We start from the raw sequence: 57,446 nt of genomic DNA, 5'->3' as shown, positions 1-57,446 counted from the left end.
CGGCAACCCACCGGTACGACGCGAGGTAGTGATGCGACGGCGGGAGGTCGGGGTCGTGATAGATCGCGACCGGGTTCTCGCCGAAGCCGCGCGGCGGTTGCACCATGATCGCGGTGCTGCCGAAGGTCAGTGCGGCGATGACGATGTCGCCGTCGGGGTTCTGCGTGCGGTCGACGAACAGGTCACCCGGAGCCGGACCCCAGTGCTCGGTGACCGCCGAGCGCAGTCCCTCGGGCAGGGTGTCGAACCACGCTCGGTAATCGCGCGCCGACAGGCGGATCGGGTTGGCGGCGAGGGTCTCCTCGGTGAGCCAGTCGGCATCCTGGCCGCCGGTGGCGATGATCTCGTGGATCAGTTTGTCCGAATCATCCTCGGCGAGACCGGGAACCGATCCCGGACCGGACTCCGGTCCGATGTCGTACCCGGCCGCGCGCATCGCATCGAGCAGGCGCAGGAGGCTGCGCGGGGTGTCGAGTCCGACGGCGTTGCCGATCCGGGCGTGCTTGGTCGGGTAGGCCGACAGCATGACCGCGATCCGCTTGTCCGCGGCCGGTGTCCGACGCAGCCGGGCGTGCGCGGTGGCGATGCCTGCCACCCGGGCGCAGCGCTCGAGATCCGGCTGGTACCACGGCAATCCGTCGTCGTCGAACTCCTTGAAGGAGAACGGCACGGTGATGATCCGACCGTCGAACTCGGGCACCGCCACCTGGGTGGCGACGTCGAGCGGTGACAGTCCGTCGTCGCTGTCCTCCCAGTCCGCGCGGGAACCGGTGAGGCAGAGACCCTGGAGGATCGGGACGTCGAGTGCGGCGAGTCGCTCGATGTTCCACGCCTCGTCGTCGCCACCGGCCGACGCGGTGGCCGGGGTGGCGCCGCCCGCGGCGAGCACGGTGACCACGAGGGCGTCGGCGGTACCGAGCAATTCGAGGAGGTCGTCGGGCGCGGTCCGCAGCGACGCACAGAAGATCGGCAGCGCTCGCGCGCCCTTCGCCTCGAGGGCATCGCAGAGCGCGGCGATGTAGCGGGTGTTGCCTGCCAGGTGCTGGGCGCGGTAGTAGAGCACGGCGATCGTGGGGGCGTCGGGCCCTTCGTGGCTCGTCGCTTGCGCTCCTCGCACCTCAGGGAGCGGAGAAGGCTCGGCGTGCGCTCCTCGCACCTCAGGGAGCACAGAAGGTTCCGGCCGCGGAGAAGGCGTCCGTTCCAGCACACCCCACGCGGGCGTCTGCTGCGGGAGTTCGAAACCGTTGCCGGTCAGCAGGACGGTGTCGGACAAGAAGTGGTGCAGGTTGACGAGGTTCGCGACGCCGCCGGCCGCGAGGTAGTCGTGGGCCTGCGCGGCGACACCGGACGGCACGGTGGAGTGCGCCATCAGGTCGGGGTCGGGCTGCTGCTCGCCGGAACACACCACGAGCGGCTTGCCGGTCGCCTCGACCGCCGCGAGCCCGTCCTCCCACGCGCGCACTCCGCCCAGGATGCGTACGACGATGAGATCGGCGTCGGCGGCGAGTCGCGGGATGTCCTCGACCAGGATGCGAGAGGGGTTTGCGCCGCGGTAGGACACCGACGCCTCCGTCGGAGCACTGCCCGACGGTGCGTTCTCCTCATGGGCCGCCGAGGCCGTGAGCAGATCGGTGTCCGAGGTCGAGAGCAGCAGGATCATCGTGTCTCCTCGCCGGGTTGTCGCGCCCGGGTGCGTGTCGGTGCCGTGGGTGGCGGGTGCAGTGCGAGGGACTGGTCTGACTCCCGGATGGCCGATCGATCCCGGCTCCCCGATCACAGTGGCGCGACCGCGCCGGAATCGCACCGGCTTCAGCCCGCTCGCGGTGCGTTCAGCCTACGGCCACCGCAGACGCCGGTCGTAGGCTGGTGGGATGAACCAGCCAGCCCGGGCCGCCGCCGACCGTTGCCCTGGGGTCTTCGACACGCATCCGGCGGCCGACGGCGCACTGGCCCGGGTCCGGCTGCCGGGCGGGCGGATCCGCCCGGATCAGCTGGAGGTGCTCGCCCGGGCGGCGGCCGACCATGCCGACGGACACCTGGAGCTGACGGTGCGCGGCAACCTCCAGCTGCGCGGGATCACCGACGTCGAGGCCGTCGCCGAGGCGGTCGTCGCGGCCGGGCTCGCGCCGAGCAGCACCCACGACAAGGTGCGCAACATCGAGCTGAGCCCCCTGACCGGGCGCATCGGCGGGGTCGCCGATGCGCGTCCGCTCGCCGCCGCCCTCGACGACGCCCTGCGCGCCGACCCGGCCGCCGCGTCCCTGTCGGGCCGGTTCCTGTTCGGCATCGACGACGGCCACGGGGACATCGCCGCCCGACGCCCGGATGCGTGCGCGGTGATCCGGGCCGACACGCCGCTCGCGGCGGACAGTGCTGTCGCGGCCGAGTTCCCCCTCGCCGCCGGCACCTCCCTTGCGGCGGACATCAGCATCGGCGGGGTCGCCGTCGGGTCGGCGAGTGGTTCGGAGGCGATCGTTCGCGCGCTGATCGCGGTGGCTGCCGGTCTGGGCGAGGTCTCGCCCGGCGCGTGGCGGGTCCGCGACCTCGACACCGACGCCCGGCGTCGACTCACCGACCTCGTCGCGTCGGGTCTCGACCCGGTGATCGACAACGACCCGGACACCACGCCGAGCGCCCCCGGCGAGCCGATCGTCGGCTGGTTCGACCAGGACGACGGCGCGGTCCTGCTCGGCGCGGTCGTCGAACTCGGTCGGTTGCCGGCCCGGCTGGCGGAGTTCATCGCGGCGGTCCAGGCGCCGATCGTGTTCACGCCCGACCGCGAGATCCTGCTCTGCGATCTCGGCGAGGGCGTGGCCGAGACCGTCGTCCGCGTGCTCGCCCCGATGGGCCTGATCTTCGACGCCGCGTCGCCCTGGGCGTCCGTCAGCTGCTGCGTCGGAGCGCCGGGGTGCGCGTCCGCCCACGCCCCGGTCCGGGACGACCTGATGGCCCGGGTGCAGGCCGGCGACCCCGTCGACGAACGCGAGCACTGGGTCGGTTGCGCCCGTGGCTGCGGATCGCCGGCCGAATCCCACCTCTCGGTGGAGGCCACGCCCGACGGCGGATACGAACGGCGGCGCCGTTAGGCTCGTCAGCACCATGACCGAGTACCTACGAGACGGCGCCGCGATCTACCGTCAGTCCTTCGCCACGATCCGCGCCGAGTCCGACCTCTCCGCGTTCGCGCCCGACGTCGCGACCGTGGTCGTCCGGATGATCCATGCATGCGGCCAGACCGACCTGACGCGCGACGTGATCGCGACGCCCGGTGTCGTGGCGGCCGCGCGCGGCGCGCTGGAGGCCGGCGCCCCGATCCTCTGCGACGCCAACATGGTGGCCTCCGGCATCACCCGCAAACGCCTCCCCGCGGACAACGAGGTGCTCTGCCACCTGTCCGAACCCACTCTCCCGACTCTTGCCGAGCAGCTGGGGACCACGAGAACCGCTGCCGCACTGGAGTTCTGGTTGCCCCGCCTGGAAGGTGCGGTGGTCGCGATCGGCAACGCGCCGACCGCACTGTTCGCGCTGCTCGACATGATCGACGACGGTGCGCCCCGTCCCGCCGCGATCGTCGGCGCACCCGTCGGTTTCGTCGGCGCGGTCGAATCCTGCGCGGCCCTGGCCGAGCGCGACGACCTCGAGTTCATCACGGTCACGGGCCGGCGCGGCGGGTCGGCGATCACCGCGGCCGCGGTCAACGCGCTCGCGACCCCGAAGGAATGACGATGGCCCCCATGCACTCGGACAGCCCGGCCGCCGGACAGACGTCGGGTCAGGGCACGCTCTACGGCATCGGGCTCGGCCCGGGCGACAGCGAACTGATGACGGTGAAGGCCGCCCGCCTCATCACCACCGCGGATGTGATCGCGTATCACTCTGCGCGCCACGGCAACAGCATCGCGAGGTCGGTCGCGGAGCCGTACCTGCGCGAGGGCCAGACCGAGGAACGTCTGATGTACCCGGTCACCACCGAGACGACCGACCACCCCGGCGGCTACCAGGGCGCACTCGACGACTTCTACACCGAGAGCGCCGAACGTCTCGCGGTGCACCTGCGGGCCGGGCGTGACGTCGTCCTCCTCGCCGAGGGCGATCCGCTCTTCTACAGCTCGTACATGCACATGCACAAGCGGCTGTCGCCGCACTTCGACGCCGAGATCGTGCCCGGCGTGACCTCGGTGAGCGCGGCGTCGGCGGCCACCGGAGTCCCGCTCGTCGAGGGCGAGGAGACCCTGACGGTCGTTCCGGGTACGGCGTCGACGTCGGAGCTGCTCTTCCGCTTCCGTTCCGGGGACGCGATCGTCGTGATGAAACTCGGCCGGACCTTCGAGCGGGTGCGTGACGCGCTCCGCGAGGCCGGGCGTCTCGACGAGGCGTTCTACGTCGAGCGGGCCTCCACGACGGTCGAACGGGTGCTCCCGGCCGCCGACGTGAATCCCGCGGAGGTGCCCTACTTCTCGATCCTCGTCGTCCCGGGACGCCGCAACAATCCGAGGTTCGAGCCGGAACCCGTGCCCGGTGAGCTCGTCGTCGTCGGGCTCGGCCCGGGCCACGACAGCTGGACCACCCCGGAGGTGCGCACCGAGCTGGCCACGGCCACCGACCTCGTCGGGTACACCACCTACCTCAAGCGCGTCACCCCTCGCCCGGGCCAGCGCGTGCATGCCAGCGACAACCGGGTGGAGGCCGAACGCGCCGAATTCGCCCTCGACCTCGCCCGACGCGGCGCGCGTGTCGCCGTCGTCTCCTCCGGTGATCCCGGCGTGTTCGCGATGGCCGCCGCAGTCGCCGAGGTTGCCGCACAACCGCGGTGGCACGAGGTGCCCGTCCGCGTGGTGCCCGGCGTCACCGCGGCCACCGCGGTCGCCGCAGCGGTCGGCGCGCCCCTCGGACACGACTTCGCGGTCATCTCGCTCTCCGACCGGCTCAAGCCGTGGTCGGTCATCGAACGACGCATCCGTGCCGCGCTCGGCGCCGATCTGGTCATCGCCATCTACAACCCGGGGTCGGCGAGCCGCACCTGGCAGGTCGGCGCCCTGCAGCACACGCTCACCCAGACGGTGTCGCCCGACCGCGTCGTGGTGCTCGGGCGAGATGTCGGCGGTCCGGAGCAGCAGCTCACCATCACCACGGTCGCGGACTTCGACCCTGCCGTCGTGGACATGCGCACGATGATCATCATCGGATCGTCGGCGACCCGGGTCGTGCAGCGCGCAGCGGGCCCGCTCGTGTTCACGCCACGCAGCCACCGCCCGGTGGACACCACCGATCAGACTGCCGACGAGTCAGCCGAGCAGCGCCTCGAGCCAGTCCCGGGCGGCCCCGACCTCTGAGACGACCGGCGAGTCGGGCTCGTCGGGCCGGTCGACCATGATGACCTCGATCCCGAGTTCGGCGGCGGCCGCCAGCTTCGCCGACGTCAGCGGCCCGCCGCTGTTCTTGGTGACCAGCATGTCGATGTCGTTGTCGCGCAACAGCCTCGACTCCGACGCGTGGTCGTAGGGCCCGCGCGAGCGCACCACCTCGTGGTGAGGCGGGAGCGCTCCGGTCGGGGCGTCGACGACCCGGATCAGGAACCACGCCGACTCGATCCCCGCGAAGACCCCGACGTCCTGACGTCCGGTGGTCAGGAAGACCCGCCCGCCCCGGGCGGCCACTTCTCGTGCGGCAGAGGGCAGGTCGGGCACACGGATCCAGGTGTCGGAGTCGCCGGGCACCCACGGATCGCGGCGCAGACGCAGCAGCGGTAGCCCCGCGTCGGCCGTGGCTCGCGCCGCATTGCGGGTGATGGTCGCGGCGAACGGGTGGGTGGCATCGACCACGGCCTGAATCCGGTTGCTCTGCAACCAGTCGCGGAGACCATCGGATCCACCGAATCCGCCGATGCGCACCGGGCCGACCGGCAGACGGGGGTCGTTCACCCGACCCGCAAGGGAACTGATGAATTCGATGCCGGACTCGCTCAGGGCCGAGGCCAACGCCCGCGCCTCCCCCGTCCCGCCCAGGATCAGGATGCGCCGAGCGTCATCCGGCGGGCTCGAATCGGTTGTGTCGGGACCGGTCACCGCGTCGACTCACGGTCGGTGCGGAGCTTGGTCATGCGCGCGTGCGAGTACAGGTAGCTGTCGGTGGCCTCGGACCTCGCCGGGTCCAGCACACGACCGACGAAGATGACCGCGGTCCTGCGGATGTCGGCGGCGTCCAGTGTCTCGGGCAACCGGCGCAGCGGGCACCGTACGATCTGCTCGTTCGCGCGACTCGCGAACGCCACTGTCGCGGTAGGACATTCACTGCCGTAGTGCGGGGCGAGCGCCGCCACGATCTCCTCGGCGCGGTGTGCCGCGAGATGAAGTGCGAGCGTCACCCCGGTCGCGGCGAGACTCGCGAGGTCCTCCCCCGGCGGCATGTCGGTCGACAGTGTCGACACCCGCGAGATCAACAGGCTCTGGCCGACGCCCGGGACGGTCAGTTCGGTGCCCAGAGCGGCCGCGGCCGCCGCGAACGCCGGGACACCCGGCACGATCCGGTGATCGATACCGCGTGCGGTCAGTTCGCGCTGCTGCTCGGCCAGCGCCGAGTAGAGGCTGAGGTCACCCGAGTGCAGGCGCGCCACGTCATGACCCCGCGCGTCGGCGGCGGCGATGACATCGATGATGTCCGGCAACGGCATCCGTGCAGTGTCGACGAGTTCGACCCCGTCGGGACACAGCGCCAGGAGTTCCGGCGGCACCAGCGATCCCGCGTAGACACAGGTGCCGCATTCCCCCAGCAGGCGCGCACCCCGGAGGGTGATGAGGTCGGCCGCGCCGGGACCGGCCCCGATGAAGTAGACGGTCATCGGACTGCCTCCGCGGGTTCGGGCCCGGGGTCGGGCGTCGACGGCGCCGGTTTGTCGACCGCCCACTGCACGATCGGCAGTGCCGGACGCCAGGTGCTCATCGTGCCGAGGGGCGCCACGGTCTCGACCGACAGTCGGCGCAACGTGCCCCCGAGTTCGCCGTGCCGCCGGGTCACGAGGGCCTGGTTCTCGACCGTCACCGCGTTGACGACGAGCCGGCCGCGGTCGGCGAGCGCCGCCCAGGCGAGCGACAGGATCTCCTCGTCGAGTCCGCCGCCGATGAAGACCGCGTCGGGACGGGGTGCGTCGGCGAGTTCGTCGGGAGCCGGCCCCCGCACCGTGAGCCGGTGCGCCACCCCGTGGCGGGCTGCGTTGCGGCGCAGCCGCTCAGCACGTTCGGAGTCGCGTTCGAAGGCGACGACCGTCCCACGGTCGTCGGCACGCAACCATTCGATCGCCACGCTGCCGGAACCGGACCCGATGTCCCACAGGGTCTGCGCCCCGGCCGGGCCGAGCGCGCACACGGTCAGGGCGCGAATCGTCGACTTGGTGATCTGGCCGTCGTGCTCATAGGCATCGTCCGGCCGGCCGGGGAGGCGGGACCGGCGGGGCCCAACGCAGTCGACGGCGACAATGTTCAGCGGGTCCCCGGCCCGACGGCGCCACGACTCCGCGGTGTCGGTGGCGATCTGTTCGGCAGGGCCACCGAGTTGCTCGAGAACGGTCATCGTCGAAGACCCGAAACCGGCATCGACGAGCAGCGTCGCAACGGATGCGGGGGTGGTCTCGTCGCGGCTCAGTACCAACACGCGAGCCCCGTCGGTGACCTCGCCGAGCACGACGCTCGGCTCGGCCCGCACCGCGCTGACGATCCGGGCGGTCGCGAGATCCCAGCCGAGGCGCGCACAGGCCAGACTTGCGCTGGACACCGCCGGATACACCCGCACCCGGTCCGCGCCGACGCGGCCGATGATGCTGGCGCCGACCCCGTGGAACATCGGGTCGCCGCTGGCCAGGATGTGGACGATGCCCGCGTGCGCGGTGCCGTCCTCGATGGGCCCGCTCGCTGCGCTCCCGGCGCCCGCCACGACCTCGGCCAGGTGTTCCGACATCGGTGACCGCCACGGGCGCAGTTGCGCGCCGAGTTCGGATGCAGCGCCGTCGAGGAGCGCCAATTGTCGTGCGGCACCGTAGATCACCTGCGCACGACGCAACTCGTCACGCACCGTCTCGCCGAGTCCGGGCCAACCATCGGCACCGATTCCGATCACGACGAACTCGGATGCGGGTGGCGACCCGTGAGTTGTATCCGGGGCCGTCATCGGGGAAGTCTCCGCCACACGGCGCGTGGCAGCAGGCGCATCCCGAAGAACACGGGGCGGAGCGCACCCGGGATCCAGACCTCGCCGCGTCCCTTGTGGAAGGCGCGCGCCACCGCGTCGGCCACCTGCTCGGGATTGCGCGACAGCGGTGCGGGTTTCACTCCGGACTCCATCAGGTCGCGGGTCATCGCGCCGACCACGAACCCGGGACGGGCCAACAGCAGGCGGGCGCCGGTGCCGTGCAACGCATCTGCGAGACCGCTCGCGAACCCGTCGAGTCCGGCCTTCGTCGAGCCGTAGACGTAGTTGGCACGGCGCACCCGGATACCCGCGACCGACGAGAAGACGATGATCGTGCCTGAGCGCTGAGCGCGCAGGACGGACGCGAGCGGTGTGAGCACGCTGATGTGGGCGTAGTAGTCGGTGTGGGCGATCTGAAGCGCATGTGCCACATCGGTTTCGGCGCGGGCCTGGTCCCCCAGGATGCCGAACGCGACGATCGCGATCCCGATCGGCCCGTACCGCTGCGCCAGTGACTCGACGAGTGCGGGGTGGGAGTCGGTGTCGTTCGCGTCGAATGCGACGGTGTGCACCGCCACCACCCCGGCGTCGAGGAGGCGAGCCGTCTCGTCGGCCAGGTCGTCGGGGCGACGAGCCGCCAGCACGACGGTCCGCCCGTGAGCGAGACGCGCGGCGGTGGCCACGCCGATCTCACTGCGGCCGCCGAACAGCACGAGGGTGCCGGCCGGGTCGGCGTCCGGACGCGCCGATGCCCCGTTGCTGCGTGATGACATGACCACCAGTATCGCACCGGCCCCGAGACCGACCTCTATCGTGGGGTCATGCCTCGCACCGCCGCCGACCTAGGATCCGATGCGCTCGCGTTCCTCACCGAACGCCACCTCGGGACCCTCACCACGCTGCGCGCCGACGGCACGCCACACGCCGTCGCCGTCGGCTTCACGTGGGATCCCGAGGCCGGACTGGCACGGGTCATCACCTCTGACGGCAATCAGAAGGTCCGCAACGCCGAGCGTGGCGCCTACGCGGCCGTCACGAATGTCGACGGCCCGCGGTGGTTGACCCTGGAGGGGCCCGCGACGGTCCGCCGCGAACCCGACCACGTGCGCGAGGCCGAGCAGCGCTACGCGCAGCGATACCGGGAACCCAGGCCGAATCCGCGCCGCGTGGTGATCGAGATCAGCGTGGCCCGGGTGCTCGGTTCCGCATCACTATTCAGCTAGCTGTAAGACCCGGGCAGGTTGTGAACGTGTAGGCGTTCGATCGGGGTGAGTCCGCCGATGCCGCTGTGGGCTCGGTGGTGATTGTAGTGGTGCAGCCAGTCGTCGTAGGTGGCTGTGCGGGCGGTCTCTGAGCTGTAGAACTCGGCGTAGGCCCATTCCGAGGCCAGGGTGCGATTGAAGCGCTCGACCTTGCCGTTGGTTTGCGGACGGTAGGGACGGGTCTTCTTGTGCTTGATCTCGACGCCGAGAGATTCCGCGAAAACCTTTGATCGGTAACACGATCCGTTGTCGGTCATCACTCGCCGCACGGTGATGCCGTGCCCTTGGAAGAAGGCCATCGCCCGGTCCCAGAACTGCGCGGCGGTCTCTTTACGTTCGTCGGTGAGGATCTCCGAGTACGCCAGCCGGGAATGGTCATCGACGGCGTGGTGCAAGTACGCGTACCCCGGGCGGTGTTTCTTGTTGTGCCGGTTGCCGATCGTGCGCCCGAGTTTGCGGTGCCCACCGCCATCGGGGATGCGGCCGAGCGTCTTGATGTCGACGTGGATCAGGTCGCCGGGAGCGTCGTGTTCGTAGCGGCGTGGCGGGGTCCGGCGTACCGGAAGACCGGTGGCCTGATCCAAGTGACGCAACAGCGGCATCCGATACCGGCGCAACACCGCCTCGACGGTCGATCTCGCCAGCCGCAGGTGCGCGGCGATACGTGCAGCGCCCCAGCGACGGACAAACCGCAGCTTGATGATTCGACGTTCACGGCGCACCGCAAGTCGGGTGGGTGAGCGGTGGGGGCGGCTGGAGTGATCTGCCATGCCGGCCTCACCGGTCTGCCGGTAGCGGTCAGCCCACTTATTGGCGGTCGCGGTGGAGCAGTTGAATCGTTCCGCGGCTCGTCGCAGAGGCCAACCCTGGTCGACGACGCACTGAGCCAGGGCCAGACGGCCACGTTCGGTGAGAAAAGCATTACGGTGGGTCATGAGGGCCTCTTGGTGATCGGCGTGTGTGTGGTAACCACATCGATACCGGAGGCCCTCACCTGTTGACCGGAACCACGCCGTTCACAACCTCCCCAAGAGTTACAGCTAGCGCCGCGCATGTGAGGTCGACGCTGTTTGACGTGGGCGAGGATGTCGTCGACGGGTTCCCGCCTCTATCACACGTCACCGACAACCGTACTGCGCTATGCGGCCGTCAGATCAATAGCCAGACAATACTTTTCGCCTGTCCTGATCCTCCGATCGCGTGTACACTCGAACGTACATTCGTAGCAACGGGTCTCGGGGGAGGTGACCGTCATGGCCGACACCACACCCGTCGGAGGCGATTCGGCAGCGCCCAAGACGCGTGCCGTCGAGCTGGTGACAGAGCTGCATACGATCCTCGATGAGTTGCAGACTGTGGACTTGTCGCCGTGTACCGATACCGAGTTGGCTGACGTGGCAGCCGATACCGAACGTGCCATCGCACGCCTGACCGTTGCCGGTGACCGGCAGATCGATCAGGTCGAGGCTCGTGACCTACCCCGCAAGTCCGGCTGCCGGACACTCATGCAGTTCATGACCCACCGGCTGCGGGTCTCCAACCCGGTGCGGCGGCGTAAGCAGATGGACGCCACCGCCACCCGCACCAGCCTCGGCGGCGAAGTGCTTACGCCCGAACACCCGTCCCTCGCCGAGGCATTCGCACAAGGTTCCGTCGGAACCGCCCACCTCCAGGCAGCCCTCGACGTCCTCGACCAGATCCCCCACGCTGTCGACCACGACGTGAAGGTCGCGGCCGAACGACAAATGGCCGAGATCGCCGCCGATCACACACCCGCCGACATCACCCAACTCGGCGCGCGACTCCTCGCGCACCTCGACCCGGACGGCACCCTGGCCGACGGCACCGACCAGAAACGACGCCGCAACCTGTGGATCGGTCGGCAACGAGCCGACGGCACCGCCACCATCTCCGGCACCCTGACCCCCGAACTCCACGCCCGGTTGACGATGATGTTCGCCGTCTGGGGCAAACCTGGACTCAACAACCCCGACGACCCGAACTCGCCCAGCGGACCCGCCGGCACCGCCGACCCCGACGCCCTCGCGCTCGCAGCCGATCGTGACGGCCGCACCCTCGCCCAGACGAATCACGACGCGCTCGACGCCGCACTCACCGCTGGCTTCGCCGACGGGATTCTCGGAACCTCGCACCGCGGCCTGCCCGCCCATCTGATCATCAAAGCCGACCTCAATGAACTGATCCGCGAAGCCGGGCTCGCCACCACCGCCACCGGCACCCTGCTGCCCATCCCCGACCTGATCGCGATGGCCGGCGACGTGCAGCCGTGGTTGGCGATCTTCAAAGACGCCACCGCGGTGCCGCTGCACTTCGGTAGGGGCAAGCGTCTGGCCACCCGCGAACAACGCCTCGTCTCCTTCGCCCGCCCCGACGGTGAAGTGTGCTCGGCACCCGGCTGCGATCAACCCGCCACCCACGTCGAACTCCATCACGCCCAAAAGGATTGGGCCAAGGGTGGTCTCACCGACATCGACGACCTCGCACCCGCCTGCCCACGGCACAACCGCATGGTCGGCGACCAACCCGGCCAATACACCACCCACATCGAACGGTCCGGACCCGACGAAGGCCGCTGCCTCTGGCGGTTGAATGCCGAGCCGGGTGCGCCCCCCAGCCCCGAACGCATCAACCGCCGACCCGACATACCCCGGCAGTTCGCCGCACACCTACGCGACATACGCGCCGAGATCCACGGACCGCCAACGCAGCCCGGCGATCAAGCACGCCCCGAGACGCCACACCCCCACGACGCACGCCGCTCATGGCTGACCACCAGCCACGTCATCGACGTCCGCCCACCACGGCCCGGACCACCGATGCCCTGCCCGTCGCTCGTGGAGGCGCATCTGATGACGCTTCTCGCCGACCTCTGACCTGCACCCGGAGCGACACCCATCACACCAACGAACCTCAAGTCGACCGACTGACCTGGACCGAAGTCCGGCAGCCGAAACGACATTCGCCAGTGTCTTCAACCAGCAATGGGGTGGTTGTGGCGCGTGGCTTCGACTCGGCTCCTCGACCTCGACCCGCTCCTTCGTCGCTTGCTCGGCCCGGCGGCTGCGCTCGGTGCCGGCTCGACCAGCGGTGAGGCGGTACCCCTGGCCACACGACGAGTCCACGACTCAACCGCACGGCCATCGTCGTCGGAAGTCGGTGCCGAGCTGCTCAAACACCCTATCGCGCTGGTCAGGGTGCAGATGAGTCGATGTCGCTTGACACCAGCCGCAACTTACAGCCGGACGAGTTCGTGTGGGCGGTTGTTGAGGGACTCGCAGCCGTCCTCCGTGACGACGACGATGTCCTCGATCCGGGCACCCCATCGGCCGGAGACGTAGACGCCCGGCTCCACGCTGAACGCCATGCCGGCCCGCAGCGGGATGTCGTTGCCGCCGACGATGTAGGGCTCCTCGTGCACCGACAGCCCGATGCCGTGCCCGGTGCGGTGGATGAACCGCTCGGCCAGGCCGCGCTCGGCGAGCAGATCGCGCGCCGCGGCATCGATAGACGACGCGGTCACCCCGGGCCGGACAGCGGCCACGGCCGCGCGTTGCGCCTCGAGCAGTGCGGCGTAAGCATCGGCGATGTCGGCGGGCGGATCGTCGAAGCAGTACGTGCGCGTGGAATCGGAGTTGTAGCCCGGCTCGACCGGACCACCGATGTCGACCACGACGATGTCGGACCGCTCGATGACCCGGTCGGAGAACTCATGGTGGGGATCGGCGCCGTTGGGGCCGGACCCGACGATGATGAACGCCGCCTCGGTGTGCCCCTCCTCGAGGATCGCGGCGGCGATGTCGGCGGCGACCTCCCGTTCGGTGCGTCCGGGGACCAGCCAGTCGCCCATTCGCGCGTGCACGCGGTCGATCGCGGCGCCGGCGCGGCGGAGAGCGTCGATCTCCGCGGCGTCCTTGATCATCCGGAGTTCGCGTAGGACGTCGGTCGCCAATTGCGGTGTGGCGCCGGTGTGCCGGGCGAGCGGGATCACGTGCAGGGCGGGCATGGAGTCGGAGACGGCGATGCGCGGTTGCGGCGGCAACCCGGTCAGCGCCAGCGCGTGGGCGTCGTCACCGTCGACCCAGTCGGCCACCTCGATGTCGAGATCGCCCACCGCCGAGGCCGACAGCGACGGGACCTCGAGCCGCGCGATCACCAGTCGTGGGTCACCGGCCGCGGGGATCACGAGCGCCGTGAGCCGTTCGAAGGTCTCCGCCCGCGATCCCACCAGATAGCGCAGGTCCGGTCCGGGTGCGACGACGAGCGCGTCGAGATCTGCGGCGCGGGTGAGGTCGGCGGCACGGCGGACCCGGTCCCGGTACACCTCCGCGCCGAAGAGCGGTTCGGCCCCCACTCCCGACGTCGCGACCCGTGCTGCTCCGTTCCCAGATGCCATGCGACGAACACTACCGCCGACTCATGACAGAGTGTGGGGGTGACGGATTCGTTGATGCTGCTCGACGGCGCGAGCCTGTGGTTCCGATCGTTCTTCGCCCTCCCGGAGAAGATGACGAGTCCGGACGGACGCCCGGTCAACGCGGTCAGGGGTTTCGTCGACACCATCGCCAATCTCGTGGTGCGCGAACGGCCGTCGCGCCTGGTGGTGTGTCTGGACCTCGACTGGCGCCCGGAGTTCCGCACCGACCTGATCCCCACCTACAAGGCCCATCGCGTCGCGGTCCCCGACGGTGACACCGAGGCCGGGGGCACCGATGTCGAGGGCCGGGAGGTCGACGTCGAAGAGGTGCCCGACACGCTCACCCCGCAGGTCGACATGATCATGGCCGTTCTCGCAGCGGCGGGCATCGCGACCTCGGGCGCCGTCGGATGTGAAGCCGACGATGTGATCGGCACCCTTGCCTACGACGAGGCGAACGATCCGGTGATCGTCGTCAGTGGGGATCGGGACCTGCTGCAGGTGGTCGCCGACGATCCGGTACCGGTGCGCGTCCTCTACGTCGGCCGAGGGTTGGCGAAAGCCGAGATGATGGGTCCGGTGGAAGTTGCCGAGAAGTACGGCGTGCCGGTCGACCGCGCCGGGATCGGCTACGCGGAGATGTCGATGTTGCGCGGTGACCCCTCGGACGGGTTGCCGGGTGTGGCCGGTATCGGTGAGAAGACCGCGGCGAAGCTGATCACCGAGTACGGCAGCCTCGACGCCCTGGAGGCGGCCGCCGCCGACCCGTCGTCGTCGGTGCCCACCCGGAGCCGGAAGTCACTGCTCGCGTCGGTCGACTACCTGCAGGCGGCACGCATCGTCGTCTCGGTGCGTACCGACGCCGACACCATCGACAGCGGCTCGGACGTGCTGCCGGCCGAGCCCGCCGATCCCGCGGCGCTCGCCGAGCTCGTCGAGGAACTCGGCATCGGGGCGTCGGTCGGGCGGTTGGCGAAGGCCCTCGGATGGCCGCAGGCCGGCTGAGGCCTCTACGTGCCAGCCGGCTGAGGCCTTGGTGTGACAGCCGGCTGAGGTTCGATCAGCTGGGGCGCGAGACCTCGTAGCGTCCGTCGTCGTCGATGAACGTGACGGTGACCTGCTGTTGCTGTCCGCCCACGGTGACCGAGCAGGTGAACGACGCACCGGTCTCGACCCGCTGGCCGGACGGGCACTGCACGTCGGAGACCTCGCTGGCCTGGTAGTCCTCGGTCAGGATCTTCTGCACACCGTCTTGCGCGGCCTGCTGGTCGAGGTTCTTCGGTGCCCAGCCGGGGAACAGGAACGCGGTGATCAGCACGATCGCGGCGATGAGGATCAGCGCACCGCCGCCGACGAACATCAGTGTCCGGGCGGTCTTGTTCGACTTCCCGGTCGCCATCCCGCTGAACTGGTCGCCGCCCCCGTACTGATTCTGACCGTACTGATTCTGGCCGTACTGGTTCTGGCCGTAGGGGTTCTGGGCGTTCGGTCCCGCAACGCCCTGCGGATTCTGGCCGTAGGGCTGCTGGCCGTACTGACCCTGCCCGGGCGCCCCGTACTGGCCGGCCCCGGACCCGTACTGGCCCGGTGCCCCGTACTGGGCAGCCGGCTGGCCGTACTGCTGCTGTGCGCCCGGTTGACCGTACTGACCGGGATTGCCCACCTGCGTCGGCTGCGACTGGGCCGGGCCCGAATACGGTGGTTGACCCGGTGCTCCGTAAGGCTGCTGGTACGGGTTCTGCTGGTACGGATCCGGTTGCGGCTGACCATGACCCGGGTTCTGCGCGGCCGGGTTGGGGGCCATGGTGGTCGGATCCGCCTGCGGCGCGCCGGACTGCCCGCCGCCGGGAAGGTTCACGATCTCGGTCTTGCCGTCCGTACCGGACTGATCGCCGGAAGGGCCCGGGTTCGCTTGCGGATTCGGGTGAGACGGATTGGGGTTGTACGGGTCGGTCATGAATCCCTCCCACTCGGCCGTCCACCCGCTGACGGGTGCCGGCGAACTGTGACGTCGCGGCGATGTCGGGGCAGAGCACGCCGACACCGAATGCGGGATGAACGTTACCTCAGCTGCCTGGGACTATCAGCAAACATCGCACGTGCCCCGCGGACGCGTCGTCCGGTGAACCGACACCCGCGGACCGGCCTCCCGACTCAGCCTGGTGCGCGGCGGCTCAGCCGAGTTCGGCGGCGACCACGCCGCGGCGGATCGCCTTGACCGCTGCCCGCGCCGTCCCGCCGAGGCGGGTGTCCGACCCCACCCCGAGCCGGATCTGTTCGAGAAGATCCACGACCTGCCGGTTCCACCGCACGAAGTCGCCCGGCGAGAGCAGCTGCCCGCGTTCACCCGCCAGGAGCAGAGCCTCCCCGAGCGAGCGTCCCGAGGCCCAGGTCGCCACGGCGACCGAGAATCCGGTGTCGGGTTCGCGCGTCGGACTCACCCGATGACGCTGCTCGATCGCCGTGACCCGCGACCAGATCTCCACCGTCGCCGCCATCGCGGCACGCATCGAGCTGCTGCCCGGCAGTGCGTCGACTCCGCTGTAACTGTCACGCCGGCTCTCGTAGACGAGCGCCGCGACCACCGCGGCGAGGTCGGCCGCGGAGAGGTCGTCCCAGACGCCGGCCCGGATGCACTCGGTCACCACCAGGTCGCTCTCGCTGTAGATGCGGCCGAGAAGCTTGCCCGAGTCCGTCACGGCCATCGTGTGGCCGGTGGACTCGGTCGATTCGGCGACGCGTTCGAGGTATCCCAGTTCGCGGAGGACGCCGACGATGTGATCGAACGTGACGCCGAGCGTCGACGTCCGCTCCCCGATACTGCGCTCGGCGTCGACGATGTCGCGCACCAGCCGGTTACGGCGTTCGGCGAGCCGGAACAGGTCGTCGCCGTTCGGCAGCTGATGCGCCGGATGCGCGCGCAAGGTGCGCCGAAGGTGCGCGAGCTCGGTGTCGTCGGCGGCGTCGGCGCGCTTCTTCTGGCGTCCGCGCGGCATCTCGATGCCGGTCGAGCGCAGCGCCGACGCCAGATCGCGCCGCCCGCGGCCGGTGCGTCGGTCCGCGTTCTTCGGCAGCCGCATGTTGCCCAGCACCTCGGGCGGGTTGACGAAGTCGCGGGTGCCGACGCGTCCGCACCAGGCGTCCTCGGTCAGCACGAGCGGCTTGGGATCCTGTGCCTGAGTGGCCGGTTCGATGATGACCGCCAGACCACGGTGCCGGCCGACCGGAACGCCGATGACATGCCCGCGTTTGAGTGCCGCCAGGTCGGCGGTGATGGCGTCGTGCGTGTCGACCCGCTTGCGGTACTTGAGATCTCGCTCGCGACGCCGGATGTCTTCGCGCAGGGTGACGTAACCGAGGAACCCGGCGTAGGGCTCGTCCTCCGAATCCGACTGAGCCTCAGCAGGTTCCAGACCGCGTGCCTGCGCCGCGCGAGCGAGCTCGCCGTCGAGTTTACGGAGCGCCCGCTGCGCCTCGTCCAGTTTCCGCGCCTGCCCGACGACCGAACGGTCGGCCTGGAACTGCGCGAACGATCGGTGCAGCAGCTCGCGGGCGCCGTCGAGGCCCAACCGCCCGAGCAAGTTGACCGCCATGTTGTACTCCGGCGAGAACGAGCTGCGCAGCGGGAAGGTCCGGGCACCGGCGAGGCCGGCCACCTCCTCCGGGACCACCTCGGGTGTCCACACGACGACCGCGTGGCCCTCGACGTCGATCCCGCGACGACCGGCGCGTCCGGTCAGCTGCGTGAACTCGCCGGGGGTCAGATCGACGTGGGCTTCGCCGTTGTACTTGACGAGTCGCTCGAGAACCACCGAGCGGGCGGGCATGTTGATGCCGAGCGCGAGGGTTTCGGTGGCGAACACCATGCGCACCAGTCCGCGCACGAACAGTTCTTCGACGGTGTGCCGGAATGTCGGGAGCATGCCCGCGTGGTGGGAAGCGAGGCCGCGGCGCAGGCCCTCCCGCCATTCGTGCACCCCCAGCACATCGAGGTCGGTCGGCGACAACTCGGTGAGGTGGCGGTCGACGATCGCGTCGACCTCACCGATCTCCGCCGGTGTGAGGAGCGAGAGACCCGACCGCAGACACTGCGCCAGGGCGGCGTCGCATCCGGCACGCGAGAAGATGAAGCCGATGGCCGGGAGCAGGGCCTCCCGGTCGAGTCGCGTGACGAGGTTCGGGCGGGACAATGCCGGTCCCCGTCCGTCCCGCCTGCGGGGTCCGCTGCCGCGCCCTCGGCCGCGGCCGCGCGCCGACTCCCGCTCGTCGTCGGCCATCAGGATTCGGTGCCGGATCTGACGTTTCAGCTCCGGATTGACCCGCGGGCGCGTTCCGGCCTTGCGCGCCGGTCCGGTGTCGGCCGGGTCGAACAGGTCGAACAACCGCTGGCCGACGAGCATGTGCTGCGACAGCGGGACCGGCCGGTGCTCGTCGACGATCACCGAGGTGTCCCCGCGGACCGTCTGGATCCAGTCGCCGAACTCCTCGGCATTGCTCACCGTCGCCGACAGACTCACCACCCGCACCGACGGTTCGAGGTGCAGGATCACCTCTTCCCACACGGCCCCGCGGAACCGATCGGCCAGGAAGTGCACCTCGTCCATGACGACGTGCGACAGCCCGTCCAGCGCCCGCGATTCGGCATAGATCATGTTGCGCACGACCTCGGTCGTCATCACGACGACCGGCGCATCCGGGTTGATGGAGCTGTCGCCGGTCAGCAGCCCGACCGACTCGGACCCGTGAACGGCCACCAGGTCGTTGTACTTCTGGTTGCTGAGGGCCTTGATCGGCGTGGTGTAGAAGCACTTCGTGCCCCCGGCCAGCGCGAGGTGCACGGCGAACTCGCCGACGATGGTCTTGCCCGCGCCGGTCGGCGCGCACACCAGCACGCCGTGCCCGCCTTCGAGTGCCTCGCACGCGCGGAGCTGGAAGGCGTCGAGCCGGAAAGCGAGTCTCGACGTGAACGAGTCGAGTTGTGTCACAGGACGTCGTCGAAGGTTGCGCGTTCGCGGGCCGACGCACGGCTCGTACCGGCGCCGACACGACTCGCGGGAGCCGGGATCGGCGACGCCGGAGCGATGGGCTTCGTCGGCGGCAGCGGGCTGGCCTCGTCATCGGAGAGATCGGCCCAGGCCGACGCCTTCTTGGCCTTGCGCTTGTCCACGATGCGTGCGAACTGGATCGCGAACTCGAGCAGCACGGTGAGCGCGAGCGCCAAGGCCAGCATCGTGAAGGGGTCCTGTCCCGGTGTCGCGATGGCTGCGAAGACGAAGACCGCGAAGATGAGGCCACGCCGCCAGCTCTTCAGCCGGGCGTACGTCAGCACGCCCACCACGTTCAGCGCGATGATCAGCAGCGGGAGTTCGAAACTCACGCCGAAGATCACGAGCACGTTGAGCATGAAGCCGAAGTACTGGTCACCGGCCAGAGCCGTGACCTGGACCTCGTTGCCCACGGTCAACAGGAAGTCGAAGGCCTTGGCGACCACCAGGTAGGCCAGCACGGCGCCGCTGACGAAGAGGGTCGTCGCCATCGCGACGAACATGATGCCGTAGCGACGTTCGTGGGAGTGGAGACCCGGAGTGATGAACTGCCAGACCTGATAGATCCAGACCGGGCAGGCGAGCACGACACCCGCGGTCAGCGCGACCTTCAGACGAAGCATGAACTGGTCGAACGGACCGGTCGCGAGAAGTCGGCACGAATCGTCCGGGGTCAACGTCGCGCGCGACGACGCGGGCAGATCGCAGTACGGTCCGCGCAGCACGTCGCCGAGCGACGAGATACCCAGGAAGCCGTGGCTGTACCAGACGAACCCGAAGATCGTGGTGACGATGATGGCGAGCAGCGAGATGACCATACGAGTGCGCAACTCGTACAGGTGCTCGACCAACGACATGGTGCCGTCGGGATTGAGCTTTCGCTTACGTTGCCGGGGGTCGAGTCGTCGGGGAATCGGAAGAGAGCGCACTGGCGATGCTCCGACGCGCCCCTAAGCCGATTTCTTGACGTCGGCGTCGCGCTGCGTGGTGGGCTGGGTGGAGTCACCCGCGGGCAGCTCACGCCGCGACGGATCGGCCGGCGTCGCGTCGGCGGTGGCCTGCGAGTCCTTGTCGTCGTCCTTCTGCATCTCCTTGACCTCGCTCTTGAAGATGCGCAGCGACTGTCCCAGACCTCGGGCGGCGTCCGGCAGCTTCTTCGAGCCGAACAGGATCAGCAGCACAATGGCGACGATCGCCCAGTGCCACCATGACGTGAAGCCCATGAGATCACCCTTCAGATCGGATCAGACAGTGCCCAATGCTACCCGACATGCGGCCGGCCGGGAGGGGGCCAGGCGGGATGATCCCCCCAGCCCAGCGGCGGTGACCCTCAGCGATAGCGCGCGCGTGCGGCTGTTGCGGAGTCGGCGACCGCCGCGGCGACCGCCGGTTCGTCGACGACCCGCACGGCCCCGGCGAATCCGAGCAGGAAGCGGGTGAGCCACTCCGGCGACCCGTAGACCAGTCGGGCGCGAACGGGCAGGTCGGCGTCGGGTCGGTCCTCGACGTTCTCGACGGGTTCGAGCGGATAATAGTCGAGAACCCACAGATGGTCGGCGTCGATCTCGATCTCGACGGCCGGGAGGTCGGGGTTCTCGGCCACCAGCACCGACTGATTCGACGCCGCGGCCTCGGCCGGCGGGCGGCTCGGCTCGTCCAGGGCCGACGCGGTGTCGACCCGGTCGAACCGGAACAGTCGCACCCCCTCGGCCATCCGGCACCAGGCCTCCAGATAGGTGTGCTGGTCCATGACCTGGAGACGGATCGGGTCGACCACCCGGTCGGTGACGCTGTCGCGCCCGGCCGAGTAGTACCGCAGTCGCAGTGCCCGCGCCTGTTTGGTGGCCTCACGGATCGTCGAATACGTGGGGTTCTCCCCCGACGGATCGGGTGCCGCGTCGGACGCCCCCGCGACCCCGGGCACCGTCGCACCCACCGCCTGCTCGATCTTCGCGATCGCCCGGCGCGCCGCGGCCACGTCGACGACACCCGGCGTCTCGACCAGCGCCCGTAATGCGACGAGGAGCGTGCTGGCCTCGACGGTCGTCAGCCGCAACGGCCGGTCCATGCCGGCGGTGAAGCCGACCGTCACGAAGCCCTCGCTGAACTCGAGCTCGATGAGGTCATCGGGGTAGTAGCCGGGCAGCCCGCAGACGAAGAGCAGCTCGAGATCTTTGGTGAGCTGTGCCTGGGTGACCCCGAGTTCGGCCGCGGCCTGCACGATCGAGATGCCGCGGCGGGCCTGGAAGTACGGGACCATGGCCAGCAGCCGGTTGAGGCGCGACGGTGCTGCGGCGGCCATCAGGCGCTCACCCCGCTCAGGCGGTCGAGGCTCGCGACGACGAGTTCGCGCAGCTCCGGCGGATCCAGGACGACCGCGTCCCGGCCCACACCCAGGACCATGCGGGCAACCGCGGTCAGCGAGTGGATCTCGAGGGTGACGATGTCGCCGGGTTCGCCGTCGAAGTCGGCGGGCTCGGTTGCCGTCGCAGCGCGACGCAGGCCGAACGCCCGGTCGGCCGCCACCCAGATCCGCGCGGTCCGGCCGTCGGACCCGGACGCGGAATCGACGGCGGCGGAGACGATCTGCTGGAGATCTGTGCCGGCCGGGACCACCACCGCGTCAGCGGCGCCGACCGCGGAAACCGCCGCGATGCGCGACAGCCGGAACGTCCGGGTGGCGTCGCGATCCCGGTCGTGCCCGACGAGGTACCAGCGACCCCGATGGGACACCACTCCCCACGGTTCGACGCGCCGCGTGGTCGGCGCGGCGGCCGCCGACGACCGATGCCGGAACTCGACAGCACGCCCGTCCTGGACCGCGGCGAGCAGACCCGCGATGACTTCTTCGGACCCGAGCGATCGCGACGACCCGCCCGTGGTGATCCCCAGATCGTCCTCGGAACGGACATCCAGCCCCGCGGCCCGCAACTTGAGGATCGCCGTCTGGGACAGCGTCGAGACCTCCGGCGTGTCCCACAGCGCGGCGGCCATGGCGATGGCCGCCGCCTCGTCGGACTCCAGGGAGATCTCGGGCAGCTCGTAGGAATCGCGGTCGATGCGGTATCCCTCGGCGCCGGCGGCCATCGGCGACCGGCCGGTGACGAGCGGGATCCCGAGGTCGCGCAACTCGTTCTTGTCCCGCTCGAACATCCGGTTGAACGCCTCGTCGGACTGCCCGTCATCCGAGTAGCCCGCGACATTGCGGCGGATGTAGTCGGCGGTGACGTACTGCCGCGTCCACAGCAGGCAGATGACGAGGTTGAGCAGACGCTCGACTTTGGGGGTTGCCACCGAGTCAGGTTAGAACGTGGCCGTTCACCGCGTGCGGAGGCACGCGGCGTCGGCCGGTATACCGGTGCTCACATCGAGGCGATGAGGCGGTCGACGCGCTCGTCGACGCTGCGGAACGGGTCCTTGCACAACACCGTCCGCTGAGCCTGGTCGTTGAGTTTGAGGTGCACCCAGTCGACGGTGAAGTCGCGGCCGGCCTTCTGCGCGGCCGAGATGAAATCGCCACGGAGCTTGGCGCGGGTCGTCTGGGGCGGCTCGTTGACCGCGGTCTTGATGGCCTCGTCCGTGGTCGCCCGGGCGACCAGGCCCTTGCGCATCAGGACGTCGAAGACGCCGCGTCCGCGTTTGATGTCGTGGAAGGCCAGATCGAGTTGCGCGATCTTCGGATCCGACAGTTCCATCGAGTACCGGTCCTGGTAGCGCTGGAAGAGCTTGCGCTTGATGACCCAGTCGACCTCGGTGTCGACCTTGGCGAAGTCGTCGCTCTCCACGGCATCGAGCATGCGACCCCACAGGTCCACGACCATGTCCATCTCGGGGTCGGGACGTCGGTTGGTGAGGTGTTCGACGGCGCGGGCGTGATACTCGCGCTGGATGTCGAGAGCACTGGCCTGCCGACCACCGGCGAGGCGGACCGGACGTCGGCCGGTCGGGTCGTGGCTGACCTCCCGGATCGCGCGGATCGGGTTGTCGAGCGCGAAGTCCCGGAATGCGACGCCTGCCTCGATCATCTCCAGGACGAGTGCCGCCGAGCCGACCTTGAGGAGGGTCGTCATCTCGGACATGTTCGAGTCACCGACGATGACGTGCAGCCTGCGGTACTTCTCGGCGTCGGCGTGCGGCTCGTCGCGTGTGTTGATGATCGGGCGCGAGCGGGTGGTCGCCGAGGAGACGCCCTCCCAGATGTGCTCGGCGCGCTGCGACAGGCAGAAGGTCGCCGCCTTGGGGGTCTGCAGCACCTTTCCTGCGCCACAGATCAGCTGCCGCGTGACGAGGAACGGCAGCAGGACGTCGGAGATGCGGGAGAACTCCCCCGCCCGGACGACGAGGTAGTTCTCGTGGCATCCATAGGAGTTGCCTGCCGAGTCGGTGTTGTTCTTGAACAGGTAGATGTCGCCGCCGATGCCCTCGTCGGCGAGGCGCTGTTCGGCGTCGACGAGCAGGTCCTCGAGAACGAGCTCGCCGGCCCGGTCGTGATTGATCAGCTGGATGAGACTGTCGCACTCCGCCGTCGCGTATTCGGGGTGCGAGCCCACGTCCAGATAGAGGCGGGCGCCGTTCTGCAAGAAGACGTTCGACGACCGGCCCCAGGACACGACCCGGCGGAAGAGATAGCGCGCGACCTCGTCCGGGCTCAGCCGGCGGTGGCCGTGGAAGGTGCACGTGACACCGAACTCGGTCTCGATGCCCATGATTCGTCGCTGCACTTGACCAACCCTACTCGCGCGGACCGCGGCGGACCGGTCGACACGCACCGGTCGCCGCGACCCGCGGCGTTCTCGTCACTGTTCGGGAGACGGCGTCTCACCAGGGGCTTCGTCGGAACCGGACTGTGTATCCGAGGCCTGGGTATCCGAGGCCAGGGCTTCGGCGACCGTCGGGAGCAGGCCCTCGACCGCAGACGTCGTCAGGCGCCGGAACGCGCGCCGCGGACGGTTGTGGTCGAGGACGGCGACCTCGAGGTCGCCCGCGGCCAGCACCCGCCGTTCGGCCGGGGCCCCGTTGCCGCTGTCGGCCGGGGCCGTCAGTGCGGTCACCGCGACGCCGATGGCGCGGCCGAGTTCCATGTCGGGTTCGTAGCTCTCCTTGAGGGCCGCCGCGATCGGTTCGGTCGCACCGCCCATCACGAGGAAGCGGGTCTCGTCCGTGATCGACCCGTCGTAGGAGATCCGGTACAGCTGCGAACGCTTCGGTTTGCCCGGGCGGGCGACCTCGGCGACGCAGAGTTCCACCTCGAACGGCTTGGCCTGCTCGGTGAAGACGCTGCCCAGCGCGTTGGCGTAGGTGTTGGCCAGTGACAGCCCGGACACGTCGGCCCGGTCGTAGCTGTAGCCACGCATGTCCGCGATCTGGATGCCGGCCTTGCGCAGGCTCTCGAACTCGTTGTACTTGCCCACCGCCGCGAAACCGATCCGGTCGTAGATCTCGCTGGTCTTGCGAAGTGTGTTCGACGGGTTCTCGGCGACGAACAGGACGCCGTCGGCGAAGGTCAGGATCACGACGCTCCGCCCCCGGGCGATGCCCTTGCGGGCGAGCTCGGAGCGATCGCGCATGATCTGCTCGGCGCTGGCGTAATACGGGAATGTCATCGGGCACCCCCCTCGTGCTCGGCACCACGGCGTTCGATGACGGCGCGTGCCGCCGCCTCGATGTCGGTCGCGTCCACCTCCCGGGCTCCGTCGGCTCCGACGATCGCGGCCATCGGGAAGATCTTGCGGACCAGATCGGGTCCGCCGGTGGCCGAGTCGTCGTCGGCGGCGTCGTAGAGCGACTCGACGGCGATCGCGAGCGCCTCGTCGGCGGTCAGGTCGGGTCGGTACAGCTTCTTGAGCGAGGACTTGGCGAACACCGACCCCGAGCCGATGGCCGTGTAACCCCCGAACTCCTCGTGCCGGTCGCCCGCGACGTCGAAGCTGAAGATGCGTCCGCGTTCGGTCGGATCGTCGTGATCGATGTCGTAGCCGACGAGCAGCGGGATGGCTGCGAGACCCTGCAGGGCGGCGCCGAGGTTGCCCCGCACCATCGACGCCAGACGGCTGACCTTGCCGTCCAGCGTCAGGGGGACGCCCTCGATCTTCTCGTAGTGCTCGAGTTCGACGGTGAACAGGCGCACCATCTCGATCGCGATCCCGGCGGTGCCGGCGATACCGGCCGCCGAGTACTCGTCGGTGATGTAGACCTTCTTGACGTCCCGCGTAGCGATGAGATTGCCCATCGTCGCCCGGCGGTCGCCCGCGAGGATCACCCCACCCGGGTACGACACCGCGACGATCGTGGTGCCGTGCGGGATGTCACCGGCCCCGTCGGTGCCGCCGGCGAACGACCCCACGCGGTCGACCTGGGCCTGCGGCAGCTGGTCGGGTGCATGGGTCCGGAGGAACTCGGTGAACGACGAGATGTCGGCGCCGAACGAGGAACCGGAACGGGATGAGGACAGCGGGGGCAGTGAACCGAACCTGTCGCTCACTGGCCGCCCTTCTGGACGTAGGCGCGCACGAAGTCCTCGGCGTTCTCCTCCAGCACGTCGTCGATCTCGTCGAGCAGGTCGTCGGTGTCCTCGGCCAGCTTCTCGCGACGCTCTTGCCCGGCGCCGGAATCGGGGCCCACGCCCTCGTCGTCGCCGCCGCCACCACGCTTGGTCTGTTCCTGCGCCATCTGCTGCCTCCTTGAAACCGATCGCCCCTTGGCGGGCTACCGCGGTCGAGGAGTCGGGATCGGGTGTCGCTGTCGCGGCGGCCATCCGGTGTCGCTGCCGCGACGGTGATCCCTCGTGTCTCGACCCTGCGGAATCGTGTGCTCCCACACTACCTGTGGGGGCGACAAGTGTGGCGGAACGAAGCACAAGCACGCCGGAGATAGGCGCGGGGCGCGGCCGAGATGGGCGCGGGGCGCCGCGGAGATGGGCGCGGGGCGCCGCGGCATGTCAGGTGGTGAGCTGATCCACCAGTTCGGCGGCCGAGTCCACCGAGTCGAGGAGCTTGCCGACGTGTGCCGCGGTGCCGCGCAGCGGCTCGAGGGTCGGGATGCGGACCAGCGAGTCCCCGCCGAGGTCGAAGATGACCGAATCCCAGCTCGCGGCCGCGACGTCGGCGCCGAACCGGCGCAGGCACTCGCCACGGAAATAGGCCCGCGTGTCGCGCGGCGGTTCGCTGATCGCGGCGAGCACGTCGTTCTCGTCGACCAGTCGCTTCATCGACCCGCGCGCGACGAGCCGGTTGTACAGCCCCTTGTCGAGCCGGACGTCGGAGTATTGCAGGTCGATGAGCTGCAGGCGGGGCGCCGACCACGACAGGTTCTCGCGCTGGCGGAAGCCCTCGAGGATGCGCAGCTTCGCGGGCCAGTCGAGGATGTCGGCGCACTCCATCGGATCGCGCTCCAGGCGGTCCAGTACGTCCGCCCAGGTCTGCAGGACGTGGGCGGCGCGCTCGTCGTCGGAGTGCTCCTGCTCGTGGAACTTCTGGCAGCGCTCCAGGTACTCCCGTTGCAGGGCCAGTCCGGTCAGTTCGCGACCGTTGGTCAGGGCGACGGTGGCCGTGAGCGACGGGTCGTGACTGATGGTGTGCACGGCCTGCACCGGACGCGCGAGTTCGATGTCGGAGAAGTCGACGCCGGCCTCGATGAGATCGAGGACGAGCGCGGTCGTCCCGACCTTGAGGTAGGTCGAGGTCTCGGCGAGGTTGGCGTCGCCGATGATGACGTGCAGCCGCCGGTAACGCTCGGGGTCGGCGTGCGGTTCGTCGCGGGTGTTGATGATGCCGCGCTTGAGGGTGGTCTCGAGGCCGACCTCGACCTCGATGTAGTCCGACCGCTGCGACAGCTGGTAGCCGGCCTCGTCGCCGGACTGGCCGATGCCCACGCGTCCCGAGCCGGTGATCACCTGGCGCGACGCGAAGAAGGTGGTCAGCCCCGCGATGACTGCGGTGAACGGTGTCTCCCGCGCCATGAGGTAGTTCTCGTGGGTGCCGTAGGACGCGCCCTTGCCGTCGATGTTGTTCTTGTACAACTGCAGCTTCGGGGCGCCGGGGACGCTCGCGACGTGACGGGCCGCGGCCTCCATCACGCGCTCGCCTGCCTTGTCCCAGATGACCGCATCCATCGGGTCCGTGACCTCGGGCGCGGAGTACTCGGGATGGGCGTGGTCGACGTAGAGCCGAGCGCCGTTGGTGAGGATCATGTTGGCCGCGCCGATCTCGTCGGCGTCGATGATCGGGGCCGGCCCGGAGCCGCGGCCGAGGTCGAAGCCACGGGCATCGCGCAGCGGCGACTCCACCTCGTAATCCCAGCGTGTGCGCTTCGCGCGCGGCACACCGGCGGCCGCCGCGTAGGCGAGAACGGCCTGGGTGGACGTCATGATCGGGTTCGCGGTCGGGTCGCCGGGCGCGGAGATTCCGTACTCGACCTCGGTCCCGATGATTCGCTGCATCCTTCGAGGGTAGATGTTCACTTGCGACCGGTCGCAACCACCGCAGGTGCTGAGTACGGTCGACGCCGTGAAAGCATTCCGCCGGTTCACCGTTCGAGTCCCGCTGCCCGACCGGATCGCCGACCTCGCGCCGCTGGCCTCCAACCTGCGTTGGGCGTGGCATCTCCCCACCCAGGAACTGTTCGCGACGATCGACCCGGCGCTGTGGTCCTCGACCGGCGACCCGCTGCGGGTCCTCGCCGACGCCGACCCGACGCGACTGACCGAACTGGCTTCCGACGAGGACTTCGTCGCGCGGGTGGCCGACGCGTCCGCCGACCTCCGGCAGTATCTCGACGCCCCGCAGTGGTTTCAGCGGTACGCGGCGGGATCACCGGCGCGCAACGACGCGGACACCGACCGGGTGGTGCCGCCGGGAATCGCGTACTTCTCCATGGAGTTCGGCGTCTCCGAGGTCCTGCCGATCTACTCGGGCGGCCTCGGCATCCTCGCCGGCGATCACCTCAAGGCGGCCTCCGACCTCGGGCTGCCACTGATCGGCGTCGGATTGCTGTACCGCTCCGGGTACTTCCGCCAGGGCCTCGATCACGACGGCTGGCAGATCGAGCGGTATCCGGTCAACGATCCCGACGAACTCCCGCTCACGCTTCTCGGGGACGCGGGCAGCGACGCCGACCCGGTGATCGTCGAGGTGGCGATGCCCGGTGGCGCCACGTTGTCGGCACAGGTGTGGGTCGCGACCGTGGGGCGAATCCCGTTGCTGCTCCTCGACTCCGACATCGCCCACAACGACGACCAGCCCGACGGCGCCGTCCTGCGCGCGGTGACCGACCGGCTCTACGGCGGCGACCAGGAACACCGCATCGCGCAGGAGATCCTGCTGGGCATCGGCGGTGTCCGCGCACTCCGTGAGTACGTGCGGCTCACCGGCCGAGCCGAGCCGACGGTGTTCCACATGAACGAGGGACACGCGGGCTTCCTCGGTGTCGAACGCATCCGGGAACTCGTGGCGGGCGGGCTCGACTTCGACACCGCGGAGGCGGTGGTCCGGGCGTCGAACGTGTTCACGACCCACACCCCGGTCCCGGCCGGTATCGACCGGTTCCCCGCCGATCTCGTCGCTCGATACCTCGACGCCGACGCGGACGGTCGGTCCCGCCTGCTGCCGGGGCTGAGCGCGGCGACGGTCGTCGAACTCGGCGACGAGGCGGACCCCGGAGTGTTCAACATGGCACACATGGGCTTTCGGCTCGGACAACGCAGCAACGGGGTCTCGCAACTGCACGGCGAGGTGAGTCGCGAGATGTTCGCCGACCTCTGGCCGGGATTCGACGCCGCCGACGTCCCCATCGGGGCGGTCACCAACGGTGTGCACGGACCGACCTGGGTGGCCCCGGAGTGGCGCGACTTCGCCGGCGGGGACGAGGAATCCGCGCCCGCCGTGTACGCCGGCCTGTCCGACGAGACCATCTGGCGCACACACGAGGAGTTGCGCTCGAGGCTCGTCGGCGAGGTGCGCCGCCGTGCGCTCGCGAGCGGCCTCGAACGGGGCTTCACCCACGCCGAACTGGGCTGGACCGCCGACCTGTTCGACCCGCGTGTGCTGACGATCGGATTCGCGCGGCGCGCGGCGACCTACAAACGCCTCACCCTGATGCTCCGCGATCCCGAGCGCATGCGCGCCATCCTCACCGACCCCGATCGTCCGGTACAGCTCGTCATCGCGGGCAAGGCGCATCCCGCCGACGACGGCGGCAAGTCGCTGATCCAGCAGGTCGTGCGGTTCACCGAGGACCCGGAACTGCGCGACCGGATCGTGTTCCTCCCCGACTACGACATCTCGATGGCGCGCGCGATCTACGCGGGTTGTGATGTGTGGCTGAACAATCCGGTACGGCCGATGGAGGCCTGCGGGACGTCGGGGATGAAGTCGGCGCTCAACGGCGGACTCAACCTGTCGATCCTCGACGGCTGGTGGGACGAGATGGCCGACGGCGAGAACGGCTGGGCCATCCCGTCGGCGGAGGACATCGCCGACGAGCACCGCCGCGACGATCTCGAGGCGCAGGCGTTGTACACGCTCTTGGAGGAGACGGTGATCCCGCTGTTCTACCGCCGCGACGGCGACGGTGTACCCCGCCGGTGGGTGGAGATGATGCGGCACACACTCACCCGACTCGGGCCGCGGGTGTTGGCGTCACGAATGGTCCGCGACTACACCACCGAGCTCTACTGCCCGGCCGCCCGGTCCTACGAGTCCGCGTGCGCCGACTCCTACGCGGGGGCACGCGACCTCGCGGCCTACCGCCGGGCATTGGAGACGGGGTGGTCCTCGGTCCTCGTCGCCGGTGTCGAGGACGAGAGGCGCGCGGATGGTCTGCACGTCACGGCTCATGTCGCACTCGGCGACCTGGCTCCCGAGTCGGTGACGGTACAGGTCGTGCTCGGCCGGGTCGGCGATGACGGCGACATCCTCGATCCGACGTTCACCGCCATGACGCCCGAAGCCGACCGCGACGCGTCGGACCGGGTGGTGTTCACCGCACTCGTGCCGCCGTCGGCGTCCGGCCATCTCGGTTACACCGTCCGGGTTCTGCCGCGTCATCCGCAGCTGTCGTCCGAGTCCGAACTCGGCTTCGTGCGGTTCCCGACGACGACCGGGTGAGCGTGTCCGCAGATGTAGTGCGTCGTTGTGTCAGGCGCAACGACGCACTACACCTGCCGGGGTTCGCCTCGCTCGACCTCTCGCGCGTCAGCGCTTCTTGAGTCGCAGACGCGAATAGGTGAAGGCGAGCAGGAGCGCACTGATCACCGCGAGGACGCCGTAGGCCAGCGCGGTGTGCGCGACCGAGGTCTCCCACAGCGTGATCCGCTGCGGGGCGGCGACGTTGATGGTGTACAGGTCGACGCTGCCGGCTGCGGCCACGTAACCCCAGAACGACGGGAAGATCCACGACAGCTGCTCGAGTCCGATGCCGTCGAGCTTGAACAGACCGCCGCAGAACACCAGCTGGACCATGACGACGATGACCAGTGGCGGCATGACCTGCTCGTTGGACTTGACCGCCGAGGAGATGGCGAGTCCGACGAGGGTGCTCACACAGGCCAGCACGGACACCGCGACGAGCAACGCGAGCGGCGGCGGCAGGATCGGGCCGCCGAAGTCGGGCAGCCCACGGCCGGCGAAGGTGATGCCGACCATGATTATCGTCTGCAGCACGGCGGCGACGAAGAACACGGCGATCTTCGCGAAGAGGTATGCGCCTGGGCGCAATCCGACGGCACGCTCACGTTCGAAGATGTCGCGCTCACCGACCAGATCGCGCACGGTCAGCGCGGCTCCCATGAACGCGGCGCCGACGACCAGCACGACCAGGATCTGGATCGCCTCCGCACCGTCCTTCGGCGGCGGCGCGTTGGGGATCACCTCGAGACGCGCGAATCCGCTCGAACCCGGGATCACCAGGGTGAGCAACCCCAGCACCACGGGCAGCAGCACGAGGAAGACCAGGTACCCGACGTCGGCGAAGATCAGCCGCACCTGCCGTCGGGCGATGGTCGACGACTGGCGGGTGAAACTCGTGTGCGGCACCGGGATCGGCGGCCCCGGCGGACGCTGCGGCGGTGGCGGATTCGGTGCACGGCGATGCCGGTCCAGATACCGCATGTGCGCCGTGTCCGGCTGGTCGGCGACGAAGGCGAAGATCTCGGCCCAGTCGGAAGTTCCCATCTCGCCCTGCACCTGCGCGGGTGGGCCGCAGAACGAGGTCTTGCCGCCGGGTGCGAGCAGCAGCACCTGGTCGCACATGGACAGGTAGGTCAGTGAGTGGGTGACCACGAGAACGACGCGTCCGGCGTCGGCGAGCCGCCGGAGTGTTGCCATCACCTGACGATCGAGCGCGGGATCGAGACCGGAGGTCGGCTCGTCGAGGATCAGCAGCGACGGGCCGGTCAGCAACTCCATCGCCACCGACGCCCGCTTCTGCTGGCCGCCGGACAACTTCTCCACCCGGGTGTCGACGTGTTCGGTCAGCTGGAGTTCGCTGAGCACCCCGTCGATGACCCGGTCCCGGTCGGCCTTCGAGAGGTCGGGCGGCAGACGCAGCTCGGCGGCGTAGCGCAACGCCTGCCGGAGCGTGAGCTTGTGGTGCAGCACGTCTTTCTGCGGCACCATCCCGATGCGGGTGCGCAGCGCGTCGTACTCGGCATGGACGTTGCGGCTCTCGAAGGTGACCAGACCACTTGTCGGGGAATTGAGTCCGGCTGCGATCTTCGACACCGTCGACTTCCCCGCGCCCGAGGGACCGATCACCGCGGTCAACGTGCCGGGACTTGCACTGAAGTCGACATCGGCCAGCAGGCGCTTGCCGCCGTCGACGACGAGGCTCACCCCGTGGACGTGCAGGCCGTCGGCGACCGCGGCACTTTCCTGCCCGCGCATCAGGGTGCCGCCGGACACCACGAAGTCGCTGTTGCCGATCGTGACGACGTCACCGTCTGTCAGGGGCGCGCTCGACACCCGCCGGCCGTTGACGAAGGTCCCGTTGACACTGCCGAGATCCTCGATCACGAGGGCGGACCCGCGGCTCGACACCTGGGCGTGGTGCCGAGACGCGAGCACGTCGCTGACCACGATGTCGTTGTCGGGGGTGCGTCCGATGCGCTGGACCCCGCGCAGTGAGATCGACTCGCGCTCCGGCGGAGTCGGCGCCCCGGGCAACCGGTACACCGCGGACACGTTCTGCTGCAGCGCCTGCAGATGCGGCGCGTTCAGCACTTCCTGCGGCATCGGATCCAGGCCGCCGAACTGCCACCCGCTCCCGGCGCGATCGTAACCGCCGGGTGCGCGCGCCGGCATCTGGCCGGAAGCCGGCACTCCGGTACCCGGGAAACCCGCCGAGCGCGGACCCGACGGCGGCTGACCCGAGGGCATCGGGCGCGAGCCCGGCGGAACCGGCCGGGACGGCATGCCCGGATTGGGCCCACTCGAGGGGGCCCGCCCACCGGGTACGGGCACGTCGACCACCAGATCGACCACCGGACCGGTGTTCACGTCTCCGAGGCGCACCTGCATCGAGCCCGGCACCATGAACTCGGCCATCCGCTGACCGTTGACGAAGAAGCCGTTCGTGCTGCCGATGTCCACCAGACACCAGGCCGCCCCGCGCCACTCGATGGCGAGATGTCGACGCGACACCATCGGATGGTTGATCACGATGTCGTTGTCGGGTTCCCGGCCCAGGGTGACGCGGCGGGACCCGCCCAGTGGGTGCGGTGCCCCACCGTCGACGATCACCCGTCCACGCGTCATCGATGTGCTGTTCATCGCCGACAACTCTAGTGCGTGAAGACGCTGTTCACGCCGTTCTGTCGAGCAGACAGCCGACCCCGTGGGAGTCGGCTGTCTGCTCGGCGGAGTCGTCTGTCGCTACAGGTACTGACCGGTGTTCGTCTCGGTGTCGATGGCCCGGCTCGCGCCCGCGCTCTTGCCCGTGACCAGCGTGCGGATGTAGACGATCCGCTCACCCTTCTTGCCCGAGATCCGGGCCCAGTCGTCGGGGTTGGTCGTGTTGGGCAGGTCCTCGTTCTCCGCGAACTCGTCGAGGATCGAATCGAAGAGATGCTGGACGCGCAGACCCGGTGCACCCGTGTCGAGTTGCGACTTGATCGCGTACTTCTTGGCCCGGTCGACGACGTTCTGGATCATCGCGCCGGAGTTGAAGTCCTTGAAGTACATGATCTCTTTGTCGCCGTTGGCGTACGTCACCTCGAGGAACCGGTTGTCCTCGCTCTCGGCGTACATCCGCTCGACGACCTTCTCGATCATCGCGTTGACGCAGGCCGTGCGGTCACCGCCGAACTCGCCGATGTCGTCGGCGTGGATGGGCAGCTCCTCGGTGAGGTACTTGGAGAAGATGTCGATCGCCGACTCGGCGTCGGGACGCTCGATCTTGATCTTCACGTCGAGACGGCCCGGGCGCAGGATGGCCGGGTCGATCATGTCCTCGCGGTTCGACGCACCGATCACGATGACGTTCTCGAGACCCTCGACGCCGTCGATCTCGCTGAGCAGCTGCGGGACGACGGTCGTTTCCACATCGGAGGAGACACCCGACCCGCGCGTGCGGAAGATCGAGTCCATCTCGTCGAAGAAGACGATGACCGGAGTGCCCTCGGAGGCCTTCTCACGCGCCCGCTGGAAGATCAGCCGGATGTGGCGTTCGGTCTCACCGACGAACTTGTTGAGTAGTTCGGGGCCCTTGATGTTGAGGAAGTACGACTTCGCCTCCTTGGCGTCGTCGCCGCGCACCTGCGCGATCTTCTTCGCCAGGGAGTTGGCCACGGCCTTGGCGATGAGCGTCTTGCCACACCCGGGCGGACCGTAGAGCAGCACACCCTTCGGCGGACGCAGCTGGTAGTCGCGGAACAGGTCCTTGTGCAGGAACGGCAGTTCGACGGCGTCGCGGATCTGCTCGATCTGGCGACCCAGACCACCGATGTCCTCGTATCCGACGTCGGGGACCTCTTCGAGGACAAGATCCTCGACCTCGGCCTTGGGCACGCGCTCGAAGGCGAAACCGGCCTTGGTGTCGATGAGCAGCGAGTCACCGGGACGCAGCTTGCGGCGCAGGCCGTCCTCTCCGTCGACCTCGCCCAGCAGCGGCTCGGCCAGCCAGACCACCCGCTCCTCGTCGGCGTGGCCGACGACCAGGGCGCGCTTGCCGTCGCCGAGCACCTCGCGCAGCGTGCTGATCTCGCCGACGGTGTCGAACTCGCAGGCCTCGACGATGGTCAGCGCCTCGTTCAGGCGCAGGGTCTGGCCCTTGGTCAGCGTCTCGGTGTCGATGTTCGGCGAACAGGTGAGCCGCATCTTGCGGCCGGAGGTGAACACGTCGACGGTGGCGTCTGGATGCACGTCCAGCAGTACGCCGTAGCCACTCGGCGGCTGACCGAGCCGGTCGACCTCTTCGCGCAGGGCGATGAGTTGCTGTCGGGCTTCCTTGAGAGTGTCGAGCAGCTTCGCGTTGCGTGCGGTGAGACTGTCCACTCGCTCCTGGAGGTCCCCGGCCGGCCGGCCGGCTGCGCCGCGCGCAGCCGAGTCCGAGCCGCTCCGCGACAGCGGCGACTCGGAGCCGCTCCGCGGCGGGGGCGGAGTGTAGGCGGGGACGAAGCCCTCGTCGGATGCACTGGCGCTCTCGGGAACCCCGCGGTCCCCCAGTGCGTCGTGGCGGTCAGATTCGGTCATTGCTGACTCCTCTCGCCGGCAATCACCCGATCCCTCGATCGGAATGCTCGCGCCGTATCCCTACGCTACCGGCCGCGACGCGGAATCGCCGTCTGCCGCGCAATCGCCGGTGTTGACGGTGTGTTAATTGTGCGTCTTCGCAACGTATTCGCGATGTTTCACGGCGACCTCGGACGGGGTCAGCCCTTGCTGGGTCGACGCTGCGGGCGCAATGTGGTGGTCCCGTCGGCGAGCCGCCGGGCGGTGATCAGAAAGGCGGTGTGGCCTTGCATTTTGTGTTCGGGCCGCACCGCGAGGCCCACCGCACTCCACTCGCGCAGCAGAGTCTCCCAGGCCCGGGGCTCGGTCCAGCACTCCTGTTCGCGCAGGGCCTCCATCACCCGGGACAGCTGGGTGACGGTTGCCACGTACACCGTCAAGACCCCGCCTGGTTTCAACACCGTGCGGACCACGTCGAGGGGTTCCCACGGCGCGAGCATGTCCAGGATGACCCGGTCGAACCGTTCGTCGGAATCCACGTTGGCCAGGTCGTCGACCGTCAGGTGCCAGTTGTCCGGGCGTCCGCCGAAGAAGGTCTCGACGTTGCGGGTCGCGTACTCGGCGTGGTCATCCCGGATCTCGTAGGAGACGACCTCGCCGTCGGCACCGACCGCCCGCAGCAGCGAACACGTCAGCGCACCCGACCCGGCACCGGCCTCGAGCACCCGCGCACCCGGGAAGATGTCGCCCTCGAGCACGATCTGCGCCGCGTCCTTGGGGTAGATGACCTGGGCTCCGCGCGGCATCGACAGCACGTAGTCGACCAGCAGCGGCCGCAACGCGAGATATTGGGTCCCGCTGGTCGCGGAGACGATGCTGCCTTCGGGCGAGCCGATCAGATCGTCGTGGGAGATCGCCCCGCGGTGGGTGTGGAACTGCTTTCCCTCGTCGAGCAGCACCGTGAACTTGCGCCCCTTGGCATCGGTCAGCTGAACCCGGTCGCCGATGGCGAACGGTCCGGTGGTGGGCACTGGTGCTTCCTCTCGTGAACGATCCGAACCCGCGCGCCTGCGCGCAGCGGTTCGTGGGCCGTGTGGACGTTACCCGACCAGGTGGGTCCGACCCGCCTCGTGTCACCCGTCGCGCGGTCGGAGACGCGGTCCCGTGCGACCCGAGTGTCGGGGCGTCGGCCTGTCGGGGCCGGCGCCTACCCTGCGAAGGGTGAGCACGATGACCGGTGTCGGGGACACCTCGACCAGCACGACCCCAGCCGGGGTGCCCGGCCCGGATTCCCAGGGCACCGGTGGGCGCGGCATCGTCGGGCGGCCGCTGGCGCTGTCCCCGTCCCGCGCCGCGGACTTCAAGCAGTGCCCCCTGCTCTATCGGTACCGCGCGATCGACCGATTCCCGGAGACACCCACGGCCGCGCAGACCCGGGGCACCGTGGTGCACGCGGCGCTGGAGAACCTGTTCGACCTCCCGGCCGAACTCCGCACCCAGGACTCCGCCGAGCTCCTGGTCGAGGGCGCCTGGGCCGCGCTGTGCGAGGGCGACCCGGACCTGGCGAAGGTGATCGGCGAGGGCGGGCAGGAGGCCTTCCTCGCGGACGCGTACAAGCTGATCGCCACCTACTACACGATGGAGAACCCCACCGCGTTCGACGCCGACGCGGTGGAGGAACACGTCGAGATCGACGCCGAAGACATGCTGATGCGCGGCTTCATCGATCGCATCGACGTCGCGCCGACCGGCGAGATCCGGGTCGTCGACTACAAGACCGGACGATCCCCGGGCGAGGCCTACGAGGCCAAGGCGCTGTTCCAGATGAAGTTCTATGCGCTCGCGATCCTGCGCACCCGCGGGGTGGTGCCGGCCCGCCTGCAACTGATGTACCTCTCCGACGGGCAGCAGCTGATCTATCGCCCGGATCACGACGAACTGCTCCGCTTCGAGCGCACCCTGCGCGCGATCTGGCAGGCGATCCGCGCGGCCGTGACGTCCGGCGATTTCCGACCGAAGAAGTCCTGGCTGTGCAAGTTCTGCGAGCACCACGCCCGCTGTCCCGAGTTCGGCGGTGAGGTCCCGCCGTACCCGGGCCCGCCGCCGGGATTCGCGGCCTGATCCCACGCCGGCAGCCCGTCGGCGTGCCCCCGCACCGGACGACTATGTCGATGGTCATAGAGTGGCCGGGTGGAGAACTCGTACTACGAACCCATCGACGCCCCGTCGGATGCTGCGAGGTCTGACTCCGAGCACGACTTCGAGTACTTCCGCCCGACCGACGCCACGCTGAGCGTGTGGTCGCCGACCATGCAGCACGGCGGTCCCCCGTCGGCCCTCCTGATGCGGTCGCTGCTGCGGTGCGAGCCCGACCCGGCCCAGCACTTCACGAGGGTGACCACCGAGATCCTCGGCCCGGTGGGGTTGGGCGTCAACCGGGTGTCCGCCCGGGTCGTACGACCCGGCCGCCAGATCAGCCTCGTGGAGACCGAACTGCAGGTTCAGCAGGCCGACGGGACGTTCCGCGCCGCCGCACGATCGGTGGGTTGGCGTCTGCGCGTCGCCGACACCGCCGAGATCGCCGACGGTCCCGCTCCCCTGACCCCCGAACCGGACGAGTCGAAGGCGTTGATCGGATTCTCCGACGACAGCGGCGAGGCGGTCGACTGGGGCACGCTGGGATTCATCGGGACCGTCGAGTCGATCCGGGTCGAGGGACGCAACGGGACGACGCCCGCGGTGTGGCTACGGCCGGCGATCCCGCTCGTCGCCGACGAGAAGATCGCGGACCTCGAGTCGATGTTCACCGTCATCGACGTCGCCAACGGGCTGGGAACCCGGCTTCGGCCGAACCGGTGGACCTGGATGAACACCGACACCACCGTGCACCTGACGCGCGTCCCGAGCGGACCGTGGGTCGGCATCGACGCCCACATGATCACCGGCCCGGACGGATTCGGCAGCACCTTCGCCGACCTCTACGACGCCTCCGGGCACATCGGCCGGTCGGCCCAGACGGTGATGCTCAGCGCGGTGCAGTAGCTCAGAACCGGCAGGAGCGGATGTCGGTCGCCAGGATTGCCTTCGCGCCCAGCTCGGACAGCTCGTCCATGAGGTTCTGGTGATCCTTGCGGGGCACCATCGCGCGGACGGCGACCCAGTCCGGGTCGGCCATCGGTGCCACGGTCGGCGACTCGAGACCCGGGGTGAGCAGCGATGCCCGGTCGAGAAGTGAACGGGGGCAGTCGTAGTCGATCATCACGTACTGCTGTCCGAACACGACGCCCTGCACCCGGGCGACGAACTGGCGTTCGGCCTTGGTGAGGTCGGCGTCGCGACGGGAGATCAGCACCGCCTCGGAATCGCACAGCGACTCCCCGAACGCGGCCAGATCGTGCTGACGCAGCGTGCGGCCGGAGCCGACGACATCGGCGATCGCGTCGGCGACACCGAGCTGGATCGAGATCTCGACCGCACCGTCGAGCCGGATGATGTCGGCGGTGATGCCGTGTCCGGCCAGATCCGCACGCACGAGGTTCGGGTAGGACGTGGCGATGCGTTTGCCCGCGAGATCGGCCACGCTCCACTGCTGGTCGGCGGGCGCCGCGTAGCGGAAGGTCGACGAGCCGAAGCCCATCGCCAGCTGCTCGGAGACCTCGGCGCCCGAGTCCCGGGCGAGGTCGCGCCCGGTGATGCCCAGATCCAGGCGGCCGGATGCGACGTAGATCGCGATGTCCTTGGGGCGGAGGAAGAAGAACTCGACGTCGTTGTTGTTGTCGAGGACCGTCAGGTCCTTGGCGTCGGTCCGGCGGCGGTATCCGGCCTCGGAGAGGATGGCCGACGCGGATTCGGAGAGCGCACCCTTGTTGGGTACGGCCACTCGCAGCATCTCGATGTCCTTTTCGTGGGGGTCGCGCCCGTCGGGCGCGGTGACAGTGGGGTCGTGCGGGATCGATCTGGACCGGGTCAGCCGGTCACAGATGTCGGTACACGTCCGGCAGCGTCAGTCCCCGCTTGATCATCATCACCTGCAGCCAATAGACGAGTTGCGAGATCTCCTCGCCGAGCGACTCGTCGGACTCGTGTTCGGCGGCGAGCCAGACCTCACCGGCCTCTTCGATGATCTTCTTGCCCAGCGTGTGCACACCGGAGTCGAGGGCGGCGACGGTACCCGAACCCTCGGGACGGGTCTGCGCCTTGTCGCTGAGTTCGGCGAACAGCTCCTCGAAAGTCTTCACGATTCCTCATTTTTGCATGTCGAGATGCGCGCGAGACCGCCGGTCCATGCGTCGGCGACATCGTCGAGGTCCAGCCCGACGAGGGAGGTCCGGAAGACCCGCAGCCGACCCGGCTCGACCGGTGCTGCGGACTCGACGACGAGCGTCGGACAACCGGCCGCCGACGCCGCCGCGGCACCGGTCGGCGAGTCCTCGACGGCCAGGCAGTCGGCTGCCGGGACACCGAGGAGCTCCGCGGCGCGCACGTAGGGGTCGGGAGCCGGTTTGCCCACGGCGACCTCGTCGCCGCAGACCGTCGTGGTGAAGCGTTCTCGCCCGATGGTCTCGAGGGCCACCTCGGTGAGCTCCCGCACGGTGTTCGTCACGAGCACCATCGGGATCCCCGCCGCGGCCACCAGGTCCAGCGCTTCGGGTGCGCCGGGACGCCACGGCAGGTCGTCGGCGAACAGTTCGGCGACCCGGTCGAGGGTCCAGCGTCCGTCGGCATCGGGATCGCGGTCCGCGGCGGACAGACCGGCCGCGTCGTGCACCTTCGCCAGCGCGTCGGGCAGCGAGTTCCCGAGGGTGGATTCGCGGAGTTCCGGCGACATGACGAGGCCGTGCCGCGCGGCCAGCTCGGCCATCGCGACATCCCAGATCGGTTCGGAGTCGAGCAGCGTGCCGTCCATGTCCCACAGGACCGCGGCGGGCAAACGAGTCCCCGAGGGCGTGATCGAGGTGGTGGACGTGCGGGCGGAGGCGGTGTCTGTCACCCCTGCATCATCGCAACCCACTGCTCGGTGGGCTCGTCGGCGGGGTAGAACAGCTCGATGGTCAGCTCGTCGAGAGTGACATCGCGCGGCGAACCGAACGTGGTGAGGGTGCTGAAGAAGGACAGGACCTGATCGCCGAGTTCGAGCTGGAAGGGCACCAGCAACTCCGTCTTGTCCGGAGGGCCGGCACGGTCGCGCGCCAGGCGACCGTCGAGGGCGGCGACGGACGGATACGCCGACACCTCCCGTTCGAGATCGGCGAGGCGGGGGTCGCCGGTGATCCGCGCCATCCGCCGGAGCAGGTCGAGGAGGTAGGTCGCCCAGTCGTCGAAGTTGTGCGTCCGTTGTGCGAAGCCGTCCGGATGCAGCGAGACCCGGAACAGGTTGACCGGGACCGAGTGCAGTTCGCGGGGCAGCATCTCCAGGAGCGTGAGCGCGGTGTCGTTGGCCAGGACGACGTTCCAGGTCCGGTCGAGCGCTACGCCCATGTTCGGGTTGTGGGCGTCGAGCAACCGCTGCACGGACGACCGCACGCGCGACATGGTCTCCGCGTCGAGCGGTTCCTCGCTGTATCGAGGCGCGTGCCCTGCCGCGAGGAGAAGTGAGTTGCGTTCGCGCAGTGGCACATCCAGGCGCTCGGACAGGGCCTCGAGGAGTGCGGGACTCGGCCGGGACCGGCCGGTCTCGACGAAGCTGAGGTGGCGTGGTGAGACACCGACCTCGTAGGCGAGGTCCAGCTGACTCAGCGAGCGACGAGAGCGCCACTGCCGCAGCATGCTCCCCACCTCGACCGTCATGAGGGCCATGCTAGGTCCCGGACGATGCCGCCACGACTACCTCGCGGGTAACGGCCACCGAGTCCGGGACATCAGGACTTCAAGCAGGACTCGATCAGCTCCAGAGAGTGTCCGATGGTCTTGGCCAACACTTCCTCGGGTTCGCCGTCGAACACCTCCCGGGACGCGCTGACCCGTCCTCGGTGATCCAGTCCGAACCACACCGTGCCCGGCGCCGCCTCATCCGGTTCGGGCCCGGCTTCGCCGGTCACCGCGACGACCAGGTCGGCGTCGAAGAGACGCGCGGTCGTCGCCACCATTGCGCGCGCCGCCGTCTCGCTCACCACCGGCCCCTCGGGCACCTCGAGCAGGCTGTACTTCACGTCCTTGTGGTATGCGACGACGCCTCCGCGGAACCACGTCCCGGCATCGGGCGCTTTGCTCAGCTCCGTCGCGAGATTCCCACCGGTCAGCGACTCCGCGACCGCAATCCGTACACCGGCCTCCATCGCGGCGTCGGCCACGCGTCGGCAGGTCTCCGAGAAATCACTCACGTCCGACATGTGTCGCTCCCTTCGAGTCGGCGTCGGTCATCGCTGGTTCGTATCCATTCGACCGCACCCTGAAACGACTACCTGGTAGGTAGTGGTGCCGGCGGAACCGGGTGCGAGAGGTTGGGGACATGACCCGCATCGAGAGCCACCCGGTTTCCGCACTGCACACGACGGTGCTCGTCGCGCCGGCGATGGGAGTGCCCGCGCGTGTGTACCGTCGCCTGACCGAGGCGCTGACGAGGAGCGGATTCGACGCCCGGATCGTCCCGCGCCGCGGGATCGAGGAGGGCAGCGACCCACCATCTCGACGTTCCGACTGGTCCTATGCCGACGAGGCGGCTGATCTGGCCGACGCCGTGGCCGCGGCCCGGGCGGACGACACCGAGACGAGGGTTCTCGTGCTCGGTCACAGCCTGGGTGCGCAACTGGCCGCGATGGTGGCCCGGCGGGAGGAGGATGCCCCCGACGGGATCGTCGCGATCGGCGCGTCGGTCCCCCACTGTCGCCACTACGGCGTTGCGCGGGGTCCCGCTCGCCGCACTGGCCGCGTCGGTCGCCCCGATCGCGGGGATCACCGGCCGGTGGCCACGACGCGGCTTCGGCGGTCCGACGCCGCGCACGCTGATGCGGGAGTGGGCACGCATGGTGCTGACCGGGCGGGCGCCGTTCCCACTCGACTCCCGAATCGCGGTGCCGGTGTTGTCGATCCGGCTACACGACGACGAGGTCGTCACGGACCGTGCGGCCTTGGCGTTCGACGCCGCGTTCGCAGCGGAGGCGATCACCCACTGGCGCTACGACGACGCGCACTGCCCGGCGGGTGGGACCACCACTCACATCGGATGGGTCCGCACGCCCGACCCCGTCGCGCAGCGAATCGCGGACTGGTGGGACTCGCACACGATCGTCACGCCGGCGACCACCGAGTCCGACGCCGTCCGGCAGTGATGGTCAGGGCGCCCAGGTCCCCGACGTGGACTCGATCCGTTCCCGGGTACGGGCGGCGGTGCCACGAGCCCACGCACCGGTCGAGACGACGGCGAGAACGAGGACTGCGACACCACACAGGGCCATGATCAGCCACACCGGGCGGGCGGCCGCGGCGAGATCGTCGGCGACCGCCCCCTCGATCCCGGCGAATGCCACCGCTCCGAACACCGCGACGCCGAGGGCAGTGCCGACCTGTCGACCGGTGGAGGCCATCGCCGACGCCAGCCCCGCTTGTGTGCGCGGCATCCCGGACACCGCACCGTTGGTGATCGGTGCGTTGAGGAACCCGAAACCCAGTCCGAAGACCAGGTACGACGCACCGACGTAGACGAGAGCGGTGTCGTTGCCCAGGCCGGTGAGCATCAGTGCGCCCGCCACCATCGCCACTCCCCCGATCACCATCGGCGTCCGGGCTCCCCGGTCGCCCACGAGCCGACCGGCGATCGGTGCGCAGACCACCGAAGCCGCCGCCATCGGCAACATCATGAGTCCGGCGCTCAGCGGCGACATCCCGCGAACCTCCTGCAGATACAGCGTGTTGAGAAACAGGAAGCCACCGGTGGCGGCGAAAGCGAGGACCGCACATGCCACCGAGCTCGAGAACGGCGCGCTTCGGAAGAACCGCGGGTCGAGAAGTGGTTCCGTGCGGCGACTTTCGTAGGCGATCAGCGCGACGAGCGCACCGGCGGAGACGACGAAACACGCGACCACGGCCGGGGACGTCCAGCCCAGGGGACGCCCCTCGATGATGGCAAAGGTGAGGGTGGCGAGGAATGTCAGGATCAGGACCTGGCCGACCGGGTCCGCCCGACGGGCTCGGTCGGCCTTGGACTCCGGGACGAAACGCATCGTCAGAGCGACGGCGAGCACGCAGACCGGGACATTGAGCCAGAAGATCGCCTCCCAACCGATTCCGGTGACGAGCGCGCCACCGACGACCGGCCCGAATGCCAGGCTCATGCCGAATGCGGTGCCCCACAATCCGATTGCCTGGGCGCGTTCTCGTGGATCGACGAAGACGTTGGTGACGATCGACAGCGCGACCGGGTTGAGCATCGCCCCGCCGACGGCTTGCAGCATGCGCGCCCCGATGAGCGCCTCGGGTGTGGGCGCCAGCGAGCACAGCACGGAGGCGACACCGAAGGTCACCAGACCCACCTGGAAGACCCTCTTGCGGCCCAGACGATCTCCGAGTGATCCACCGAAGATCAGCAGGCTGGCGATCACCAGCGCGTACGAGTCGAGGACCCATTGCAGCTGTGCAGGCGTCGCACCCAGGTCCGAGCTGATCGACGGCAGTGCGACGTTCACCGCGGAGACGTCCAGGCCGACGATGAAGAGACTGAGACAGCAGGTGGCGAGGATGACGAGCCGATCCCTACGCGTGAGGACGCCGTCGGCCGAGCGGGCGCGCAACGCTGCACGTGCAGCGTTCACGACTCGGCCGCCTCGCGGAGGAGGCCGAGCAGGTCCGCGAGCTGACGGAGCTGTTCCTCGTCGAGCGCGGCGAACATGCCGGGGGCCGTGGCCGGGTTCGCGGCCACCTCGTCCACCACACGACGTCCGACGTCGGTGATCGTGACGCGTTTGAATCGGCCGTCGTCGGCGTCGGGCTCCCTGGTCACGAGCCCGCGGATGACGAGATCGTTGACGATGCCGCTCATCGCCGATGCGTCGACGCCCATCCGTTCGGCGAGGTCCCGCTGGGTCATCGGCCGTACCGCGACGCGGCGGAGTGCCCGGAACCGGCTGAAGGGGATGTCGATGACCTCGCTGATGCGGTCGCGCGATTGCTTGGCCTGATCGCGGACCAGACTGTTCATCGTGAACCACACGTCGGTCGCGGTCTGCGAGTGTGCGCCGATCGTGCCATCAGTTGTAGACATACAACGATTGTATATTTCCAACTATCGCCCGGCAATGATCGTCGAGATGGAGCCGTGTTCCGGGGGTTCACGATGTAGCGCCACCGTAGGCTGGGATTCAGCAACGTCGAGCGAAAGCTGAGTCGCCATGTCGAAGATCCTGGTCATCGGACACCGCAACCCCGACACCGATGCCATCGGGGCCGCGATCGGCCTCGCCTCCCTCGAAGCCGCGCTGGGCAGTGACGTCGAGGCCGTCGCCCTGGGCCGGCCGAGTCTCGAAACCGCCTTTGCGCTCGAGCATTTCGGCCTCGACGCGCCCCGCGTGATCGAGACCGCGGCTCCGTCGGACGTGATGCTCGTCGACCACAACGAACGGCAGCAGAGCGTCGCCGACATCACCGACGTCACCGTGCTGAAGGTCATCGACCACCATCGGATCGCCAACTTCGAGACCGCGGCGCCGCTCTACGTCCGGGTCGAGCCCGTCGGGTGCACGTGCACGATCCTCACCCGCATGTATGCGGAGAACGGGGTCGACATCCCGCGCGCCGAGGCGGGGATCATGCTCTCGGCAATCATCTCCGACACCCTCCTGTTCAACTCGCCGACCTGCACCGACGCCGACCGCGCGGCCGCCGCGGAGCTCGCCGCGATCGCCGGCGTCGACGCCGACGAGTACGGTGACGCACTGCTCCGCGCGGGCACGGCCCTCGGCGACGAGCCGGCGTCGACGATCATCGGCCGGGACTCCAAGAGCTTCGCGATGGGACCGAAGACGGTGCGGGTCTCACAGCTCACCACGGTCGATTCCGCCGAGGTGCTCGACCGCCGCGACGAGTTCTTCGCCGCGATGACCGCCGAGAAGGACGCCGCAGGCTACGACCTCTACCTCCTGCTGATCACCGACGTGATCGCCTGCGACTCGGACCTCCTGGTGGTCGGCGAACCCGTTACGGCCGTCGAGCAGGCACTGGGGGTCACCGTCGCCGACGGCCACGCCTTCGGCAAGGGCGTCGTGTCCCGCAAGAAGCAGATCGTGCCGCAGCTGACCGAGGTACTGGACCTCTAGCTGCCGACGCCCTCACCGTGCCGGCCCGCTCCCCCGGCGAATCGGGTTGCCCCGGCGAGTGTGTCGGTCGCCAGGGAGACCATGCCGTGCCGCAACTCGTTGCCGATCGCCGCATCGGTGTCCAGGCCGTCCTGTTCGAGGACCGACAGCCGGTCCTCGCGCATGCAGGTCTGCGGAAACCCGGCGATCTCGGTGGCCAGGGTGATCGCGGCCGGCAGCGACGTCCCCGACGGTACGACGCGATTGGCGAGCCCGATCGACAACGCCTCCTCCGCCGGGACCGCCCGGCCGGTCAGCACGAGATCCATGGCCCGGCTCTCGCCGATCAGGCGCGGCAGACGGACGGTGCCGCCGTCGATCAGCGGGACGCCCCAACGGCGACAGAACACCCCGAACACGGCGTCGTCGTCGGCGACACGGAGGTCCGCCCACAGGGCCAGCTCCAGTCCGCCGGCCACGGCGTGCCCCGAGATCGCCGCGATCACCGGTTTCGACAACGTCATCCGCGTCGGACCCATCGGCCCGTCGCCGTCGGGCGCCACCCGGTTCGGCACGCCGTCCGAGATCGCCTTGAGATCGGCCCCGGCACAGAACGTCCCGCCCTCGCCGTAGAGCACCGCGACGGACACCGAGTCGTCGGCGTCGAACCGGCGGAACGCATCCGCCAGCGCGTCGGCCGTCGCCCGGTCGACGGCATTGCGCCGATCCGGCCGGTCGATCCCGATGATCCGCACCGGCCCCTCGGTCCGCTCCAGAACCGTCATCGCCTGTCCCCCGTCCCTCGATCCGCTGCGGACGTACCTCAGGTGTTGAAGTACTTCGCCTCCGGATGGTGCAGCACGAACGCATCGGTCGACTGCTCGGGATGCAGCTGCAACTCCTCCGACAGCTCGACACCGATCCGACCGGGCTCGAGCAGCTCGATCATCTTGGCCCGATCCTCGAGGTCGGGGCAGGCCCCGTAGCCGAACGAGAAACGCGCGCCGCGGTACTCGAGATCGAAGAAGCCCTGCGCGTTCTCCGGGTCCTCGCTGTCCATCGTGCGGTCGCCGAATGTCAGCTCGCTGCGCACGCGCTGATGCCAGTACTCGGCGAGCGCCTCGGTCAGCTGGACGCCGATGCCGTGCACCTCGAGATAGTCGCGGTAGGCGTCCTCGGCGAACAGCGTGTTCGCGAAGTCGGCGATCGGCTGACCCATGGTGACGAGCTGGAAGGGCAGCACGTCGACCTTGCCCGCGGCCTTCGCGTCGTCGCGCGACCGGATGAAGTCCGCGATGCACAGGAACCGCGACCGCTGTTGACGCGGGAACGTGAAGCTGAACCGCACCGGCGCATCCGGTTCCGGCTCGGTGAGCACGTGGACGGTGTCGCCGTCGCTGACCGCCGGAAAGTACCCGTAGACGACCGCGGCGTGCTGCAGGATGTTCTCGGTCGAGAGACGATCGATCCAGTGGCGCAGGCGCGGCCGGCCCTCGGTCTCGACGAGCTCCTCATACGACGGTCCGTCACCACCGCGGGCGCCGCGAAGTCCCCACTGGCCCAGGAACAGCGCGCGCTCGTCGAGGAGCTGCATGTAATCCGCGATCGGGACGCCCTTGACGATCCGCGACCCCCAGAACGGCGGCGTCGGGATCTCGTTGTCGGCGGCCACATCCGAGCGGGCCGGCACCTCCACGGGCTCCTCGGCGGCCTTGCGTTTCGCGGCGATGCGCTTCGACCGGTCGTGCCGGGCCTTGCGTTCGGCGGCCTTCTCCGCCGCCGCCTTCGCCTCGGCGCTGTCCGGATCGGGCCCCCCGCCGCGCTTCGTCGCCATGATGTCGTCCATCAGGCGCAGCCCCTCGAAAGCGTCACGCGCATAATGCACGTCGCCCTCGTAGGTCTCGGAGAGGTCGTTCTCGACGTAGGAGCGGGTGAGCGCGGCGCCGCCCAGCAGCACCGGGTACTCGTCGGCGAGACCGCGGGAGTTGATCTCCTCGAGGTTCTCCTTCATCACCACGGTCGACTTCACCAGCAGCCCGGACATGCCGATGACGTCGGCCCGCTTGTCCGCCGCGACGTCGAGAATGGTCGCGATCGGCTGCTTGATGCCGATGTTGACGACCTCGTAGCCGTTGTTGGACAGGATGATGTCGACCAGGTTCTTGCCGATGTCGTGCACGTCGCCCTTGACGGTGGCGAGCACGATGCGACCCTTGCCGTCCTCGCCGGTGGCCTCCATGTGCGGCTCGAGATGCGCCACCGCGGTTTTCATCACCTCGGCGGACTGCAGCACGAACGGCAGCTGCATCTGACCCGAACCAAAGAGCTCGCCGACGGTCTTCATCCCCGACAGCAGAGTGTCGTTGATGATCGACAGCGGCGGCACCTGGGTCATCGCCTCGTCGAGATCGTCGGTGAGCCCGTTGCGCTCGCCGTCGACGATCCGGCGCTCCAGCCGCTCGAACAGCGGCAGCTTCGCCAGTTCCTGGGCCCGCGACTCCCGCGCCGAGGCCGCGGAGACACCTTCGAAGAGCTCCATCAGCTTCTGCAGCGGGTCGTAACCCTCGCGACGACGGTCGTAGACGAGATCGAGGGCGACCTCGCGGTGCTCCTCCGGGATCCGGGCCATCGGCAGGATCTTCGACGCGTGCACGATGGCCGTGTCGAGGCCGGCCTGCACGCACTCGTGCAGGAAGACCGAGTTGAGCACCTGTCGCGCAGCGGGATTGAGGCCGAACGAGATGTTCGAGATGCCCAGTGTGAAGTGCACGTCGGGGTGGGCCTCGTGCAAGCGGCGGATGGCCTCGATGGTCTCGATACCGTCCCGCCGGACCTCCTCCTGACCCGTCGAGATCGGGAAGGTCAGCGTGTCGAGGATGATGTCCTCTTCGGCGAGGCCCCAGTTGCCGGTGATGTCGGCGATCAGCCGCTCGGCCACCCGGACCTTCCAGTCGGCGGTGCGCGCCTGCCCCTCTTCGTCGATGGTCAGCGCGACGACCGCCGCGCCGTGTTCGACGACGAGCTGCATGATCTTGGTGAACCGGGAGTCCGGTCCGTCGCCGTCCTCGTAGTTCACCGAGTTCACCGCGCAACGCCCGCCCAGGGACTCCAGTCCGGCACGGATGACCTCCGGCTCGGTGGAGTCGAGCATGATCGGCAGCGTCGACGAGGTCGCGAACCGGCTGGCGAGGGCGGTCATGTCGGCGGCACCGTCGCGGCCGACGTAGTCGACGTTGAGGTCGAGCATGTGCGCGCCGTCGCGGGTCTGGTCCTTCGCGATGTCGAGGCACTTCTGGTAGTCCTCGGCGATCATCGCCTCGCGGAAAGCCTTGGAGCCGTTGGTGTTCGTGCGCTCACCGATGACCAGGAAGCTGGCGTCCTGGTCGAAGGGCACCGCGGAGTACAGCGACGACGTCTCCGACTCGTGCTCCGGGGTGCGGGTCGCCGGGGTCACCTCGGCGACCGCCGCCGCGACCTGCCGGATGTGTTCGGGCGTCGTCCCACAGCAGCCGCCGACGAACTCCAGTCCGAACTCGCCGACGAACTGCGCCATGGCCTGCGCCAGTTCCTCGGGTGTCAGCGGGTACTCGGCGCCGTTGGCGCCCAGGACCGGCAGACCGGCGTTCGGCATGACCGACACCGGGATGCGGGCGTGCTTGGACAGGTATCGCAGATGCTCGCTCATCTCCGCCGGACCGGTGGCGCAGTTGAGGCCGATGAGGTCGATCCCGAGGGGTTCCAGCGCCGTCAGTGCGGCCCCGATCTCCGACCCGAGGAGCATCGTGCCGGTCGTCTCGACCGTGACGTGGGAGATGATCGGGATCCTGCGACCCACCCGCTCCATCGCGCGGTGCGCGGCGACCACTGCCGATTTGACCTGCAGCAGGTCCTGGGAGGTCTCGATCAGGACCGCGTCGGCGCCGCCCTCGAGCATGCCGATCACGCACTCGAGGTACGCGTCGCGGATGGCCGCATAGGTGGTGTGGCCGAGGCTGGGCAGCTTGGTGCCCGGCCCGATCGATCCGAGGACGAACCGGGCGGTGCCGTCGGCCGAGGGACCCATCTCGTCGGCGACGCCGCGCGCGATGGCCGTGCCCTTGTACGACAGCTCCCGGATGCGGTCGGCGATGTCGTAATCGCCGAGATTCGAGAGGTTGCAACCGAAGGTGTTGGTCTCGACGGCATCGGCGCCGGCCTCGAAATAGGCACGATGGATGCCCTCGAGGACGTCGGGCCTGGTGTCGTTGAGGATCTCGTTGCAACCCTCGAGGCCACGGAAGTCGTCGAGCGTCAGATCCGCGGCCTGCAGCATGGTGCCCATCGCCCCGTCGCCGATCAGCACCCGGCGCGACATCGACGACAGGAAGGTCGTGTCGAAATCGCGAGGATCGGTTCCGGAGAAATCAGGGGACATGGTTGACAGCGTAGTTCGCCCTCTCTGCGTGTTCGGTCGTAGGCTGGATCGGTGAACGCTGAGCAGACGTCGAACCTTCCCCAGCTGCGCAGACCCATTCTGCTCGCGGCCTTCGAGGGGTGGAACGACGCCGGGGACGCCGCCAGCAGCGCTGTCGAGCACCTGGCACTCGAATGGGACGCCCGACCCCTCGCCGACATCGACTCCGATGAATACTACGACTTCCAGGTCAATCGCCCCACTGTGAATCAGATCGACGGTGTCACGCGCCGGATCGACTGGCCGACCACCTCCATCTCGTACTGCAGCCCGCGTGGCGCCGACCGCGACATCGTGCTGGTCCGCGGCATCGAACCGAACATGCGGTGGCGGGCGTTCTGCGCCGAGATCGTCGACCTCGCGCAGGAGCTCGGGGTCGAGACCACGGTGATGCTGGGCGCGCTGCTCGCCGACACCCCGCACACCCGGCCGGTGCCGGTCACCGGCGCGGCCTACAGCAGCGAGTCCGCGGCCCGGTACAACCTCGCCGAGAGCCGCTACGAGGGCCCGACCGGCATCACCGGGGTCCTGCAGGACCTCTTCGTCCAGGCGGGCCTGCCGGCCGTGTCGTTCTGGGCGGCGGTCCCCCACTATGTGTCGACGCCGCCGAACCCGAAGGCGACCGTGGCACTGCTGACGCGGGTCGAGGAGGTCCTCGACATCGAGGTGCCGCTCGGCACCCTCCCGGAACAGGCGGAGGAATGGGAACGCGCGGTCACCGAGATGACCGAGGACGACGAGGAGATCGCGGACTACGTGCGCGGGCTCGAGGAGCGCGGGGACGCCGAGGTCGATCCGGACGAGGTGATGGCGAAGATCGACGGCGACGCACTCGCCGCCGAGTTCGAGCGCTACCTCAAGCGCCGCGGCCAGGGGCCGTTCGGGTCCTGAACCGGGCGACCGGGCGTCAGCCGATCTTCTCGATCGAGACCACGGGGGTGGTGATCCGCCACGTGCGGACGTCCGGGTCGTCGGCGGCCCGCACCCAGAACTGTGCGGATTCGCCCAGGCGGCACGACTTCACGCCGAGCAGCGGGATGTCCTCGGAGTCACGCCGGAGCCGGCTGACCGTCCAGTCCTCGTTGTCGGTGCCACCGACCCCGGGAGCCCGGAGAAGCGTCATCTCGGTGAAATCCAGCAGGTAGGTCGACGTCCGGGTGACGACGGTGTACACCCCGGCGTCGGTCTCGGGTCGGATCTCTTGCACGCGCGCCACGTCAGCACTCTACCCAGACGCCGGCGAGCCGACATCTCGGTGTGGGACGACGCCGCTCAGGCGCCGGGGACGAGCGGAATTCCCAGCAGGGCGTCGACCGCGTCGGCGAGCGCGGCCGGCGCCGTCGTCGACGAACCGATGCCGGTGCGCACGTCCGCGCACCAACCGTCGACTGCGGCAAGCGCTTTCGGGGTGTCGAGATCGTCGGCGAGGTGCTGGCGGATGCGGGCGATGACCGGCTCGGCGTCGGGACCGGTGCTCGCGCCGAGCGCCGCACGCCACCGGGCGAGGCGTTCGACGGCCGTGTCGAGGACCTCCGCGGTCCACATCCGGTCACCTCGGTAGTGGTCGGCGAGCAGGGCGAGGCGGATCGCCGCCGGGTCCACGCCGTCGCGACGCAGCACCGAGACGAACACCAGGTTGCCGCGGCTCTTGGACATCTTCTCGCCGTCGAGGCCGACCATCCCGGTGTGCACGTAGTGCCGGGCGAACCGCCGTGAACCGGTGAGGGCCTCGCCGTGGGCGGCCGAATACTCGTGGTGCGGGTAGATGAGATCGTTGCCGCCGCCCTGGATGTCGAACTCGATGCCGAGGCGGTTCAACGCGATCGCCGAACACTCGATGTGCCAGCCCGGCCGGCCCGGACCGAACGGTGAGTCCCACGACGGCTCGCCGGGCCGCACGGCACGCCACAGCAGGGCATCGAGCGGGTCGCGCTTGCCGGGACGATCGGGGTCGCCGCCGCGTTCGGCGAAGTACCGCGCCATGGTCTCGCGGTCGTACCCCGACTCGTAGCCGAACTGTTCGGTCGCGTCGGTACGGAAGTACACATCCGGGAACTCGGCGTCGTCGACGGTGTAGGCGGCACCAGAGGCGAGCAGCTTGTCGACGACCTCGACGACCTCGTCGACCGACTCGACCGCGCCGATGTAGTCGCGCGGCGGCAGGACCCGCAGGGCGGTCATGTCGTCGCGGAACAGCTGCGTCTCCCGGGCCCCGAGGTCGCGCCAGTCGACGCCGTCGCGGTCCGCCCGCTCGAACAGCGGGTCGTCGACGTCGGTCACGTTCTGGACGTAATGGACCTCGTGGCCTTGATCGCGCAGCACCCGATTGACCTGGTCGAAGGTCACGTAGGTGGCCGCGTGCCCCAGATGGGTGGCGTCGTACGGGGTGATACCGCAGACGTACATGGTCGCGGTGGCGCCGGGTGCGACGGGTCGGACCGCGCGATCGGCGGTGTCATAGAGACGGAGGGCGGGTCCACTACCCGGAACGGCGGGGAGTTCGAGATCGGGCCACGACTGCATGCGTCCACTGTATTGCCCGCCGGCCGTGTATCGCGTTCGGGGGCGAGCAGTTCGGTCCCCTCGTGCCGAGTGCGCCGGACTCCCTCAGAACGGCGGCCACGGTATCGGCCGATGACCCGGCGGATGCGGCATGGTCGCGCTCTCGGCGACCACGATCGCCCGGATCGCCAGCGACTCGATCTCGTCGGCGGTGATGTGCTCGGCGAGCTGCGCGCGCAGCGCCGACCCGTCGGTCTCGAGCCGCTCGGCGAGTTCGGCGACGTCGGCGACGAGGTGCCCGGGCACCGGCTCCCCCGCCCAGCCCCACAGCACCGTCCGCAGTTTGTCCTCGCCGTGCAGGCAGATGCCGTGGTCGATCCCGTAGACGACACCGTCCAGACCCTCGAGCACGTGTCCGCCCTTGCGGTCGGCATTGTTGAGGATGACGTCGAGCACCGACATCCGCTGCAGCCGCGGGTCGTCGGCGTGTACCAAGACGACGGGGTCGCCGTACGGGTCGTAGGCCTGGAGCACGGCGAGGTACCCGGCGGGCACGGCCCCGACCGGGCAGAGGTCGACGAGGTCGATCCGCGGCTCGGTCTCCGGGATCGGATGGTCGGTGTTGTCGGGTGTCTCGACCCAGCGCTGCACCATCCCCGGCCCGAGCGGGCCGTCGCGGTGCACCGTCGTGGGAATCGTGTCCCAGCCCAGTGCTTCGGAAATCAGATACGACGCCACCTCTCGCCCGGCGAGGGTGCCGTCGGGGAAGTCCCAGAGCGGGACCTCGCCGCGGACCGGCTTGTAGACACAGCGCACCGACGTCCGGCCGTCGAGCACCGCGTCGCACACGAGGGTCGCGTTGCTGGCCGAGGGGATCCGGCCGAGGATCGTGAGTTCGCCTTCGCGGAGGACGTGGTCGACCGCGGGCTCGTCAGTCACGTGCGGAGGGGCCGGTGTCACCGGGCTCATCGGGTTCGTCCGGGTCACCGGGCTGAGGTGCGTCCCCCGCCTGGTCGAACGGCTCCTCGTCGGCCGTCAGGCCCGGATCACTCTGTGCGGCAAGGCTGTTGAAAACCTCGGGATCGATGAAGTCGAGGGACTTGCTCAACTCCGCGTCCCGCTTGTAGCCGTTGGTCCGGATACACAGGTGCCCCTCGGGATCGAGCGGTTCGCTGCACAGCGGGCACGGCTGCCGGCCGGCCGAGATCACCTTCGACGACCGTGCGGCGAACTCGCGGGCGGCGGCGGTGGTGAGGAAGACGCGCACGGCGTCCGGACCCTCGTCGGTGTCGTCGAGAACGACACTCTCGTCGAACTCCCCCTCGGTGATGGCGAGCAACTCGACCACCACGGCCTCGGACTCCGCGTCCCACCCCAGACCCATCGTGCCGACGCGGAACTCGGCGTCGACGGGCATCACCAGCGGGCTCAGGTCGCCGACCCGGTCGGTCTCCGGCGGGATCGGCGTGCCGAAGCGGCGGTGGATCTCGTCGAGCAGCGCACCGATCCGATCCGCCAGGATCTGGACCTGCTGCTTCTCGAGCATCACGCTGATGATGCGGGCCTCGTGGACCGCCTGGAGGTAGAACGTACGGTCGCCGGGCTGCCCGATCGTGCCCGCCACGAAGCGGTCCGGGCTGCGGAACACATGGATGGCTCGAGACATCACACCTCCTTCGTCGTCTGGTTCATTATCCCGATGTCGCCGGGATCGTCGCGGCGCCGTTCGCCGACGGCGTGACATCCGCCCCGGTGTCCCCGCCGACGACCGCGTCGTCGGCCGGGCGCTGCCCGTCCTGTGCCGGCGGCGGGGGCTTCGGTATCGACAGCGTCTCGGTCGTGTTCACGGTGTGCACGTATGGCCGCGACGAGGCGTACCTGATCACGCTGATCGACGCCGGTTCGACGACGATGCGTTGGAAGGCGTCCAGGTGGGTGCCCATGGCGTCGGCGATGATCGCCTTGATCACGTCGCCGTGCGAGCAGGCGATCCACACCCCGGAACCGTCGGGCCCGCCGTGAATCCGGTCCAGTTCACGGATCGCGCGCACCGCCCGCGCCTGGACGTCGGCCAGCCCCTCCCCGTCCGGGAACACCGCGGCCGACGGTTGTTGCTGCACGACCTTCCACAGCGGTTCCTTGAGCAGTTCGGAGATCGACCGCCCGGTCCACCCGCCGTAGTCGACCTCCGCGAGGTCGTCGACCACGATCTCGGGCGGGGCCTGCCCGTCCGCGCCCAGCGCGGCCAGCAGCGGCGCGACCGTCTCGGCACATCGGTCCAGCGGCGAACGTGCCACCGCCCGGATGGAGCCGAGATGGTCGCCGAGGCGTCGAACCAGATCATCGGCCTGGGCGCGCCCGCGGTCGTCGAGATGGACGCCGGCGCTGCGACCGGCGAGCACCCCCGAGGTGTTCGCCGTCGAACGGCCGTGCCGGAGAAGGATCACGGTCATCCCACAACCATAGGCACCGGCCCCGCGGGGCCGCACAGCGCGCGGAGTCCGGCGCGGCGGGCGGGGCGTCAGGTCGCCGAGATCACGCCCGTCGACAGCAACACGATCAGGGTCACGCCGAGCACGACGCGGTAGGCACCGAACCAGTTCATCGAGTGCGCGCTGACGAACTTCAGCAACCACGCGATCGCGGCATAGCCGACGACGAACGCGATCAGCGTCGCGACGAGCAACTGGGACCCACTGGCCTCCATGCCCTCGCCGCTCGGGTTGAAGGCGTCCGGCAGGCTGAACAGACCGGACGCGGTGACCGCCGGGATGGCCAGCAGGAACGAGAAACGGAAGGCGGCTTCCCGTTCGAGCCCCAGGAACAGGCCCGCACTGGCCGTCGCGCCGGAACGGGACACCCCCGGGATCAGCGCGAGGCACTGGGCACCGCCCATGACGAGACCGTCGCGGAGGGTGAGCTGCTCGAGGTTCCGCTGCTTCTGCCCGTACCGCTCGGCGAGCCAGAACACCCCCGCGAACACGATGAGCATGATCGCGACGAGCCACAGGTTGCGCCCCGTGGTGCGGATCTCGTCTTTGAACAGGTAGCCGATCAGGCCGATCGGGATGGTCGCGAAGATCACATACCAACCGATCCGGTAGTCGAGGTTCCGCTCGTCGGCATGCCGGAGACCACGGAACCAGGCCGTGATGATGCGGACGATGTCCCGGGCGAAGAAGACGAGGACGGCGGCCTCGGTGCCGAGCTGGGTGACCGCGGTGAACGAGGCGCCGGCGTCCTCGCCGAACATCAGCTCGGAGGCGATCCGGAGATGCCCGGAGGAGGAGATCGGCAGGAACTCGGTGAGGCCCTGCAACGCCCCGAGGACGATCGACTGGGTCCACGTCATGGTGTCGGTCACGGCGCCCGATGCTACTTGGGACCGCGGCGCCCGACCCGACACGGCACGCGCCCTCGACCCGCCTGAGTGCCGCGCGGACGCGGTCACGCAAGATGGGGTCATGTCCTCGCCGCGACCATCCCGCACCCCTCACCAGTCCCGCACGGGCATGTCGCGCCTGCGGGGTCCGGTCGCCGCAGCGGCGGCCCTGGTGATCGGTGTGGGCATGATCACCGCGTGCGGCTCCGACGACAGCACCCCCGACGTACCGACCGTGACGCCGGCGACCGCGCCGGAGGCCCCGGCGAGTTCGGCGACGGCGCCCGCGGGCACCGTCGTCCCGGCGCCTGCCGGAGCGCGCGCCCTCGCGACGTCGGGTGGCAGCGTCGCGGTGCTCTCCGCCGACGGCAACCAGATCCTCCGGTACGACACCGGCAGGGTGACCTCGCCACCGCAGACCATCACCGTGCCCGGCCTCACCGCCCTGGCCGCGGGTGACGACGGCGCATACGTCGGCGCCGGCCCGGGTGTCCTCGTCGTCGTCGATGCGGAGGGCCGGGTCCAGACCGGCGACCTCGAATCCGACCAACCGACCGCGGTGGCGCGGACCACGTCCGGCTTTCTCGTCGTCGGCACTGCGGACGGACGAGTTATCGTGTACGACAACAACTTCGCGCAGAAGCACGATCTCGATCGGTTCGTGCGGGTGGACTCGCTGACCGCGGCACCGGAATCAGCCGAGGGGCTCGGCGGGCAGGTCGTCGTCCTCGACCGCGCACAGTCGTCGGTGACCCCCGTCGACCCGGAGTCCGGCGACCTGGGGCCGGCGCTACGAGCGGGCAACGGGGCCACCAACTCCACCGTGGACGAGTTCGGACGGGTGCTGGTCGCCAACACCCGCGACGGCGAGATCCTCGGGTTCTTCGGATCGCCGCTGGTGATGCGGTTTCGCTATCCGGTGGCGGACGGACCGTACGCCGTAGACTACGACGACACCCGGGACCGGCTCTGGGTGTCGACGACCGGCAACAACGAGGTGGTGGCATATGACCTGGCAGACGGTGAACCCACCGAGATCCAGCGGTTCGCGTCGGTCGTGCAGCCCGACCGGATCGCCGTCGACTCGTCGGGCACCGTCTATGTGCTCTCCGCACGGGACGGCGGGCTGCAGGTCGTCCCGGATGGGCGGGCCGGATGACTCCCGAAGCGAGCGGGCCGCATGACTCCCGGCGCCGGGAGCGAAGCGAGCGGGCCGCATGACTCCCGGCGCCGGGAGCGAAGCGAGCGGGCCGAATGACTTCTGACCGTTCGACCACGCGATCCACGCGTACCTCGGCACGGCACGGTTCTCGTTATCCGGACGGGTGGGAGGTCACCACCGAGGATGTCGAGTGCGTACTGCTCCGTCTGCCGCCCGACGTGACCCGCGTGACCGCCTCGATGCGGTTGGCCCTCGAAGCCGAGTTCGGCGGTTGGGAACTGTCGCGGGTGCGGCTCTACTCCGACGGCACCCGCAAGGTATTGCTGAAGCGGCGCCGACCGCCGCGGGGATCGCGCGGCCCCGACTCGACCCATGAGCAGTCCCCTGACCAGAACGGCCACGATCCCCGGAGCGCACGCGCATGCTGATGTCCCGCGGCACCACCGGAGCGCTCGTCGTGCTCAACCGGTGGTGCTATCCCCTGCTGCGTTCGACGATGTTCCGTGTCGATCCGGAGCGGATCCACCACATAGTCTTCGCGGTCCTGCGGGTCGTCGGACGGTTTCCGCTCCTGGCGTTCCTGACCGCCAAATTGCTGGCCCGGCACGATCCGGTCCTGCGCACGCGGGTCTTCGGTGTCGACTTCCCCGCCCCGATCGGTCTGGCGGCCGGGTTCGACAAGACCGCGGGCGCGGTGAACACCTGGGGTCAGATCGGGTTCGGTTTCGCCGAGATCGGCACGATCACCGGTCAGGGGCAACCCGGCAATCCGACGCCGCGGCTGTTCCGGCTTCCCGCCGACCGCGCGCTCGTCAACCGCATGGGTTTCAATAATCCGGGCGCGGAGGTGGCCGCGCAGCATCTGACCGGCGTGCGACGGGGCCCGGTGTCGGTGCCCATCGGCGCCAACATCGGCAAGACCAAGGTCGTTCCGGTCGATGACGCGATCGACGATTACCGGCGCTCGGCCGAGTTGTTGGGTCCGCTGTCGGATTTCGTCGTCGTGAACGTGAGCTCGCCCAACACCCCGGGGCTGCGTGATCTGCAGGCCGTGGATTCACTTCGGCCCATCTTGGCCGCGGTGCTCGCCGCGGTGCATGTACCGGTGCTGGTCAAGATCGCGCCGGATCTCGTCG

Annotated in this window: 51 protein-coding genes, 1 pseudogene and 1 riboswitch (2 of these 53 running past the window's edge); of the genes and pseudogenes, 16 read left to right on the top strand and 36 right to left on the bottom strand. The window is 69.3% G+C overall.

What is annotated here, in order from left to right; genetic code table 11:
• A protein-coding gene (gene cobN, locus MHN80_RS00785; protein WP_239398746.1) for a cobaltochelatase subunit CobN crosses the window boundary here: on the bottom strand, positions 1–1,660 show its 5' end (the start). Its footprint begins 2,102 nt before the window's first position; 1,660 of the gene's 3,762 nt are visible here — the first part of the coding sequence; it begins with the start codon at positions 1,658–1,660; its stop codon lies off the left edge, out of view.
• Positions 1,661–1,732: 72 nt separating this feature from the next.
• Positions 1,733–1,811, bottom strand: a riboswitch (cobalamin riboswitch).
• Positions 1,812–1,871: 60 nt separating this feature from the next.
• Between cobN and cobG the strand changes: the two genes are divergently transcribed.
• From cobG to cobJ, 3 genes are read left to right on the top strand one after another with little or no spacing between them, the layout of a single operon-like run.
• Positions 1,872–3,086 carry a precorrin-3B synthase gene (gene cobG, locus MHN80_RS00780; protein ID WP_239398745.1) on the top strand — a complete coding sequence of 405 codons (1,215 nt, stop codon included), beginning with the start codon at positions 1,872–1,874 and terminating at the stop codon, positions 3,084–3,086.
• Between the two features lie 13 nt (positions 3,087–3,099).
• A complete protein-coding gene (locus MHN80_RS00775; RefSeq protein WP_239398743.1) occupies positions 3,100–3,723 on the top strand; it encodes a precorrin-8X methylmutase in 624 nt (207 codons plus the stop codon).
• 2 nt (positions 3,724–3,725) lie between these two features.
• On the top strand, positions 3,726–5,333 hold the full coding sequence (gene cobJ / locus MHN80_RS00770; protein WP_239398741.1) for a precorrin-3B C(17)-methyltransferase: 1,608 nt from the start codon (positions 3,726–3,728) through the stop codon (positions 5,331–5,333).
• Here cobJ and MHN80_RS00765 read toward each other — a convergent pair.
• The 4 genes from MHN80_RS00765 to MHN80_RS00750 are packed head-to-tail and all read right to left on the bottom strand — an operon-like array spanning position 5,286 to position 8,954.
• Complete coding sequence (locus MHN80_RS00765) at positions 5,286–6,065, bottom strand: cobalt-precorrin-6A reductase (RefSeq protein ID WP_239398739.1); 780 nt, start codon at positions 6,063–6,065, stop codon at positions 5,286–5,288. The genes cobJ and MHN80_RS00765 overlap by 48 nt on opposite strands.
• A complete protein-coding gene (locus MHN80_RS00760) occupies positions 6,062–6,838 on the bottom strand; it encodes a cobalt-precorrin-4/precorrin-4 C(11)-methyltransferase (RefSeq protein WP_239398737.1) in 777 nt (258 codons plus the stop codon). Before MHN80_RS00760 ends, MHN80_RS00765 begins: the two co-directional genes overlap by 4 nt.
• A complete protein-coding gene (gene cbiE / locus MHN80_RS00755; RefSeq protein ID WP_239398735.1) occupies positions 6,835–8,160 on the bottom strand; it encodes a precorrin-6y C5,15-methyltransferase (decarboxylating) subunit CbiE in 1,326 nt (441 codons plus the stop codon). Before cbiE ends, MHN80_RS00760 begins: the two co-directional genes overlap by 4 nt.
• A complete protein-coding gene (locus tag MHN80_RS00750; RefSeq protein WP_239398733.1) occupies positions 8,157–8,954 on the bottom strand; it encodes an SDR family NAD(P)-dependent oxidoreductase in 798 nt (265 codons plus the stop codon). The genes cbiE and MHN80_RS00750 overlap by 4 nt, the downstream gene beginning before the upstream one ends.
• A 48-nt stretch (positions 8,955–9,002) precedes the next feature.
• Between MHN80_RS00750 and MHN80_RS00745 the strand changes: the two genes are divergently transcribed.
• Entirely contained in the window at positions 9,003–9,404 is a 402-nt protein-coding gene (locus tag MHN80_RS00745; protein ID WP_239398731.1) for a PPOX class F420-dependent oxidoreductase, read from the top strand.
• On the opposite strand, the gene MHN80_RS00740 is transcribed toward MHN80_RS00745, so the two are convergent.
• Positions 9,401–10,378, bottom strand: coding sequence for an IS481 family transposase (locus MHN80_RS00740; RefSeq protein WP_239398729.1), 978 nt, complete (start codon positions 10,376–10,378; stop codon positions 9,401–9,403). The genes MHN80_RS00745 and MHN80_RS00740 overlap by 4 nt on opposite strands.
• A gap of 318 nt (positions 10,379–10,696) precedes the next feature.
• Between MHN80_RS00740 and MHN80_RS00735 the strand changes: the two genes are divergently transcribed.
• Entirely contained in the window at positions 10,697–12,337 is a 1,641-nt protein-coding gene (locus MHN80_RS00735) for an HNH endonuclease signature motif containing protein (RefSeq protein ID WP_239398727.1), read from the top strand.
• Between the two features lie 359 nt (positions 12,338–12,696).
• Here MHN80_RS00735 and MHN80_RS00730 read toward each other — a convergent pair whose 3' ends face one another.
• Positions 12,697–13,857 carry a Xaa-Pro peptidase family protein gene (locus MHN80_RS00730; protein ID WP_239398725.1) on the bottom strand — a complete coding sequence of 387 codons (1,161 nt, stop codon included), beginning with the start codon at positions 13,855–13,857 and terminating at the stop codon, positions 12,697–12,699.
• Between the two features lie 54 nt (positions 13,858–13,911).
• Here MHN80_RS00730 and MHN80_RS00725 point away from each other — a divergent pair, with 54 nt between their 5' ends.
• Entirely contained in the window at positions 13,912–14,883 is a 972-nt protein-coding gene (locus MHN80_RS00725) for a 5'-3' exonuclease (protein WP_101818974.1), read from the top strand.
• Between the two features lie 55 nt (positions 14,884–14,938).
• Here the strand turns inward: MHN80_RS00725 and MHN80_RS00720 are convergent, their stop codons facing one another.
• The 11 genes from MHN80_RS00720 to dop all read right to left on the bottom strand — a co-directional run bounded on the left by MHN80_RS00720 (position 14,939) and on the right by dop (position 27,360).
• A complete protein-coding gene (locus MHN80_RS00720) occupies positions 14,939–15,835 on the bottom strand; it encodes a DUF4333 domain-containing protein (RefSeq protein WP_239398723.1) in 897 nt (298 codons plus the stop codon).
• Between the two features lie 217 nt (positions 15,836–16,052).
• Positions 16,053–18,863, bottom strand: coding sequence for an RNA helicase (locus MHN80_RS00715; RefSeq protein ID WP_239398721.1), 2,811 nt, complete (start codon positions 18,861–18,863; stop codon positions 16,053–16,055).
• Positions 18,860–19,780 (bottom strand): twin-arginine translocase subunit TatC, encoded by a 921-nt coding sequence (tatC, locus tag MHN80_RS00710; protein ID WP_101818884.1) that lies wholly within the window; start codon positions 19,778–19,780, stop codon positions 18,860–18,862. The genes MHN80_RS00715 and tatC overlap by 4 nt, the downstream gene beginning before the upstream one ends.
• Positions 19,781–19,873: 93 nt before the next feature.
• Positions 19,874–20,146, bottom strand: coding sequence for a Sec-independent protein translocase subunit TatA (gene tatA / locus MHN80_RS00705; RefSeq protein WP_004019049.1), 273 nt, complete (start codon positions 20,144–20,146; stop codon positions 19,874–19,876).
• A 107-nt stretch (positions 20,147–20,253) separates the two neighbouring features.
• Entirely contained in the window at positions 20,254–21,225 is a 972-nt protein-coding gene (locus MHN80_RS00700) for a YafY family protein (RefSeq protein ID WP_239398719.1), read from the bottom strand.
• The gene (locus MHN80_RS00695) at positions 21,225–22,217 is read right to left on the bottom strand and encodes a YafY family protein (protein WP_101818883.1); all 993 of its coding nucleotides are present in this window, start codon (positions 22,215–22,217) and stop codon (positions 21,225–21,227) included. The genes MHN80_RS00700 and MHN80_RS00695 overlap by 1 nt, the downstream gene beginning before the upstream one ends.
• 68 nt (positions 22,218–22,285) lie before the next feature.
• Positions 22,286–23,644 carry a Pup--protein ligase gene (gene pafA, locus MHN80_RS00690; RefSeq protein ID WP_004019052.1) on the bottom strand — a complete coding sequence of 453 codons (1,359 nt, stop codon included), beginning with the start codon at positions 23,642–23,644 and terminating at the stop codon, positions 22,286–22,288.
• Positions 23,645–23,719: 75 nt separating this feature from the next.
• Positions 23,720–24,526, bottom strand: coding sequence for a proteasome subunit alpha (prcA, locus tag MHN80_RS00685; protein ID WP_239398693.1), 807 nt, complete (start codon positions 24,524–24,526; stop codon positions 23,720–23,722).
• Positions 24,523–25,404, bottom strand: a complete 882-nt coding sequence (gene prcB / locus MHN80_RS00680; protein WP_239398691.1) for a proteasome subunit beta — start codon at positions 25,402–25,404, stop codon at positions 24,523–24,525. The genes prcA and prcB overlap by 4 nt, the downstream gene beginning before the upstream one ends.
• Positions 25,401–25,592, bottom strand: a complete 192-nt coding sequence (locus MHN80_RS00675; RefSeq protein WP_004019064.1) for a ubiquitin-like protein Pup — start codon at positions 25,590–25,592, stop codon at positions 25,401–25,403. The genes prcB and MHN80_RS00675 overlap by 4 nt, the downstream gene beginning before the upstream one ends.
• 268 nt (positions 25,593–25,860) lie before the next feature.
• Positions 25,861–27,360 carry a depupylase/deamidase Dop gene (gene dop / locus MHN80_RS00670; RefSeq protein WP_004019065.1) on the bottom strand — a complete coding sequence of 500 codons (1,500 nt, stop codon included), beginning with the start codon at positions 27,358–27,360 and terminating at the stop codon, positions 25,861–25,863.
• A gap of 67 nt (positions 27,361–27,427) precedes the next feature.
• Between dop and glgP the strand changes: the two genes are divergently transcribed.
• Positions 27,428–30,025 carry an alpha-glucan family phosphorylase gene (gene glgP, locus MHN80_RS00665; protein WP_239398689.1) on the top strand — a complete coding sequence of 866 codons (2,598 nt, stop codon included), beginning with the start codon at positions 27,428–27,430 and terminating at the stop codon, positions 30,023–30,025.
• 87 nt (positions 30,026–30,112) lie between these two features.
• On the opposite strand, the gene MHN80_RS00660 is transcribed toward glgP, so the two are convergent.
• The 3 genes from MHN80_RS00660 to MHN80_RS00650 form a co-directional block, all read right to left on the bottom strand.
• Positions 30,113–32,671: an FHA domain-containing protein gene (locus tag MHN80_RS00660; RefSeq protein ID WP_239399262.1), complete on the bottom strand. Its 2,559-nt coding sequence runs from the start codon at positions 32,669–32,671 to the stop codon at positions 30,113–30,115.
• 117 nt (positions 32,672–32,788) lie between these two features.
• Positions 32,789–34,606, bottom strand: coding sequence for a proteasome ATPase (arc, locus tag MHN80_RS00655; protein WP_064571364.1), 1,818 nt, complete (start codon positions 34,604–34,606; stop codon positions 32,789–32,791).
• 179 nt (positions 34,607–34,785) lie between these two features.
• Entirely contained in the window at positions 34,786–35,616 is an 831-nt protein-coding gene (locus MHN80_RS00650; RefSeq protein ID WP_064571363.1) for a tRNA (adenine-N1)-methyltransferase, read from the bottom strand.
• Between the two features lie 199 nt (positions 35,617–35,815).
• On the opposite strand from MHN80_RS00650, the gene MHN80_RS00645 reads away from it, so the two are divergent.
• Positions 35,816–36,706, top strand: a complete 891-nt coding sequence (locus MHN80_RS00645; protein WP_239399260.1) for a RecB family exonuclease — start codon at positions 35,816–35,818, stop codon at positions 36,704–36,706.
• A 69-nt stretch (positions 36,707–36,775) separates the two neighbouring features.
• The gene (locus MHN80_RS00640) at positions 36,776–37,627 is read left to right on the top strand and encodes a thioesterase family protein (RefSeq protein WP_239398687.1); all 852 of its coding nucleotides are present in this window, start codon (positions 36,776–36,778) and stop codon (positions 37,625–37,627) included.
• A 1-nt stretch (position 37,628) separates the two neighbouring features.
• Here the strand turns inward: MHN80_RS00640 and hisG are convergent, their stop codons facing one another.
• From hisG to MHN80_RS00615, 5 genes are all read right to left on the bottom strand, one after another.
• The gene (hisG, locus tag MHN80_RS00635; protein ID WP_004019075.1) at positions 37,629–38,474 is read right to left on the bottom strand and encodes an ATP phosphoribosyltransferase; all 846 of its coding nucleotides are present in this window, start codon (positions 38,472–38,474) and stop codon (positions 37,629–37,631) included.
• Between the two features lie 85 nt (positions 38,475–38,559).
• The gene (locus MHN80_RS00630) at positions 38,560–38,823 is read right to left on the bottom strand and encodes a phosphoribosyl-ATP diphosphatase (protein WP_004019076.1); all 264 of its coding nucleotides are present in this window, start codon (positions 38,821–38,823) and stop codon (positions 38,560–38,562) included.
• Entirely contained in the window at positions 38,820–39,491 is a 672-nt protein-coding gene (locus MHN80_RS00625; protein WP_239399258.1) for an HAD family phosphatase, read from the bottom strand. Before MHN80_RS00625 ends, MHN80_RS00630 begins: the two co-directional genes overlap by 4 nt.
• Positions 39,492–39,571: 80 nt before the next feature.
• Positions 39,572–40,372, bottom strand: a complete 801-nt coding sequence (locus tag MHN80_RS00620) for a helix-turn-helix transcriptional regulator (protein ID WP_239398685.1) — start codon at positions 40,370–40,372, stop codon at positions 39,572–39,574.
• Between the two features lie 71 nt (positions 40,373–40,443).
• Positions 40,444–40,914 carry a CinA family protein gene (locus MHN80_RS00615; RefSeq protein WP_239398683.1) on the bottom strand — a complete coding sequence of 157 codons (471 nt, stop codon included), beginning with the start codon at positions 40,912–40,914 and terminating at the stop codon, positions 40,444–40,446.
• A 119-nt stretch (positions 40,915–41,033) separates the two neighbouring features.
• Here MHN80_RS00615 and MHN80_RS00610 point away from each other — a divergent pair.
• Together MHN80_RS00610 and MHN80_RS00605 are read left to right on the top strand one after the other, a co-directional pair.
• Positions 41,034–41,381: pseudogene (locus MHN80_RS00610) on the top strand (alpha/beta fold hydrolase); the annotation flags it as partial.
• On the top strand, positions 41,362–41,853 hold the full coding sequence (locus MHN80_RS00605; RefSeq protein ID WP_239399292.1) for a hypothetical protein: 492 nt from the start codon (positions 41,362–41,364) through the stop codon (positions 41,851–41,853). The pseudogene MHN80_RS00610 and the gene MHN80_RS00605, both read left to right, overlap by 20 nt.
• A 3-nt stretch (positions 41,854–41,856) precedes the next feature.
• On the opposite strand, the gene MHN80_RS00600 is transcribed toward MHN80_RS00605, so the two are convergent.
• The gene (locus MHN80_RS00600) at positions 41,857–43,332 is read right to left on the bottom strand and encodes an MFS transporter (RefSeq protein WP_239398681.1); all 1,476 of its coding nucleotides are present in this window, start codon (positions 43,330–43,332) and stop codon (positions 41,857–41,859) included.
• Entirely contained in the window at positions 43,329–43,781 is a 453-nt protein-coding gene (locus MHN80_RS00595) for a MarR family winged helix-turn-helix transcriptional regulator (protein ID WP_004019084.1), read from the bottom strand. The genes MHN80_RS00600 and MHN80_RS00595 overlap by 4 nt, the downstream gene beginning before the upstream one ends.
• Positions 43,782–43,908: 127 nt before the next feature.
• On the opposite strand from MHN80_RS00595, the gene MHN80_RS00590 reads away from it, so the two are divergent.
• The gene (locus MHN80_RS00590) at positions 43,909–44,832 is read left to right on the top strand and encodes a manganese-dependent inorganic pyrophosphatase (RefSeq protein WP_239398679.1); all 924 of its coding nucleotides are present in this window, start codon (positions 43,909–43,911) and stop codon (positions 44,830–44,832) included.
• Here the strand turns inward: MHN80_RS00590 and MHN80_RS00585 are convergent.
• Positions 44,829–45,596: a crotonase/enoyl-CoA hydratase family protein gene (locus MHN80_RS00585; protein ID WP_239398677.1), complete on the bottom strand. Its 768-nt coding sequence runs from the start codon at positions 45,594–45,596 to the stop codon at positions 44,829–44,831. The genes MHN80_RS00590 and MHN80_RS00585 overlap by 4 nt on opposite strands.
• 38 nt (positions 45,597–45,634) lie before the next feature.
• The gene (metH, locus tag MHN80_RS00580) at positions 45,635–49,225 is read right to left on the bottom strand and encodes a methionine synthase (protein WP_239398675.1); all 3,591 of its coding nucleotides are present in this window, start codon (positions 49,223–49,225) and stop codon (positions 45,635–45,637) included.
• A gap of 51 nt (positions 49,226–49,276) precedes the next feature.
• On the opposite strand from metH, the gene MHN80_RS00575 reads away from it, so the two are divergent.
• Positions 49,277–50,155, top strand: a complete 879-nt coding sequence (locus MHN80_RS00575; RefSeq protein ID WP_004019089.1) for a PAC2 family protein — start codon at positions 49,277–49,279, stop codon at positions 50,153–50,155.
• Between the two features lie 16 nt (positions 50,156–50,171).
• Here the strand turns inward: MHN80_RS00575 and MHN80_RS00570 are convergent, their stop codons facing one another.
• From MHN80_RS00570 to MHN80_RS00545, 6 genes are all read right to left on the bottom strand, one after another.
• A complete protein-coding gene (locus MHN80_RS00570) occupies positions 50,172–50,480 on the bottom strand; it encodes a hypothetical protein (protein WP_004019090.1) in 309 nt (102 codons plus the stop codon).
• A gap of 56 nt (positions 50,481–50,536) precedes the next feature.
• Entirely contained in the window at positions 50,537–51,787 is a 1,251-nt protein-coding gene (mshC, locus tag MHN80_RS00565) for a cysteine--1-D-myo-inosityl 2-amino-2-deoxy-alpha-D-glucopyranoside ligase (RefSeq protein WP_239398673.1), read from the bottom strand.
• Between the two features lie 84 nt (positions 51,788–51,871).
• Entirely contained in the window at positions 51,872–52,735 is an 864-nt protein-coding gene (locus MHN80_RS00560; RefSeq protein WP_239398671.1) for an SCO1664 family protein, read from the bottom strand.
• Positions 52,698–53,432 (bottom strand): DUF3090 domain-containing protein, encoded by a 735-nt coding sequence (locus MHN80_RS00555; protein ID WP_004019095.1) that lies wholly within the window; start codon positions 53,430–53,432, stop codon positions 52,698–52,700. The genes MHN80_RS00560 and MHN80_RS00555 overlap by 38 nt, the downstream gene beginning before the upstream one ends.
• Before the next feature lie 25 nt (positions 53,433–53,457).
• A complete protein-coding gene (locus MHN80_RS00550; protein ID WP_004019097.1) occupies positions 53,458–54,219 on the bottom strand; it encodes an MSMEG_4193 family putative phosphomutase in 762 nt (253 codons plus the stop codon).
• Between the two features lie 68 nt (positions 54,220–54,287).
• Positions 54,288–55,130 (bottom strand): undecaprenyl-diphosphate phosphatase, encoded by an 843-nt coding sequence (locus MHN80_RS00545; RefSeq protein WP_004019098.1) that lies wholly within the window; start codon positions 55,128–55,130, stop codon positions 54,288–54,290.
• A 100-nt stretch (positions 55,131–55,230) separates the two neighbouring features.
• Between MHN80_RS00545 and MHN80_RS00540 the strand changes: the two genes are divergently transcribed.
• From MHN80_RS00540 to MHN80_RS00530, 3 genes are all read left to right on the top strand, one after another.
• Positions 55,231–56,307, top strand: coding sequence for a YncE family protein (locus MHN80_RS00540; RefSeq protein ID WP_239398669.1), 1,077 nt, complete (start codon positions 55,231–55,233; stop codon positions 56,305–56,307).
• A 95-nt stretch (positions 56,308–56,402) separates the two neighbouring features.
• Positions 56,403–56,738 (top strand): DUF5703 family protein, encoded by a 336-nt coding sequence (locus tag MHN80_RS00535; protein WP_239398667.1) that lies wholly within the window; start codon positions 56,403–56,405, stop codon positions 56,736–56,738.
• Positions 56,732–57,446 carry the 5' portion of a quinone-dependent dihydroorotate dehydrogenase gene (locus MHN80_RS00530; RefSeq protein WP_239398665.1) on the top strand. The gene runs 422 nt beyond the window's last position, so only the first 715 of its 1,137 coding nucleotides appear in the window; it begins with the start codon at positions 56,732–56,734; its stop codon lies off the right edge, out of view. The genes MHN80_RS00535 and MHN80_RS00530 overlap by 7 nt, the downstream gene beginning before the upstream one ends.

Origin of the sequence: Gordonia sp. McavH-238-E (assembly GCF_022348225.1) — a bacterium.
GTDB classification, from domain to species: Bacteria; Actinomycetota; Actinomycetes; order Mycobacteriales; family Mycobacteriaceae; genus Gordonia; species Gordonia terrae.
The sequence above is the reverse complement of the archived record's forward strand: the minus strand, read 5'-3'. Positions and strand labels throughout refer to the sequence as shown.

What these genes read in the sequence shown, in the direction of transcription:
- MHN80_RS00605 (WP_239399292.1), top strand. Translation starts at nt 41,362, where the DNA reads ATGCCCCCGACGGGATCGTCGCGATCGGCGCGTCGGTCCCCCACTGTC.
- MHN80_RS00740 (WP_239398729.1), bottom strand. Translation starts at nt 10,378, where the DNA reads ATGACCCACCGTAATGCTTTTCTCACCGAACGTGGCCGTCTGGCCCTG.
- MHN80_RS00720 (WP_239398723.1), bottom strand. Translation starts at nt 15,835, where the DNA reads ATGACCGACCCGTACAACCCCAATCCGTCTCACCCGAATCCGCAAGCG.
- hisG (WP_004019075.1), bottom strand. Translation starts at nt 38,474, where the DNA reads ATGCTGCGAGTGGCCGTACCCAACAAGGGTGCGCTCTCCGAATCCGCG.
- MHN80_RS00775 (WP_239398743.1), top strand. Translation starts at nt 3,100, where the DNA reads ATGACCGAGTACCTACGAGACGGCGCCGCGATCTACCGTCAGTCCTTC.
- arc (WP_064571364.1), bottom strand. Translation starts at nt 34,606, where the DNA reads ATGACCGAATCTGACCGCCACGACGCACTGGGGGACCGCGGGGTTCCC.
- MHN80_RS00700 (WP_239398719.1), bottom strand. Translation starts at nt 21,225, where the DNA reads ATGGCCGCCGCAGCACCGTCGCGCCTCAACCGGCTGCTGGCCATGGTC.
- MHN80_RS00540 (WP_239398669.1), top strand. Translation starts at nt 55,231, where the DNA reads ATGTCCTCGCCGCGACCATCCCGCACCCCTCACCAGTCCCGCACGGGC.
- MHN80_RS00595 (WP_004019084.1), bottom strand. Translation starts at nt 43,781, where the DNA reads ATGTCTACAACTGATGGCACGATCGGCGCACACTCGCAGACCGCGACC.
- MHN80_RS00730 (WP_239398725.1), bottom strand. Translation starts at nt 13,857, where the DNA reads ATGGCATCTGGGAACGGAGCAGCACGGGTCGCGACGTCGGGAGTGGGG.
- metH (WP_239398675.1), bottom strand. Translation starts at nt 49,225, where the DNA reads ATGTCCCCTGATTTCTCCGGAACCGATCCTCGCGATTTCGACACGACC.
- MHN80_RS00750 (WP_239398733.1), bottom strand. Translation starts at nt 8,954, where the DNA reads ATGTCATCACGCAGCAACGGGGCATCGGCGCGTCCGGACGCCGACCCG.
- MHN80_RS00745 (WP_239398731.1), top strand. Translation starts at nt 9,003, where the DNA reads ATGCCTCGCACCGCCGCCGACCTAGGATCCGATGCGCTCGCGTTCCTC.
- MHN80_RS00585 (WP_239398677.1), bottom strand. Translation starts at nt 45,596, where the DNA reads ATGACGGTTCTGGAGCGGACCGAGGGGCCGGTGCGGATCATCGGGATC.
- cobG (WP_239398745.1), top strand. Translation starts at nt 1,872, where the DNA reads ATGAACCAGCCAGCCCGGGCCGCCGCCGACCGTTGCCCTGGGGTCTTC.
- MHN80_RS00725 (WP_101818974.1), top strand. Translation starts at nt 13,912, where the DNA reads ATGCTGCTCGACGGCGCGAGCCTGTGGTTCCGATCGTTCTTCGCCCTC.
- cbiE (WP_239398735.1), bottom strand. Translation starts at nt 8,160, where the DNA reads ATGACGGCCCCGGATACAACTCACGGGTCGCCACCCGCATCCGAGTTC.
- MHN80_RS00590 (WP_239398679.1), top strand. Translation starts at nt 43,909, where the DNA reads ATGTCGAAGATCCTGGTCATCGGACACCGCAACCCCGACACCGATGCC.
- MHN80_RS00625 (WP_239399258.1), bottom strand. Translation starts at nt 39,491, where the DNA reads ATGGACGGCACGCTGCTCGACTCCGAACCGATCTGGGATGTCGCGATG.
- MHN80_RS00675 (WP_004019064.1), bottom strand. Translation starts at nt 25,592, where the DNA reads ATGGCGCAGGAACAGACCAAGCGTGGTGGCGGCGGCGACGACGAGGGC.
- tatC (WP_101818884.1), bottom strand. Translation starts at nt 19,780, where the DNA reads ATGTCGTTGGTCGAGCACCTGTACGAGTTGCGCACTCGTATGGTCATC.
- dop (WP_004019065.1), bottom strand. Translation starts at nt 27,360, where the DNA reads ATGCAGCGAATCATCGGGACCGAGGTCGAGTACGGAATCTCCGCGCCC.
- mshC (WP_239398673.1), bottom strand. Translation starts at nt 51,787, where the DNA reads ATGCAGTCGTGGCCCGATCTCGAACTCCCCGCCGTTCCGGGTAGTGGA.
- prcA (WP_239398693.1), bottom strand. Translation starts at nt 24,526, where the DNA reads ATGACATTCCCGTATTACGCCAGCGCCGAGCAGATCATGCGCGATCGC.
- tatA (WP_004019049.1), bottom strand. Translation starts at nt 20,146, where the DNA reads ATGGGCTTCACGTCATGGTGGCACTGGGCGATCGTCGCCATTGTGCTG.
- MHN80_RS00760 (WP_239398737.1), bottom strand. Translation starts at nt 6,838, where the DNA reads ATGACCGTCTACTTCATCGGGGCCGGTCCCGGCGCGGCCGACCTCATC.
- MHN80_RS00555 (WP_004019095.1), bottom strand. Translation starts at nt 53,432, where the DNA reads ATGTCTCGAGCCATCCATGTGTTCCGCAGCCCGGACCGCTTCGTGGCG.
- MHN80_RS00560 (WP_239398671.1), bottom strand. Translation starts at nt 52,735, where the DNA reads ATGAGCCCGGTGACACCGGCCCCTCCGCACGTGACTGACGAGCCCGCG.
- cobJ (WP_239398741.1), top strand. Translation starts at nt 3,726, where the DNA reads ATGGCCCCCATGCACTCGGACAGCCCGGCCGCCGGACAGACGTCGGGT.
- MHN80_RS00660 (WP_239399262.1), bottom strand. Translation starts at nt 32,671, where the DNA reads ATGACGCGTGGACGGGTGATCGTCGACGGTGGGGCACCGCACCCACTG.
- MHN80_RS00615 (WP_239398683.1), bottom strand. Translation starts at nt 40,914, where the DNA reads ATGTCGGACGTGAGTGATTTCTCGGAGACCTGCCGACGCGTGGCCGAC.
- MHN80_RS00550 (WP_004019097.1), bottom strand. Translation starts at nt 54,219, where the DNA reads ATGACCGTGATCCTTCTCCGGCACGGCCGTTCGACGGCGAACACCTCG.
- MHN80_RS00735 (WP_239398727.1), top strand. Translation starts at nt 10,697, where the DNA reads ATGGCCGACACCACACCCGTCGGAGGCGATTCGGCAGCGCCCAAGACG.
- MHN80_RS00535 (WP_239398667.1), top strand. Translation starts at nt 56,403, where the DNA reads ATGACTTCTGACCGTTCGACCACGCGATCCACGCGTACCTCGGCACGG.
- MHN80_RS00645 (WP_239399260.1), top strand. Translation starts at nt 35,816, where the DNA reads ATGACCGGTGTCGGGGACACCTCGACCAGCACGACCCCAGCCGGGGTG.
- MHN80_RS00620 (WP_239398685.1), bottom strand. Translation starts at nt 40,372, where the DNA reads ATGACGGTCGAGGTGGGGAGCATGCTGCGGCAGTGGCGCTCTCGTCGC.